The organism is Nocardioides antri, from assembly GCF_008373765.1.
Lineage (GTDB): Bacteria > Actinomycetota > Actinomycetes > Propionibacteriales > Nocardioidaceae > Nocardioides > Nocardioides antri.
Genome location: NZ_VUJW01000003.1, coordinates 1,013,424 through 1,068,718, shown reverse-complemented (window position 1 = coordinate 1,068,718; position 55,295 = coordinate 1,013,424). Strand labels below are relative to the sequence as shown.

At 72.1% G+C, this 55,295-nt stretch carries 56 protein-coding genes (2 of these 56 cut by a window edge); 26 read left to right on the top strand and 30 right to left on the bottom strand.

Annotation, left to right across the window (positions count from 1 at the left end):
• The 3 genes from F0U47_RS11355 to F0U47_RS11345 all read right to left on the bottom strand — a co-directional run.
• Positions 1-69, bottom strand: partial view of a glycoside hydrolase family 25 protein gene (locus F0U47_RS11355; RefSeq protein ID WP_188111283.1) — the start only. Its footprint begins 705 nt before the window's first position; 69 of the gene's 774 nt are visible here — the first part of the coding sequence; its start codon is at positions 67-69; its stop codon lies off the left edge, out of view.
• 44 nt (positions 70-113) lie between these two features.
• Positions 114-1,352: an MFS transporter gene (locus tag F0U47_RS11350; RefSeq protein WP_246159569.1), complete on the bottom strand. Its 1,239-nt coding sequence runs from the start codon at positions 1,350-1,352 to the stop codon at positions 114-116.
• Positions 1,353-1,535: 183 nt separating this feature from the next.
• A complete protein-coding gene (locus F0U47_RS11345; protein WP_246159568.1) occupies positions 1,536-2,210 on the bottom strand; it encodes a TrkA C-terminal domain-containing protein in 675 nt (224 codons plus the stop codon).
• On the opposite strand from F0U47_RS11345, the gene F0U47_RS11340 reads away from it, so the two are divergent.
• The 4 genes from F0U47_RS11340 (at position 2,202) to F0U47_RS11325 (ending at position 4,253) form a co-directional block, all read left to right on the top strand.
• Positions 2,202-2,639, top strand: a complete 438-nt coding sequence (locus tag F0U47_RS11340; protein WP_246159567.1) for a succinylglutamate desuccinylase/aspartoacylase family protein — start codon at positions 2,202-2,204, stop codon at positions 2,637-2,639. The two genes, F0U47_RS11345 and F0U47_RS11340, sit on opposite strands and share 9 nt — an antisense overlap.
• A gap of 70 nt (positions 2,640-2,709) precedes the next feature.
• Positions 2,710-3,000, top strand: coding sequence for a hypothetical protein (locus F0U47_RS11335; RefSeq protein WP_149750476.1), 291 nt, complete (start codon positions 2,710-2,712; stop codon positions 2,998-3,000).
• A gap of 92 nt (positions 3,001-3,092) precedes the next feature.
• The gene (locus F0U47_RS11330) at positions 3,093-3,764 is read left to right on the top strand and encodes a lysoplasmalogenase (RefSeq protein WP_149750475.1); all 672 of its coding nucleotides are present in this window, start codon (positions 3,093-3,095) and stop codon (positions 3,762-3,764) included.
• Between the two features lie 21 nt (positions 3,765-3,785).
• Positions 3,786-4,253 carry a carboxymuconolactone decarboxylase family protein gene (locus F0U47_RS11325; RefSeq protein WP_223162727.1) on the top strand — a complete coding sequence of 156 codons (468 nt, stop codon included), beginning with the start codon at positions 3,786-3,788 and terminating at the stop codon, positions 4,251-4,253.
• Positions 4,254-4,265: 12 nt separating this feature from the next.
• On the opposite strand, the gene F0U47_RS11320 is transcribed toward F0U47_RS11325, so the two are convergent.
• Together F0U47_RS11320 and F0U47_RS11315 are read right to left on the bottom strand one after the other, a co-directional pair.
• Complete coding sequence (locus F0U47_RS11320) at positions 4,266-6,779, bottom strand: glycoside hydrolase family 65 protein (RefSeq protein WP_149750474.1); 2,514 nt, start codon at positions 6,777-6,779, stop codon at positions 4,266-4,268.
• Positions 6,776-7,525 carry an HAD family hydrolase gene (locus F0U47_RS11315; RefSeq protein ID WP_149750605.1) on the bottom strand — a complete coding sequence of 250 codons (750 nt, stop codon included), beginning with the start codon at positions 7,523-7,525 and terminating at the stop codon, positions 6,776-6,778. The genes F0U47_RS11320 and F0U47_RS11315 overlap by 4 nt, the downstream gene beginning before the upstream one ends.
• A gap of 112 nt (positions 7,526-7,637) precedes the next feature.
• Here F0U47_RS11315 and F0U47_RS11310 point away from each other — a divergent pair, with 112 nt between their 5' ends.
• Positions 7,638-8,945, top strand: coding sequence for a cytochrome P450 (locus F0U47_RS11310; protein ID WP_149750473.1), 1,308 nt, complete (start codon positions 7,638-7,640; stop codon positions 8,943-8,945).
• Here F0U47_RS11310 and F0U47_RS11305 read toward each other — a convergent pair whose 3' ends face one another.
• Together F0U47_RS11305 and F0U47_RS11300 are read right to left on the bottom strand one after the other, a co-directional pair.
• Entirely contained in the window at positions 8,946-9,764 is an 819-nt protein-coding gene (locus F0U47_RS11305) for an ABC transporter permease (protein ID WP_149750472.1), read from the bottom strand.
• Positions 9,761-10,762, bottom strand: coding sequence for an ATP-binding cassette domain-containing protein (locus tag F0U47_RS11300; protein WP_149750471.1), 1,002 nt, complete (start codon positions 10,760-10,762; stop codon positions 9,761-9,763). The genes F0U47_RS11305 and F0U47_RS11300 overlap by 4 nt, the downstream gene beginning before the upstream one ends.
• 124 nt (positions 10,763-10,886) lie before the next feature.
• Here F0U47_RS11300 and F0U47_RS11295 point away from each other — a divergent pair, with 124 nt between their 5' ends.
• The 4 genes from F0U47_RS11295 to F0U47_RS11285 all read left to right on the top strand — a co-directional run bounded on the left by F0U47_RS11295 (position 10,887) and on the right by F0U47_RS11285 (position 13,497).
• Positions 10,887-12,134 carry a cytochrome P450 gene (locus tag F0U47_RS11295; RefSeq protein WP_149750470.1) on the top strand — a complete coding sequence of 416 codons (1,248 nt, stop codon included), beginning with the start codon at positions 10,887-10,889 and terminating at the stop codon, positions 12,132-12,134.
• A 132-nt stretch (positions 12,135-12,266) separates the two neighbouring features.
• Complete coding sequence (locus F0U47_RS21150; protein ID WP_188111282.1) at positions 12,267-12,413, top strand: hypothetical protein; 147 nt, start codon at positions 12,267-12,269, stop codon at positions 12,411-12,413.
• A 144-nt stretch (positions 12,414-12,557) separates the two neighbouring features.
• The gene (locus F0U47_RS11290; protein WP_149750469.1) at positions 12,558-13,229 is read left to right on the top strand and encodes a Type 1 glutamine amidotransferase-like domain-containing protein; all 672 of its coding nucleotides are present in this window, start codon (positions 12,558-12,560) and stop codon (positions 13,227-13,229) included.
• 46 nt (positions 13,230-13,275) lie between these two features.
• Positions 13,276-13,497 (top strand): hypothetical protein, encoded by a 222-nt coding sequence (locus F0U47_RS11285; RefSeq protein ID WP_149750468.1) that lies wholly within the window; start codon positions 13,276-13,278, stop codon positions 13,495-13,497.
• Positions 13,498-13,501: 4 nt separating this feature from the next.
• On the opposite strand, the gene F0U47_RS11280 is transcribed toward F0U47_RS11285, so the two are convergent.
• Complete coding sequence (locus F0U47_RS11280; RefSeq protein WP_246159566.1) at positions 13,502-14,293, bottom strand: alpha/beta hydrolase; 792 nt, start codon at positions 14,291-14,293, stop codon at positions 13,502-13,504.
• Between the two features lie 135 nt (positions 14,294-14,428).
• Between F0U47_RS11280 and F0U47_RS11275 the strand changes: the two genes are divergently transcribed.
• Entirely contained in the window at positions 14,429-14,725 is a 297-nt protein-coding gene (locus F0U47_RS11275) for a DUF1905 domain-containing protein (protein ID WP_149750466.1), read from the top strand.
• On the opposite strand, the gene F0U47_RS11270 is transcribed toward F0U47_RS11275, so the two are convergent.
• The 3 genes from F0U47_RS11270 to F0U47_RS11260 are packed head-to-tail and all read right to left on the bottom strand — an operon-like array spanning position 14,697 to position 18,239.
• Positions 14,697-15,983 (bottom strand): MFS transporter, encoded by a 1,287-nt coding sequence (locus F0U47_RS11270; RefSeq protein ID WP_149750465.1) that lies wholly within the window; start codon positions 15,981-15,983, stop codon positions 14,697-14,699. The genes F0U47_RS11275 and F0U47_RS11270 overlap by 29 nt on opposite strands.
• On the bottom strand, positions 15,980-16,636 hold the full coding sequence (locus F0U47_RS11265) for an SDR family NAD(P)-dependent oxidoreductase (protein ID WP_149750464.1): 657 nt from the start codon (positions 16,634-16,636) through the stop codon (positions 15,980-15,982). Before F0U47_RS11265 ends, F0U47_RS11270 begins: the two co-directional genes overlap by 4 nt.
• A 16-nt stretch (positions 16,637-16,652) precedes the next feature.
• A complete protein-coding gene (locus F0U47_RS11260) occupies positions 16,653-18,239 on the bottom strand; it encodes a hypothetical protein (protein ID WP_149750463.1) in 1,587 nt (528 codons plus the stop codon).
• A 137-nt stretch (positions 18,240-18,376) separates the two neighbouring features.
• Between F0U47_RS11260 and F0U47_RS11255 the strand changes: the two genes are divergently transcribed.
• Positions 18,377-18,733, top strand: a complete 357-nt coding sequence (locus F0U47_RS11255) for a YciI family protein (protein WP_149750462.1) — start codon at positions 18,377-18,379, stop codon at positions 18,731-18,733.
• A gap of 10 nt (positions 18,734-18,743) precedes the next feature.
• Positions 18,744-20,000 (top strand): RNA polymerase sigma factor, encoded by a 1,257-nt coding sequence (locus tag F0U47_RS11250; protein WP_149750461.1) that lies wholly within the window; start codon positions 18,744-18,746, stop codon positions 19,998-20,000.
• Positions 20,001-20,006: 6 nt separating this feature from the next.
• Here the strand turns inward: F0U47_RS11250 and F0U47_RS11245 are convergent, their stop codons facing one another.
• The 6 genes from F0U47_RS11245 to F0U47_RS11220 form a co-directional block, all read right to left on the bottom strand.
• The gene (locus F0U47_RS11245; protein WP_149750460.1) at positions 20,007-21,266 is read right to left on the bottom strand and encodes an ATP-binding protein; all 1,260 of its coding nucleotides are present in this window, start codon (positions 21,264-21,266) and stop codon (positions 20,007-20,009) included.
• Positions 21,259-21,981 (bottom strand): response regulator transcription factor, encoded by a 723-nt coding sequence (locus F0U47_RS11240; RefSeq protein WP_246159565.1) that lies wholly within the window; start codon positions 21,979-21,981, stop codon positions 21,259-21,261. Before F0U47_RS11240 ends, F0U47_RS11245 begins: the two co-directional genes overlap by 8 nt.
• A gap of 1 nt (position 21,982) precedes the next feature.
• Complete coding sequence (locus F0U47_RS11235) at positions 21,983-22,378, bottom strand: hypothetical protein (RefSeq protein ID WP_149750458.1); 396 nt, start codon at positions 22,376-22,378, stop codon at positions 21,983-21,985.
• Complete coding sequence (locus F0U47_RS11230) at positions 22,378-24,222, bottom strand: Ig-like domain-containing protein (protein ID WP_149750457.1); 1,845 nt, start codon at positions 24,220-24,222, stop codon at positions 22,378-22,380. Before F0U47_RS11230 ends, F0U47_RS11235 begins: the two co-directional genes overlap by 1 nt.
• Positions 24,223-24,437: 215 nt before the next feature.
• A complete protein-coding gene (locus F0U47_RS11225; RefSeq protein ID WP_223162726.1) occupies positions 24,438-25,016 on the bottom strand; it encodes a signal peptidase I in 579 nt (192 codons plus the stop codon).
• A gap of 63 nt (positions 25,017-25,079) precedes the next feature.
• Positions 25,080-25,610 carry a TasA family protein gene (locus F0U47_RS11220; RefSeq protein WP_149750456.1) on the bottom strand — a complete coding sequence of 177 codons (531 nt, stop codon included), beginning with the start codon at positions 25,608-25,610 and terminating at the stop codon, positions 25,080-25,082.
• A gap of 199 nt (positions 25,611-25,809) precedes the next feature.
• Between F0U47_RS11220 and F0U47_RS11215 the strand changes: the two genes are divergently transcribed.
• The 3 genes from F0U47_RS11215 to F0U47_RS11205 all read left to right on the top strand — a co-directional run bounded on the left by F0U47_RS11215 (position 25,810) and on the right by F0U47_RS11205 (position 30,031).
• Positions 25,810-27,768, top strand: a complete 1,959-nt coding sequence (locus F0U47_RS11215; RefSeq protein WP_149750455.1) for a M3 family metallopeptidase — start codon at positions 25,810-25,812, stop codon at positions 27,766-27,768.
• Between the two features lie 118 nt (positions 27,769-27,886).
• Entirely contained in the window at positions 27,887-28,618 is a 732-nt protein-coding gene (locus F0U47_RS11210; protein WP_223162725.1) for a PadR family transcriptional regulator, read from the top strand.
• Between the two features lie 69 nt (positions 28,619-28,687).
• Positions 28,688-30,031: a hypothetical protein gene (locus tag F0U47_RS11205; RefSeq protein WP_149750454.1), complete on the top strand. Its 1,344-nt coding sequence runs from the start codon at positions 28,688-28,690 to the stop codon at positions 30,029-30,031.
• On the opposite strand, the gene F0U47_RS21605 is transcribed toward F0U47_RS11205, so the two are convergent.
• The 5 genes from F0U47_RS21605 to F0U47_RS11185 all read right to left on the bottom strand — a co-directional run bounded on the left by F0U47_RS21605 (position 30,006) and on the right by F0U47_RS11185 (position 34,230).
• Positions 30,006-31,064 carry a serine/threonine-protein kinase gene (locus F0U47_RS21605; RefSeq protein ID WP_223162724.1) on the bottom strand — a complete coding sequence of 353 codons (1,059 nt, stop codon included), beginning with the start codon at positions 31,062-31,064 and terminating at the stop codon, positions 30,006-30,008. The two genes, F0U47_RS11205 and F0U47_RS21605, sit on opposite strands and share 26 nt — an antisense overlap.
• 19 nt (positions 31,065-31,083) lie before the next feature.
• Positions 31,084-32,010: a GNAT family N-acetyltransferase gene (locus F0U47_RS11195; protein ID WP_246159564.1), complete on the bottom strand. Its 927-nt coding sequence runs from the start codon at positions 32,008-32,010 to the stop codon at positions 31,084-31,086.
• 109 nt (positions 32,011-32,119) lie between these two features.
• Positions 32,120-32,680: a YceI family protein gene (locus tag F0U47_RS11190; RefSeq protein WP_149750453.1), complete on the bottom strand. Its 561-nt coding sequence runs from the start codon at positions 32,678-32,680 to the stop codon at positions 32,120-32,122.
• Between the two features lie 138 nt (positions 32,681-32,818).
• The gene (locus F0U47_RS21145) at positions 32,819-32,959 is read right to left on the bottom strand and encodes a hypothetical protein (protein ID WP_188111281.1); all 141 of its coding nucleotides are present in this window, start codon (positions 32,957-32,959) and stop codon (positions 32,819-32,821) included.
• 146 nt (positions 32,960-33,105) lie between these two features.
• Complete coding sequence (locus F0U47_RS11185; protein WP_149750452.1) at positions 33,106-34,230, bottom strand: glycosyltransferase family 2 protein; 1,125 nt, start codon at positions 34,228-34,230, stop codon at positions 33,106-33,108.
• A 175-nt stretch (positions 34,231-34,405) separates the two neighbouring features.
• Here F0U47_RS11185 and F0U47_RS11180 point away from each other — a divergent pair, with 175 nt between their 5' ends.
• The 3 genes from F0U47_RS11180 (at position 34,406) to F0U47_RS11170 (ending at position 38,273) form a co-directional block, all read left to right on the top strand.
• A complete protein-coding gene (locus F0U47_RS11180) occupies positions 34,406-34,669 on the top strand; it encodes a hypothetical protein (RefSeq protein WP_149750451.1) in 264 nt (87 codons plus the stop codon).
• An 8-nt stretch (positions 34,670-34,677) separates the two neighbouring features.
• Complete coding sequence (glmS, locus tag F0U47_RS11175; protein WP_149750450.1) at positions 34,678-36,507, top strand: glutamine--fructose-6-phosphate transaminase (isomerizing); 1,830 nt, start codon at positions 34,678-34,680, stop codon at positions 36,505-36,507.
• Positions 36,508-36,569: 62 nt separating this feature from the next.
• Positions 36,570-38,273 carry a DEAD/DEAH box helicase gene (locus tag F0U47_RS11170; protein ID WP_149750449.1) on the top strand — a complete coding sequence of 568 codons (1,704 nt, stop codon included), beginning with the start codon at positions 36,570-36,572 and terminating at the stop codon, positions 38,271-38,273.
• A 4-nt stretch (positions 38,274-38,277) separates the two neighbouring features.
• On the opposite strand, the gene F0U47_RS11165 is transcribed toward F0U47_RS11170, so the two are convergent.
• Positions 38,278-38,877, bottom strand: a complete 600-nt coding sequence (locus tag F0U47_RS11165; RefSeq protein WP_149750448.1) for a YczE/YyaS/YitT family protein — start codon at positions 38,875-38,877, stop codon at positions 38,278-38,280.
• A 54-nt stretch (positions 38,878-38,931) separates the two neighbouring features.
• Here F0U47_RS11165 and F0U47_RS21600 point away from each other — a divergent pair, with 54 nt between their 5' ends.
• Positions 38,932-39,579 (top strand): aggregation-promoting factor C-terminal-like domain-containing protein, encoded by a 648-nt coding sequence (locus F0U47_RS21600; protein WP_223162723.1) that lies wholly within the window; start codon positions 38,932-38,934, stop codon positions 39,577-39,579.
• Between the two features lie 10 nt (positions 39,580-39,589).
• Here the strand turns inward: F0U47_RS21600 and F0U47_RS11150 are convergent, their stop codons facing one another.
• Positions 39,590-40,522 (bottom strand): NAD(P)/FAD-dependent oxidoreductase, encoded by a 933-nt coding sequence (locus tag F0U47_RS11150; RefSeq protein WP_149750447.1) that lies wholly within the window; start codon positions 40,520-40,522, stop codon positions 39,590-39,592.
• A 59-nt stretch (positions 40,523-40,581) separates the two neighbouring features.
• Between F0U47_RS11150 and F0U47_RS11145 the strand changes: the two genes are divergently transcribed.
• The 5 genes from F0U47_RS11145 to F0U47_RS11125 all read left to right on the top strand — a co-directional run bounded on the left by F0U47_RS11145 (position 40,582) and on the right by F0U47_RS11125 (position 46,559).
• Positions 40,582-41,058, top strand: a complete 477-nt coding sequence (locus tag F0U47_RS11145) for a helix-turn-helix domain-containing protein (RefSeq protein WP_149750446.1) — start codon at positions 40,582-40,584, stop codon at positions 41,056-41,058.
• A gap of 63 nt (positions 41,059-41,121) precedes the next feature.
• Complete coding sequence (locus F0U47_RS11140; protein ID WP_149750445.1) at positions 41,122-41,961, top strand: SGNH/GDSL hydrolase family protein; 840 nt, start codon at positions 41,122-41,124, stop codon at positions 41,959-41,961.
• Positions 41,962-42,002: 41 nt separating this feature from the next.
• Positions 42,003-43,898, top strand: coding sequence for a penicillin-binding transpeptidase domain-containing protein (locus tag F0U47_RS11135; protein WP_149750444.1), 1,896 nt, complete (start codon positions 42,003-42,005; stop codon positions 43,896-43,898).
• A gap of 208 nt (positions 43,899-44,106) precedes the next feature.
• Positions 44,107-45,561, top strand: a complete 1,455-nt coding sequence (locus F0U47_RS11130) for an NAD-dependent succinate-semialdehyde dehydrogenase (RefSeq protein WP_149750443.1) — start codon at positions 44,107-44,109, stop codon at positions 45,559-45,561.
• 5 nt (positions 45,562-45,566) lie between these two features.
• Positions 45,567-46,559, top strand: a complete 993-nt coding sequence (locus tag F0U47_RS11125; RefSeq protein WP_149750442.1) for a DUF2332 domain-containing protein — start codon at positions 45,567-45,569, stop codon at positions 46,557-46,559.
• Positions 46,560-46,565: 6 nt separating this feature from the next.
• Here F0U47_RS11125 and F0U47_RS22020 read toward each other — a convergent pair whose 3' ends face one another.
• Both F0U47_RS22020 and F0U47_RS11115 read right to left on the bottom strand, forming a co-directional pair.
• Positions 46,566-48,089, bottom strand: a complete 1,524-nt coding sequence (locus tag F0U47_RS22020; RefSeq protein ID WP_149750441.1) for a flotillin family protein — start codon at positions 48,087-48,089, stop codon at positions 46,566-46,568.
• A gap of 23 nt (positions 48,090-48,112) precedes the next feature.
• Positions 48,113-48,631: an NfeD C-terminal domain-containing protein gene (locus F0U47_RS11115; RefSeq protein ID WP_149750440.1), complete on the bottom strand. Its 519-nt coding sequence runs from the start codon at positions 48,629-48,631 to the stop codon at positions 48,113-48,115.
• 151 nt (positions 48,632-48,782) lie between these two features.
• Here F0U47_RS11115 and F0U47_RS11110 point away from each other — a divergent pair, with 151 nt between their 5' ends.
• Positions 48,783-49,826, top strand: coding sequence for a zinc-binding dehydrogenase (locus tag F0U47_RS11110; protein WP_149750439.1), 1,044 nt, complete (start codon positions 48,783-48,785; stop codon positions 49,824-49,826).
• Positions 49,823-51,181 carry an MFS transporter gene (locus F0U47_RS11105; RefSeq protein WP_149750438.1) on the top strand — a complete coding sequence of 453 codons (1,359 nt, stop codon included), beginning with the start codon at positions 49,823-49,825 and terminating at the stop codon, positions 51,179-51,181. The genes F0U47_RS11110 and F0U47_RS11105 overlap by 4 nt, the downstream gene beginning before the upstream one ends.
• A gap of 14 nt (positions 51,182-51,195) precedes the next feature.
• Here the strand turns inward: F0U47_RS11105 and F0U47_RS11100 are convergent, their stop codons facing one another.
• The 4 genes from F0U47_RS11100 to F0U47_RS11085 all read right to left on the bottom strand — a co-directional run.
• A complete protein-coding gene (locus F0U47_RS11100) occupies positions 51,196-52,434 on the bottom strand; it encodes a low temperature requirement protein A (protein WP_223162722.1) in 1,239 nt (412 codons plus the stop codon).
• Between the two features lie 10 nt (positions 52,435-52,444).
• The gene (locus tag F0U47_RS11095; RefSeq protein WP_149750437.1) at positions 52,445-53,032 is read right to left on the bottom strand and encodes a TIGR03086 family metal-binding protein; all 588 of its coding nucleotides are present in this window, start codon (positions 53,030-53,032) and stop codon (positions 52,445-52,447) included.
• A gap of 4 nt (positions 53,033-53,036) precedes the next feature.
• A complete protein-coding gene (locus F0U47_RS11090) occupies positions 53,037-54,047 on the bottom strand; it encodes a sigma-70 family RNA polymerase sigma factor (protein ID WP_223162721.1) in 1,011 nt (336 codons plus the stop codon).
• A 164-nt stretch (positions 54,048-54,211) separates the two neighbouring features.
• On the bottom strand, positions 54,212-55,295 hold the 3' portion of the coding sequence (locus F0U47_RS11085; protein ID WP_149750436.1) for a glycerol-3-phosphate dehydrogenase/oxidase. The gene runs 488 nt beyond the window's last position; 1,084 of the gene's 1,572 nt are visible here — the last part of the coding sequence; its start codon lies beyond the right edge, outside the window; it ends in the stop codon at positions 54,212-54,214.

The window sequence follows — 55,295 nt, the reverse complement described above, 5'->3', positions numbered from 1 at the left end:
GTCGTCCTCGCCGCTGCAGCCGGCCGCCACGAGCAGGGCTGCGGCGAGGAGCGCGAGTCGTCGACGCACGCCGCCAGAGTAGGCCAGGCGGCTTCGCCGACCGCTGAGCCGGATCAGGAGGGCGCGCGCTCCTGGGCGACCGGCACCACTGCGGCCGCGACGAGTCCGAACCCGGCAGCCAGCGCGAAGGCGGCGCCGTACCCCCACTGCGTGATCGCGACGCCGGCGACCGGCGGGACGGCGGCTGCGACGAGGTACTGCGCGGTGTTCTGGATCCCCAGCGCCCGGCCCGACCAGAACGCGCCGGCGCGCTCGGCGACGGCGGCGTAGGCGAGGCCGTTGTCGGCGACGGTGACGGCGGAGGCGACCACGAGGAGGAGTACGGCGAGCGCGACGACCGCCGGACCGGAGCCCGATGCCGCGGCGCCCAGCGCCAGCATGGTGCCGGCCGCCGCCCAGGCGATCCACTGCATCGGCCGGGTCCGGCTGCGGACCAGGTCCGAGAGGTGTCCGGCGCCGATCCTGCCGAGCGCACCGATCAGCTGGGTGCCCGCGATGACGACGCCGGCGAGGCCGGCGGCCCAGCCGAGCTCGTCGACCAGCCAGGTCAGGCCGAAGGTCCACACCACGAACTGCGGGACGACCAGCAGCATCGACGTGCCGTGGATGCGCGCCAGGTAGCGGTCGGCCCGGTAGGGGTTGGCCGCGCCGGCGCGCTCGCTCGCCGGCGGCCGCGGCGGGTCGATCACGATCGCCGCGACCAGTGCCAGGGCGATCGTCGCGGCGACGAGCGGCACCCAGAGAGCGGTCGCGACGTCGTACGCATCGGCGAGGTAGGCCATCGTCAGCGCCCCGAGCCCGACGCCGAGCGGCTGCGCGCACTGGCGGATGCCCATCGCCAGGCCCCGCCGCTCCGGCGGGAACCAGCCGACGACGATCCGCCCGGAGGCCGCATTGGTGGCCGACGAGCAGGCGCCGGCGACGAAGAGCGCGGCGGCGACCTGCCCCGGGCCGTCGACGAGCACCGCGGCCAGGCCGGCGAGCACGACGCCGCTCATCCCGGTCAGCAGCGCGAACCGCTCACCGCGCCGGTCGACCACCAGGCCCCAGGCCACGAGCGTGCACATCAGCCCGGCCATCGGCGCCGCGGCGACCAGGCCGGCCTCGGCGAGCGACATCCCGCCCCGCAGGTGCAGCACGGGGATGAGGAACGCAGGACCGTGCACCATCGTCGCGGACGAGGCCTGCGCCGCCGTGCCCACCACGAGCATGGCCCAGCGCCGTCGCGTCGAGACCGTGGCGGCAGCGGGCGGCGCCGGCGGGGTACCGGCGCCGGTCAGCGGGGTGGGCACCGGCACAGTCAACGCCTGCGCCGCACGCCGCGCCCCCACGATCTCGCAGATGGGCGAGTGAGATCGGTCTCAGCCCGGTGGTTGAGGTGCGACGAGCGCAGCGAGGAGCCTCGAAACCACCCTGACCGCCTTGGTTTCGAGGCTCGGCCGCGGGCGGCCTCGCACCTCAACCAACGGAGGGTCTCAGCTCTCGTGGATGGGCTGCTTGGGCAGCTTCTTGACCCGCGACCGGCGCTTCGGCCGCTCCGGGATCATCGACCGCATCTCCTCGAGCTTGCCCCAGCACAGCAGCCGGTCGCCGTCCTCGAGGACGTGCCGCGGGCGCGGGTTCGGGATCACGTGCACGCCGCGGTGGAGCGTCAGCACGGTGATGTCGCGCTCGTTCAGTCCGGAGTCGCCCAGGGGCTTGCCGACGAGGTCGGCATCGCCGTGCACGACGATCTCGGCGACGCCGTACCCGGTGGAGACGCTGAGCCGCTCGCGCACGTCGATGTGGGGGAACGCCACCTGGTTGTCGATGTAGTCGATGATCGCGCCGGCGACGTCGAGCTTGGTCGCCGTCTCGATGCCCTCGAGGCCGGGGGAGGAGTTGACCTCCATCACCAGCGGGCCGTCCTCGCCCTCGAGCATGTCCACACCGGCGACCTTGAGCCCCATGATCTGGGCGGCGCGTACGGCGACCGCCTCGTACTCCGGCTCGATGTCGACCTTCTCGACGCTCCCGCCGCGGTGCACGTTGGAGCGGAACTCGTCGCCCTTCGCCGTCCGCCGCATCGCGGCCACCACCCGGTCGCCGACCTCGACGACCCGCGCACCCGTGAGCTCGCCCAGGCGTTCGGCGCGCCGGTCATGGTCCATGCCCGCCTCCGCGACGGGTCGCTGCGGCAGGCGGCGGTGGAGGTCGGCGCGAAGGTGCTGCTCTACGAGGCCGGTGAGGCGCTGCGGTTCGACGCCGTGTCGATCGCGACCGGGGTCGCCGGGATCCGCCGGGTGCTGGAGCACCTCGGCATGGTCGACCCACAGCCCACCGGCGGCCCGCTGCCGTCGGCGGTCGAGTCGCGGAGCACGGGCTGGGTGCGCGCCCGGGGCACCGGCATCCTCAACCTCGAGACCGAGCTCGGTGCGTTCGTCGAGGCGGGTCAACGGCTCGGCGGGCTCTCGGACACCTTCGGGCGCCGGGTCCGGCTGGTCCGGGCGGACCGGTCGGGCATCGTCATCGGGCTCACCCGGGCCCCGGTCGTCAACGCCGGCGACGCCCTTGTGCACATCGCCGCCGTCGAGCAGTGACGGCCGCCACAGCGGCGGCACCGAGTGGAGTGGTATTTACTACACCACTGTCAATAAACGAGGGGGAAGCATGGGCCTCAACCCGGTCGGAGAGATCCTGAAGCGCGCCGACAAGACGCTCAGCAGCGCGAACGGCACCCTGGAGACGGTCGGCGGCACCCTGTCGACGGTCGAGGGGACGCTCGGCAGCGTCGACGAGCGGATGACCACCGTCGACGCCACGCTGGCCGAGACCAAGGTGGTCCTCGGTGAGGTCCAGGGCCTCCTCGCCGAGCTCGCCGAGGAGATCGCGCTGGTCAAGCAGCTGCCCGAGCTCAAGGCGATGCTCGAAGAGGTGCACGCCGCCGTCGTGAAGGCCTAGGTGCCGGCGACGTAGCCGGGCGGGAAGTCCACGGCTGAGCCGGGCACGCCGCATGAGTGCCGATACTCAACCCGGACCGGTACCGTCCGACCATGTCCCTCCCGACCCGGCTCAAGACGGCGTACGTCGCCCTGGCGGCTCTCGACACCGCACTGTCGATGTCGACGCGGCCGGCCGCGCACAAGGCGCGGTTCCTGACCAAGCCGTTGCTGATGCCGGTCCTGTCCGCCTCGCTCGCGACCACGCCGGGCTCGTCGTCAGCGCGGCTGCCGGTGCTCGCTGCCCAGGCGGGCGGCTGGGTCGGCGACGTCGCCCTGCTCGGCGAGGAGCGGCGGCCCTTCGTCGTCGGCAGCGCTGCGTTCGGGGTCGGCCACCTCGCCTACCTCGCCGCGTTCGTGCCGCGGCGCCGTCGGGACCCGCGCCTGGTCGACGACCCCCGGACCCGGGCGCTCGGCGCGCTCTGGGCGACGACCTCACCGGTGGTCGCCTGGCGGGCGCGGCACACCGGCGTTGCCCCGGTGGTCGCCGCCTACTCGGCGAGCCTCGTCTCGATGGTGGTCGCGGCGACCCGGATCGACCGGTCCGAGTCGCCGGCCGGCAGGCGGCTGGTCGCCGCCGGTGCCCTCCTCTTCCTCGCGTCGGACACGACGCTCGGCCTGCGCAAGTTCGTCCTCGCCGACCCGGACCCGAGGATCGAGGGCGCGGTGATGGCGTCGTACACCGCGGCGCAGCTGCTCCTCAGCGAGGGCGCCGCCCGGCTCTGACCCCGGGATTAGGCTGCGTCTGTGACCACGAGCGCCGAGCCCGCCGGGCCGTTCTACCTCGACAAGGCCGCGCCGGACGTCTTCAACGCGATGTCCGGCGTCTCGAAGCTGATCGCAGCGTCCGCCGCCGAGGCGGGCATCAGCGAGCAGCTGCTCGAGCTGGTCAACTACCGGGTCTCCCAGATCAACGGCTGCGCCTACTGTCTCGACATCCACCACGCGAAGGCGGTGCGGCTCGGCGAGGATCCGCGCCGGCTCGCCGTGGTCCAGGAGTGGCAGGAGACCGAGATCTTCGACGACGCCGAGAGCGCCGCGCTCGAGCTGGCCGAGTGCATCACGCTGATCCCGGAGCCGGCCGAGCGCGCGGAGGTCGAGGACTGCGCCCGGGCCGTGCTGGGCGACGCCGGCTACGCCGCGGTCGCCTGGGCCGCGATCGCGATGAACGCCTTCAACCGGGTGTCGATCACCAGCCACCACCCGGTGCGCTGAGGCTGCCGCGAACTACTCCCCGCTCGGCACGATCGCGGAGATCACGGTGCCGTCGGCGCGCTGGATGCCGGCGGGGTTCGGCGGCTCGCCGTCCAGCATCGGGCCCTGGTGCTCGAGGGGTACGACGACCGGCGCGCCCTCCTTCACCGTGACTGTCTCGCCCCGGACGTTGAAGCTCAACGGGCACGTGCCCTTCTCGACGGTCAGCTCGAGCTTGTCCGTGCGGACGGTGACCCGGACCCGGGTGCCGTGGAGTGTGATCCGGTAGACCAGCGAGGACCAGGAGGACGGCAGCCGGGGGTCGATCTGCCACTGGCCGTCCTCGTTGTCCGCGCCGTTGTCGCGGAAGCCGCCGAACCCGGAGACCAGCGCGCTCCAGACGCCGCCGGTCGAGGCGACGTGCACGCCGTCGGCGGTGTTGTTGTGGCGGTCGTCGAGGTCGACGAACAGCGCGGCGTGGAAGTAGCGCAGGGCCAGGTCGGCGTAGCCCACCTCGGCGGCGATGATCGACTGGACGACGGCCGAGAGCGTGGAGTCGCCGGTCGTGATCGGGTCGTAATAGTCGAAGTCGGCCCGCTTCTGCTCGGCCGAGAACTCCTGGCCCTGCAGGAACAGCGCCAGCACGACGTCGGCCTGCTTGAGCACCTGGAACCGGTAGATGACCAGCGGGTGGTAGTTCAGGAGCAGCGGCCGCTTCTCGAGCGGTGTGTTCTCAAGGTCCCACATCTCGCGCTCGAGGAAGTGCTCGTCCTGCGGGTGGATCCCGAGGAACTCGTCGTAGGGGATCGACATGCCGTCCGCGCACGAGGCCCACTCGATCGGCTCGTCCGGGTCGAGGCCGGTGCGGCGCACCAGGTCGGCGTAGGCCAGGGGGTCGTCGCGCTGCAGGGCCCAGACCGCGTGCGCGGCCCGGCGCAGGTTGAAGCGCGCGAGCACGTTCGTGTACAGGTTGTCGTTCACGACCGTCGTGTACTCGTCCGGGCCGGTCACGCCGTGGATGTGGAACGTCCGTCGGTTCTCGTCGCGCCAGAACCCCAGGTCGGCCCACAGGCGCGCGGTCTCGACGAAGATGTCGATCGCCTCGCGAGTGAGGAAGTCGTCGTCGCCGGTCGCGCCGACGTACTGGCTCAGCGCGTACGCGATGTCGGCGTCGATGTGGTACTGCGCGGTGCCGGCTGCGTAGTAGGCGGATGCCTCGTTGCCGTTGATGGTGCGCCACGGGAAGAGCGCGCCCCGCTGGGACAGCTCGCGGGCGCGGATGCGCGCGTGCTCGAGCAGCGAGTAGCGGAACCGCAGCGCGTTCCGCGCCGCCCACGGCATCGTGTACGTCAGGAACGGCATCACGTAGATCTCGGTGTCCCAGAAGTAGTGGCCGGCGTAGCCCGAGCCGGTCACCCCCTTCGCCGCGATGCCCTGGCCCTCCGCGCGCGCGGACGCCTGGCAGATCGCGAACAGGTTCCAGCGCACCGCCTGCTGCAGGTCCGGGTGGCCCTCGATCTCGACGTCGCACCGCTCCCAGAAGTCCGCCAGCCAGGCCCGCTGCTCGGCGTACTGGTAGTCGACGCCTTGGTCGTGGGTCCGGTCGAGGGTGCGCTCGCAGCGGTCGATCAGCTCGCGCGGCGGGACCCCCGGAGCGGTGTGGTAGCTGACCAGCTTCGTGAGCCGGATCGGGACTCCGGGCTCGGCCGCGACCCGGTAGATCGCCTTGGCGATGTCGTCCTCGGAGTGCACCTGCATGGAGTACGGCGACGCGGTGTGCAGCTCGTGGTCGGCGACGACGCCGATCGTCATGCCGCTCTCGGCGGCGCGGTAGCCCAGCGCGATCCGGCCGGACTGCGCGTCCGCCGAGTTGAGCACCGGCTCCAGCACCCGCCGGTTGAAGCGGTCCGCCTTGCGCGGGTCGGCGGCGGCGGGCTCGCCCTGGATCAGCTCGACCGCGGCGTCCTGGCGGTTGAGGAGCTGGGAGGAGATCGCGACCGACGCCTTCTGGTCGAGCAGCGTGACCTCGAACGAGAACACGGCGAGGTGGCGCTGGGAGAGCGGGATCATCCTGGTGCTGCGGAGCCGGACCTCCTTGCCGCCGGGCGTCCGCCACACGAGCTCGCGGGTCAGCATCCCCTCGCGGAAGTCGAGCGCGCGCTCGTACTCCAGCAGGTCCGCGACCGACATCTGCAGCGGCTCGTCGTCGACGTAGAGGCGGATCACCTTCGCGTCCGGGGCGTTGATGATCGTCTGCCCGACCCGGGCGAAGCCGTAGGCCTCCTCCGCGTGGAGGATCGGCCAGGTCTCGTGGAAGCCGTTGATGTAGGTGCCGTCGACGTGGGCGTCGCGGCTCTCGGAGTAGTTGCCGCGCATCCCGAGGTAGCCGTTGCCGACAGCGAAGAGCGACTCGGTGGTGCCGAGGTCGTCGTCCTCGAACCGGGTCTCCACCAGCCGCCACTCGTCGAGCGGGAACCGGCTCCGGTCGAGCGGGTCCGCAACCGGCGGGGCGACGTGGGACGGGCCGTCCGGTGGTGGCGCGTTCATGCCTCGCTCATCTCTGGGTTCATCTCTGGGTCCTCGGGGAGCAGCTCGGCGAGGTCGGTGACGACGACGTGGGCCCCGGCCTCGGTCAGTGCGGTCGCGCCGGCACCGCGGTCGACGCCGACCACCAGCCCGAACCCGCCGGCGGCGCCGGCCTGCACGCCGCTGATCGCGTCCTCGAGCACGACCGAGCGCTCGGCGGTCGCACCGAGGTCGGCCGCGGCGGCCAGGAACGTGTCGGGCGCGGGCTTGCCGGCCAGGTGTCGCTCGGCGGCGACGCCGCCGTGCATGACGGTCTGGAAGTAGTCGGTGACGCCGGCCGCGGCGAGCACCGCAGGTGCGTTGCGGGACGACGACACGATCGCCATCGGGATCCCGCGGTCGCGCAGCGCGTCGAGCAGCCGGACGGACCCGGCGTAGGCCTCGACCCCTTCCTCGGTGAGCACCTTGGCGAAGTAGTCGTTCTTGCGGTTGCCCAGCCCGATCACCGTCTCGGCGTCCGGGCCGTCGGCCGGGTCGCCCTCGGGGAGCGGGATCCCGCGCGCCAGCAGGAGGGTGCGGACGCCGTCGTACCGCGGCTTGCCGTCGACGTAGTCGAAGTAGTCCTGGTCGGTGTACGGCGCCTGCCCGGGGATGCCGGACAGGTAGTCGTTGAACATCGCCGCCCAGGCGCGCATGTGCACCTCCGCGGTCGGAGTCACCACGCCGTCCAGATCGAACAGCGCAGCGTCGTACTGATCCCAGGCCATCACCACGCCCAACAGCGTAACGAGAGTCAGGGTCGCGTCAGGGTGTTCCCGGGGGACGGTTAGGTAAGAATACTCAGGCGGGGCCACACTCCCGGATGGTGGAATACGCCCCATGGTTCTCCCTCTGGGGCTGCTCGGCCCGGTCAAGCGCCGTGTCGGCAAGTTCCTGCTCGAGCGGACGATGCGCGACGGCATCGACCTCCGGAAGCTCCGGTTCCTTCCCGACTCGTTCACGCTCCCGCTCAAGCGCGACGGCCTCGACCCGCTGCCGGCGCTGATGCAGACCCAGGCCGAGGAGCCGGTCAAGAAGCTCGCCACCATGTTCGGCCGCGGGGTCTGGCTGGTCAGCGGGTACGACGAGGCGCAGGCCGTCCTGGCGGGCGACCCCGCGGTGTGGTCGAACGACCTCGGCCAGTTCGTGTCCCAGGAGGGACGGGCCGCCGAGGAGCAGATCGGCGGGCTCGGCATGACCGACCCGCCGCTGCACACCCAGCTGCGGCGGTACCTCACCCCGGAGTTCACGATGCGCCGCCTAGCGCGGCTGCAGCCGGGCATCGAGTCGATCGTGCAGCAGCGGCTGGACGCGATGGAGGCCGCCGGACCCGACGTCGACCTGGTCGAGCACTTCGCGTTCGCGGTGCCGTTCGACGTGATCTGCGACCTGCTGGGGCTGCCGGTCGAGGACCGGCTGCGGTTCTTCGAGCTCGGCGTCGCGCGGTTCGACCTCAGCGAGGGCGGTGCCGGTGCCCTGGGCGCCCAGGTCCACACCCGGGAGTTCCTCATCAACGCCGTGCGGGAGCAGCGTGCCAACCCCGGTGACGGCCTGATCGGCGCCCTGATCCGGGAGCACGGCGACGACCTCGACGACATCACCCTCGGCGGCATCGCCGACGGCGTCTTCCTCGGCGGCTACGAGACCAGCGCGAGCATGCTCGCGCTCGGCACCTACCTGATCGCCACCACGCCCGAGGCCGGCCGGATGCTCCGCTCCGACCCGGAGTCGGTCGACAAGGTCGTCGAGGAGCTCCTCCGCCACCTGTGCGTCGTCCAGCTCGCGTTCCTCCGGTTCGCCAAGCAGGACGTCGAGGTCGGCGGCGTGACGATCCAGGAGGGCGACGCGGTCGGCGTCTCGCTGCTCGCCGCCAACCGCGACCCGCGCCTCGGCCCCGACCTCGACGTCTTCGACCCGACCCGGGAGCCGGTGCGGCACCTGTCCTTCGGCTGGGGCATGCACCGCTGCGTCGGCGCCGAGCTCGCCCGGATGGAGCTCCGCACGGCCCTCCGGATGCTGGCCGAGCGCTTCCCTGATCTCCAGATGGCCGCCGACATCGGCGACCTCGACTTCCGCAAGCTCTCCGCCGTCTACGGCGTCGAGGCCCTCCCGGTCACGTTGTACGAGGAGCTCGAGGAGATCGCGTAGCTACTTGCTCGTCGAGAGGCGGTACTGCCGGACCGAGAGCGGGGCGAAGACCGCGACGATCGCCGCTGCCCAGAGCAGGGAGTAGACGACCGGGTTCTGCATCGCCCAGGAGTCGGGCACCGGCACGTTCGGCGCGGTGTTGCCGAAGAGCTCGCGGCACGCCTGGGTGACCGTCGAGACCGGGTTCCACTCGACGAACGTCTGGAGCGGGCCGGAGAACGACTCCTGTGGGACGAACGCGTTGGACACGAACGTCAGCGGCATGATCACGATGAACGACGCGTTGTTGACGACCTCGACGCTCGGCACGAGCAGCCCGACGTAGGCCATGATCCAGCTGATCGCGTAGGCGAAGACGAGCAGCAGGACGAACCCGAGCAGGGCGTCGACGACTCCCTCGCGGATCCGCCAGCCGACCAGGAGACCGGTCAGCGCCATGATCACGAGCGAGATGACGTTGTAGACGACGTCGGACGTCGTGCGGCCGACCAGCACGGCCGACCGCGACATCGGGAGCGACCGGAACCGGTCGATGATGCCCTTCTGCATGTCGTCGGCCAGGCCGTAGCCGGTGAACGTCGCGCCGAACACGACCGTCTGCGCGAAGATCCCGGGGACCAGGAACTCCTTGTAGTCGATGTCGCCCGGGACGTCGATCGCACCGCCGAAGACGTAGGCGAAGAGCAGCACGAACATGATCGGGCTGATCAGGACGAACACGAGGATGTCCGGCACGCGCTTGATCTTGATGACGTTGCGCTGGGCGACGACCCAGCCGTCGGAGATCGTGTGGGCGAGGGGCTGCTTCGTCGCGGTCATCGGATGAGCTCCTTCTGGGTCTCGTCGGTGTCGGAGTCGCCTCCGGAGCTCTCGGACTCCTCGGCCACGTGGCCGGTCAGGGCCAGGAAGACGTCGTCGAGCGTGGGCCGGCGCAGACCGACGTCGACGACGGTGACGGTCTCGCGCTCGAAGCCCTGGAGCACGCGCAGCAGGTCGGCAGCCCCGCCGCTGACCGCCGCGGTCAGCTCACGCCCGTTGTCGCTGGTGCGCACGCCGTCGACCGTCACCTCGGCCAGCACCCTGGTCGCGGCGTCGCGGTCCTCGGCGTCGGCGAGCACGACCTCGATCCGCTCGCCGCCGGTGCGTGCCTTGAGCTCGTCGGCGGTGCCCTCGGCGATCCCGCGCCCGTGGTCGATCACCAGGATGTTGTCGGCGAGCCGGTCGGCCTCCTCGAGGTACTGCGTCGTCAGCAGCAGGGTCGCCCCGCCGGCGACCAGCTCGCGGATGACGTCCCACATCTGCTGGCGGCTGCGCACGTCGAGGCCGGTGGTCGGCTCGTCGAGCACGAGGACGGGCGGCTCGGCGACGAGCGCTCCCGCCAGGTCGAGCCGGCGCCGCTGCCCGCCGGAGTAGGTCTTGGACGGCCGGTGGGCGAACTCGGTCAGGTCGAACCGTTCCAGCAGGGCGTGCGCCCGTTCCTGCGCCTTCCCCTTCCCGAGGTGGTAGAGCCGGCCGATCATCACGAGGTTCTCGTAGGCCGTGAGGTGCTCGTCGACCGCGGCGTACTGCCCCGAGAGGCCGATCCGCGCGCGCACGCCGACCGGGTCGGCCAGCACGTCGACACCGGCGACCTGGGCGGTCCCGGCGTCGGGCTTGATCAGCGTCGTCAGGACCCGCACCGCGGTGGTCTTGCCGGCCCCGTTGGGCCCCAGCAGCGCGAGCACCTTGCCCTCCGGCACCGTGATGTCGAGACCGGCGAGAGCCTCGACCTCCTTGTAGCGTTTCACCAGTCCGGTTGCCCGGATCATCTCCGTCATCTGTGCTCCCTCGCTCTCTTCCCCCACCGTCGTCCTCACGTTAGTGACGGCCACCGACAGCCGGATTCATCGGTGATCGGCCGAATCACTGGTGCAGAACGAGAACCTGTTCCATCCTGTCTCGATGGGGATCGAGTCGACGGCCGCCCACTACCTGCCGGGCGGCGGCACCGCGTGGCGCAACCCGTGGCCGGCGTACGCAGCGCTCCGGGAGCACGACCCGGTCCACCGCGTCGTCCCCGAGAGCCGGCCCGAGGACGACTTCTTCGTGCTCTCGCGGCACGCGGACGTGCTGGCGGCGGCCGTCGACACCGAGACGTTCAGCAGTGCCCGCGGCCTCACCGTCGGGTACGACGACCTCGAGCGGATCGGCCTGGCCGATGACCCGCCGTTCGTGATGACCGACCCGCCCGTGCACACCGCGTTCCGGCGGCTGGTCGCCCGCGGGTTCACCCCGCGCCAGGTCGCGGAGCTCGAGCCGGCGGTGCGCGCGTTCGTCGTCGAGCGGCTGGAGCGGCTCCGCGCGGCCGGCGGCGGCGACATCGTCGCCGAGCTGTTCAAGCCGATGCCGAGCATGGTCGTCGCCCACTACCTGGGGGTGCCGGACCAGGACCGCCCGCGCTTCGACGAGTGGACCAACGCGATCGTGGCCGCCAACGCCGCGGAGGGCACCGGCGGCGCCGTCGGTGGTGCTGCCGGAGCGACGGTCGAGCTGATGGCGTACTTCTCCGCCCTGATGGAGCAGCGCCGGGCCGAGCAGGCGGCGGGGCTGATGGGGGAGGACACCGTCTCCCACCTCGTCGCGGCCGCGACCGACCCCGGCGAGGGTGACCCCCGCACCGACGCGATGGCGATCCTCGGCTTCGTCTTCACGATGGTGACCGGCGGCAACGACACGACGACCGGCCTGCTCGGCGGCGCGATGGAGCTGCTGGCGTCGTACCCCGAGCAGCACGAGGAGCTCGCCGAGATGCCCGGGCTGGTCCCGGACGCGGTCGAGGAGCTGCTCCGGCTGACCTCGCCGGTCCAGGGCCTCGCCCGCACCACCACCCGCGACGTCGAGCTGCACGGCACGGTGATCCCGGCGGGCCGGCGGGTGCTGCTGCTCTACGCCGCGGCCAACCGCGACTGGCGCAAGTACGGCGCCGACGCCGAGCAGCTCGACATCCGGCGCCGGCCGACCCAGATCCTCACGTTCAGCCAGGGCCACCACCACTGCCTGGGCGCTGCTGCCGCCCGGCTGCAGGCCCGGGTCGCGCTCGAGGAGCTGGTACGCCGGATCCCGCGGTTCACGGTCGACCCGGACCAGATCGTCTGGGCGCCGGGCGCCTACGTGCGGCGGCCGGTCGCAGTGCCGATCACGATCACCTGACCGCGCCGCCCGCGCAAGCGCGGGCACCAGCGCGCTCGGTGGTTGAGGTGCGAGGCGCGTCAGCGCCGAGCCTCGAAGCCACCCCCGGATGCCCTGTGGATGCGCTTGTCCGGCTCGATCAGATGTTCTATTATGAACTCAACGTCGATCGTTGTCTCGGGAGGTGCCGTGGTCGCGCAGCTGATGCCCCGGCCGCATCCGATCACGGCCTGCGCCGACCGGGTCTCCGCCGTCCTTGCGCGCGCGGAGGAGCAGCTGGTCGCCCCTACGCGCACCTGAGCCGCCGCGGTCCGCGCTGCCGATGAGTTTCGCCGTGGCGCCGAGTCTGGCTTCCCATGCACCCGACCTCGCGACCCTGCGACCCTTGCGACCCTTGCGACCCTTGCGACGCAGCCTCATGACCGGCGCGCAAAGGAGACAGGCGTGAAGCTCCTCCTCACGTCCGCGGGCATCACCAACCCGAGCGTCCACGAGGCTCTCGTCGATCTCCTGAGCAAGCCGATCGCCGAGTCCGACGCCCTCTGCATCCCGACCGCCACCTATGGCCATCCCATGGCCGGCCCCGGGGAGGCATGGCGCTTCATCAGCGGACAAGAGCCCAGGACGCCCATGTGCGAGCTCGGGTGGAAGTCCCTGGGAGTGCTCGAGCTCACCGCGCTGCCGAGCATCGACCACGACCGCTGGGTCTCGTGGGTCCGGGAGGCAGACGTGCTGCTGGTGAACGGCGGCGACGCCCTCTACCTGGGCCACTGGATGCGGGAGTCGGGCCTGGCAGATCTCCTGCCGTCGCTGCGCGAGACGGTCTGGGTGGGGCTGAGCGGCGGGAGCATGGTGATGACTCCCCGGATCGGGGACTACTTCGTCGAGTGGAAGCCGCCCGCCGGGGGCGACAGCGCGCTCGGAGTGGTCGACTTCTCGATCTTCCCCCACGTGGACCACGAGATGATGCCGGACAACACCATGGCCGACGCGGAGCGGTGGGCGGCCGACCTCTCAGCCCCGGCCTACGCAATCGACGACCAGACCGCGATCACGGTGGCCGACGGCACCGTCGAGGTGGTCTCCGAGGGGCACTGGAGGCAGTTCCCCTCCTAGGTCCGTACCGTGGCGCCGGCGGCGGCGGTGCCCTAACCTCCGAGCCATGGACATCCTCATCCAGACCGTTTGGATGGCCGTGCTCCTCGCGGCCTCGCCGGTCGGAGCCTGGTACACCCACCGCCACCCCGCCGTTCGCAACGACGCCTGGGGCGGTGCGCTGGGCTTCTTCCTGAGCTGGCTGGGGTTCCTGATCGCCGTGGTGTTCTGCGCCTGGCGCGCGCGCCGGCTGCGTGACCGGGGGTCGGGCCTGGCGCCTACCGCATGAGCGGTTAGTCGCCGGTCGATGCAGCAAGACGTACGACGGCCTCCGCGACCTCGGGGCCGAACATCACCGGGTCGTTGTGGTCGGCGCCCTCGAGGACCACTTCCTCGACCAGCGACGGGGCACCGTCGGCGACCCGGGCGCTGAGCGACGAGGGCACGACGGTGTCCTGGTCGCCGTACACGACGGTCACGGGGACCTCGCTGTCCTCCAGGTGGTCGAGGACCGGGAACCGGTCGCGCAGGAGCGCTCGCACCGGCAGCCACGGGTAGTGGTGGGACCCGACGTCGGACAGCTCGGTGAACGGCGACCGCAGCACCAGGCCGGCCGGCGGGCGCTCGGCCTGGAGGGCAGCGACCACGCCGGTGCCGAGCGACTCGCCGAAGTACAGCGTGCGCTCCGGCGGGAACCCGAGCTCCTCGAGCGCCTCGGCGCCGGCCCGGGCGTCGGCGAGGAGCCCGTCCTCGCTCGGCGAGCCGGGATTGCCGCCGTACCCCCGATAGTCGAGGAGCAGCACGGCGAGCCCGCGGTCGCTCAGCAGCTGGGCGAGGTCCGCGCGCCCGAGCCGGTTGCCGCCGTTGCCCGGCGCGAGCAGCACTGCCATGCCTCGGTCACGTCCCTCCCGGGCCGGCACGAACCAGGCGTCGAGCGTGAGGCCGTCATCGGTCTGCAGCGTGACGTCGCGGGCACCGGCCAGCACCTCGTCGGCCGGCGGGACCGGAGAGGGGTCGGGGAAGTAGATGAGCTGACGCTGCAGTGCCCACATCGCTCCCACCACCGTCCCCAGGACCAGACCCACGACCAACGCTGCCCCCAACCATCGTCGAGTCCGCTGCCGTGCCATCCCTCATGCTGTGCCGTGCCCGGCGGGTCCGCAATCCGCCCGGCCGGGGGGCGGCGATGAAACTCGCCCGGGCCGCCGGTCAGCACCGACATGAGCAATGAGACCCACGGCGTCGGCCCGCTCGACGTCACGTTCACGGAGACACTGCGACAGAGTCCGGCCAAGGGCGGCTGGACCTACATCGTCTGGCCCGAGTCGGCCGCGTACTTCGGCACCCGGGGACGGGTGAAGGTGCGGGGGACGATCGACGGCGAGCCGTTCGAGACCTCGTTCATGGCGCTCGGCGACGGCAACCACAAGCTCCCTGTTGCCAATGCGCTGCGCGTCGAGAGCGGCAAGCAGGAGGGCGACCAGGTCGTCATTCACCTGACCGAGCGGGTTGCGTGAGCCGGTAGCGCCAGAACACCGGGATCGCGACCGTCGCGGCGGCGGTGAGCACGACGACCAGGATGCCGCCGCCGGCGGCGGCGACCGCCGTACCGACCATCGCAGCGGTGGCGCCGTGCGCGACGTCGGCGATCCGGGGCCCACCGGCGACGACGACGATGAAGATCCCCTGGAGCCGGCCGCGGACCTCGTCGGCCGCCGAGGACTGCAGGATGCTCTGCCGGAACGCGGCCGACGCCATGTCCGCCGCGCCGCCGACGATGAGCATCACCACCGCCGCGCCCAGCATCCACGGCACCGCGCCGGGCACCTCGTCGGCGATGAACACCGCGACGCCGAAGCCCGCCATCGCCAGGCCCCAGACGACGATGCACCACACGACGGCCTGGCCCTGGGCGGTGATCCGGGAGACCCAGCCCGAGAAGACGCCGCCGATGACGGCGCCTGCTGGGATGCCGGCGAAGAGCACGGCGAACGCCAGGCCACCCTCCTCGGGGCCTGCGAAGCTCTCGTGCGCGATCTCCGGGAAGAGGGCTCGCGGCATTCCGAAGACCATCGCGATGATGTCGACGAGGAAGGACATCATCAGGACCGGGTGGCCGCGCAGGTAGCCGATGCCCTCGACCACCGACCGCAGCCCGGGCGGCCGGCCGCCGGCACCCTCGACCGGGAGGGCGGGGAGCCGCACCACCGCCCAGAGCGTCGCGAACAGGCAGACGGTGTCGATCAGGTAGAGCCAGGAGAACCCAAGGACCGGGATCAGTGCGCCGGCGACCAGCGGGCCGGCGATCGCCCCGGCCTGGAAGACGGTCATGGAGAGGGAGTTGGCGGCCGGCAGCAGCTCGATGGGCAGCAGCTTCGGCAGGATCGCGCTCCGCGTGGGCTGGTTGATCGCGAAGAACGCCTGCTGCACCGAGAAGAGGCCGAGCAGGAGCCACACGTTTCCGCCACCGAGGGCGGCCTGCGCCCAGAACAGCGCACTCGTGCCGATCAGGCCCGCGGTCGTGACGAGCAGCAGCGTGCGCCGGTCGAAGTGGTCGGCGAGCGCGCCGCCCCACAGGCCGAACACCACCAGCGGCACCAGCCCGAAGACCCCCGTCAGGCCGACGTACGCCGACGAGCCGGTCTCGGCGTAGATCTGGGCCGGCACTGCGACCACGGTCAGCTGCGCGCCGACCACGGTGACGATGTTCGCCGTCCAGAGCCGGCGGAAGTGCGGGTCGGACAGCGGTCGCGTGTCGGCGAGGAGGCCCCTCATCCGTCGTACGCGACGTGCGGCGACCAGCCGTCGTCGGGCCGGGAGACCGCCTGCCACATCGCGTCGGCGATGGGCGGTGGGGAGAACGGGCCTTCCTTGGCGAGCACCCCGTTGATCTGTACGGCGACGGCCCGGATCCCGTCGGGAGCGAGGGTCGCGTCCAGGCTCGTCACCAGGTTGCGGACCGCCGCCTTCTGCACGCCGAGCGACGCAGCCGCGGCGGACGGCTCGTCGGCGGCAGCGCTGCCGGTCACCAGCACCCGGGCACCGGAGCCGAGGAACGGGCGGGCCGCCTGGACGGCGGGCAGCAGGGCGCCGGCGCCGAGGGCGACGTCCTCGAGCAGCTCGGGGACCGTGAGGTGCAGCGGGTCCTTCTCGCGCCACGCGCTCGGGTTGAAGTGAAGCGCGTCGATCCGCCCGTACCTGGTGCCGATGCCGGTCACGACACCGGTGATCTCGGCCGGGTCGGTGAGGTCGACCCCCACGCCCAGCGCCTCGTGCCCGTCGTCACGGAGCGTCTGCGCCAGCGGTTCGGCATCCGCCTCCGTGCGCGTGGCCAGCACGGCGGCGTACCCCTCCTGCGCGAAGCGGCGGGCGACCGCGAGGCCGAGGCCCGGACCGGCGCCGAGGACGACGAGGACAGGCTGGCTCATGCGCTCAGCCTAGAAGTCACTGGATGGGCGGCCAGCAGTACCGGTAGCGGGGGACATCGCCGAACGGGTCGGTGTAGTCCTCGCCGTCGACGAACGTCCCGACCACCTCGGCGGTGCGGACCAGCTTGCCGAGGACACCGCGGTCGAGCGCGCTCTGCTTGTCGACCGGCTCCCGCACCGCCACCCGGTGCGCGAGCGAGGCCTGCAGGACGTCGCGCTCGTACGCCGCCCAGCGCTCGCGGCCGGCGGCGTAGTCCGGTGCGTCGCGGTAGACGACGACCACCCGTGACCCGCCCCGGAACCGCTTGCGCGACTGGCCGTCCGCCGCCACCTCCGCCTCGGCGCCGGTGGTCACGACGTGGCCGCCGCCGCCGATGATGTTGCTGGGCTGGTCGAGCGTCACCTGGGCGCTGTAGCAGTCCCGCGGCCGCACGCCGACGACGCCGAGGTAGGACTCGAGCAGCTCGGCGCCGGTGCTCGGCAGGTAGGGGAAGGGCGACGGCACCAGGAACCGCCGGTCAGGGTGCGGCGCGACGACCCGGCGGACGTCGCCCCAGTTGAGGACGGCGATGTGGACGCCCGGCGCCGGCAGCACCTGGAGCGGCCGCTGCTGCTGCAGGCGCTGGCCGACGCCCTCGGCCAGCCCCGGGGGATGGAGGACGACCAGCCCGGTCACCCCGATGACGACGTACGGCGACCCGCCACCGCTCTCGCCGCTCCCGCCCGACCCGGCGTCGACGTCGACCAGCCGGGCGATGCCGAGCGACTGCTCGGGCCCGAGGTCGGCCGCGCGGAGGTACTCCAGCCCGAGGTCCTCGTCGAGGATCGACGGCTCGCCGGGACGGCGGGCGGCCCAGCGGTCGCGGGCCGAGAACCCCGCCACGGCGGCGGGCGCTGCCGCCGGCAGACCGGGAGCCGCCGCGTGCACGACCTCCCACTCGACGACCGACGCCTTTGCGAAGCGCAGCCCGCCCGGGATGTGGTCGGGCACCCGGTAGACGCCGTACACGAGGTCCGGCCGGGCCGAGAGGCCAGCGGATCCGAGCCACGCACACAGGTCCTTGACGCCGTTCCTCGGGTCGACCGCGACCCGGGTGAGCACGCCCGGCGACCGGTCCGGGGCGAGGTACGGCGTTCGCGCCTCGTCCCGCTGGGCGCGCTCGTGCGCGTACTGCGCCTCTCGGTCGCCGGTCACCGGCGCCGTCGGGGGCGGCGGGGGTGGCGGGGGTGGAGCCGTGCGGCCGAGCGGGTTGCGCAGCGTGGCCGCGAGCTCCGCCTTCGACGCCTCCCACTGGCTCCGGAGGTTGACGTCGGTCATCCGCTCCCGGTCGGGCATCGGGCCGTAGAGGTAGTCGCCGGCCGGTCCCCCCAGGACCCGCCGGGCACGCTCTGCCTCGATGACCTGGTCGGCATTGGCCGCCATGGTCTCGCGGGCCTGCTGCATCGCGGCCTCGTACTGCGCGCGCTGCTCGGGCGTCCAGCCCGCCATCTGCTCCTCGGTGAGCTGGCCGCCGTTGGCCAGCGACAGCTTGCTGTGCTCGATGCCCCGCTTGATGTTGGCAGGGCTCATCGCCTGGGCGACCTGCTTGAGCCTGCCGAACACCCCTCGAGTCTCGACCTGTCGTCGGTTGCGCACCCTGGTTTCGAAAAATGTCGTGGCAGGCTGTCGTATCGCGGGGGACCCGTTCGTAGCGAGGGTGAGAGGCGGTCATCGGGGCCGGCCGACATGAGGAGATCGACATGACGCAGTACCTGCTTTCCGTGCACGGCAGCGAGGACGACTACGCGGAGATCACGCCCGAGACCATGCAGGAGATGTTCGCCGCGGTCGACGCGTTCAACGACAAGGTCCGCGAGGCCGGGATCTGGGTGTTCGCCGGTGGCCTCGAGCCTGCCGAGACCGCGACGGTCGTGGACGGACAGGGCGAGACCCCCGTCATGACCGACGGCCCCTACCTCGAGACCAAAGAGCACCTCGGCGGTTTCTGGATCATCGACGTCCGCGACCTCGACGAGGCGCTCAGGTGGGCGGCCGAGGGCTCCAAGGCCTGCCAGGGCAAGGTCGAGGTCCGGCCGTTCCAGGCCGAGCCCGCCTGAGCTCCGACCGGTGTCCGGTGCGACCGCGGAGATCGAGCGGGTCTTCCGCGAGGAGTATGGCCGGCTGATCGCCTCGCTGGTCCGCCGCTTCGGCGACATCGACATCGCCGAGGAGGCGGCCGGCGAGGCGCTCGTCGCCGCGTTGGAGAAGTGGCCCCGGCAATTTCCGGGGTCCGGCGTACCTCCCAACCCCGGCGCGTGGTTGACGACCACCGCCGGCAACCGCGCGATCGACCGGCTCCGCCGCGAGAAGCAGCGGGACACCAAGCACCGTCAGGCGGCTGCCATGTACGACGACACACCCCATGAGTCGCTCGGGATGTTCGAGGAGCACGAGGACGACCGGCTGCGGCTCATGTTCACCTGCTGCCACCCGGCGCTCGCCCCCGAGGCGCGGATCGCGCTGACGCTGCGGCTGCTGGGCGGGCTGACGGTCGAGGAGATCGCGCAGGCGTTCCTCGTCCCCGAGACGACGATGGGCCAGCGCATCACCCGGGCGAAGAAGAAGATCGCGGCCGCGAGGATCCCCTACCGGGTGCCCGAGGCCGAGGACCTGCCGGCGCGGGTCGCGACCGTTCTCGCGGTGCTGTTCCTGGTCTTCAACGAGGGCTACCTCTCCAGCGGCGACGGCTCACCGATCCGCGGTGAGCTCACGGCCGAGGCCATCCGGCTGGCCCGGATCCTGCACGGGCTCATGCCCGACGAGCCGGAGGTCACCGGCCTGCTCGCGCTGCTGCTGCTCACCGAGGCGCGGCGCGACGCGCGGGTGCGCGGTGGCGAGCTGGTGCGGCTCGACGACCAGGACCGCGGCGGGTGGGACCGGTCGCTCATCGCCGAGGGGCACGCGCTGGTGCGCGAGTGCCTCACCCTCAACCGTCCCGGCCGCTACCAGATCCTGGCGGCCATCAATGCCGTCCACACCGACGCGCCGACGGCGGCGGACACCGACTGGTCGCAGGTCGTCGCGCTCTACGACCAGCTCGCCCGGATCGACCCCTCGCCGATCGTCGCCCTCAACCGGGCGGTCGCGATCGCCGAGCTCGACGGCCCCGAGGTGGCACTCGCCCAGGTCGACAGGCTGGCGGCCGCGGCACCGGTCCTGGCTGTGTTGTCCGGGTACCACGCCTTCCACGCGACCCGCGCCGACCTGCTCCGCCGGCTCGGTCGCAGCGCCGACGCCCGCGAGGCGTACGACGCCGCGCTCGCCGTCTGCGACAACACCGCCGAGCGCGCCTACCTGAGCCGGCGGCGCGGCGAGCTGGTCTGAGGCAGGTCAGTCGCCGGTGCCCCGCTTCGGCCGGGGCAGCCACAGCACGAACGTGGTCGTCGGCGCGGTGTGGTCGAGGGAGAGGTGGCCGCCGGCGAGCTCGGCCAGCTCGGACGCCACCGCGAGGCCGACGCCGTGACCGTCGTGCTGGTCGCGGGACGTCACGCCTCGTCGGAAGACGTCGTTGCCGAGGTCGGCGACACCGTCGTCCGACACCGTCACCGCGAGGTGGGAGCCGGCGTCGTAGGCGCCCACGGTGATCCGCCCGGTCCCGTGGACGCGGGCGTTGTCGATGAGCACGTCGAGCACCTGGGTCACCGGTCCGGGGATCAGCCGGGCGGGCACGACGCCGTCGCCGTCGACGACCAGCTCGCGGCCGGCGGCGGCGAGCCGCGCCCGCCAGCGGCCGGCCGTGTCGGCCACCAGCGCGGCGAGGTCGACGTCGAGCTGCTCCCCGGTCCGCTGGCCCCGCGCGAGCCCCAGCAGCTCGTCGATGGAGGTCGTGAGCCGGTCGAGCTCGCCGAGCCCGCGGTCGAGCTCCTCGCGCAGCGCGGGCGTCGTCTCGGGCCACAGCGAGAGGTCCTCGAGCTGCAGCCGGAGCGCGGTGATCGGCGTCCGCAGCTGGTGGGAGGCGTTCGCCGCGAACTCCCGTTCGCGGCGCACCAGCTGGTCGAGCTGGCGGGCGGTCCGGCGGAGCGACGTCGCGATCGCGTCGGCCTCGGGGACGGCGTACGACGGGATGTCGATGTCGAACCGGCCGTGACCGAGCACGTCGGCGGTGTCCGCGAGCTCGCGGAACGGCAGGGACAAGCGGCGGGCCAGCACGAACCCGAGCACGGCCGCGAGCGCCGCCAGCGCGAGCCCGAGCGTCACCAGTGGCCGGACGGCCTCCCAGACGTCCTCCTGCACGGTGGAGGCGGACGTCGTCAGGGTGAGCTCCCCGTCCCTGAGGTCGCGGGTGACGGTGACCGCCTCGCTGTCTCCCGGGTCGACGGTCTGCCCGACGGTGACCGGGGCTCCGTCGGTGGGGTCGTAGCTGATGCCGTCGGCTGCGGACAGGCCGGGCCGCAGCAGCGCGGGGTCGACGGTGTCGCCGGCGGCGCGGCGCTCGCCGACCAGCGCCGCCAGGATCGTCGCGGAGTCGTTGAGCTGGTCCCGCTCGGTGTCCCGAACCAGGTTGGCGAGGAAGTAGGCGCGCGGGATGCCGTAGAGGCAGATCACCGCGATCGTCAGGCCAACCACGGTCGCGACGAGACGCTCACGCATGACCGGTGGAGTCCTCCAGCCGGAAGCCCACGCCGCGCACCGTGGTGAGGGCGACCGGGGCGCGTTGGTCCTGGAGCTTCTGCCGGAGCCGGCCGATGGTCGCGTCCAACGTCTTGGTCGAGCCGAACCAGTTCTCGTCCCAGACCTCGGCCATCAGCGTCTCCCGGCTGACCACGGCGCCGCGGCGCTCGTCCATCAGCTGGAGCACGTCGAACTCCTTGGCGGTGAGGACGAGCTCCTCGTCGTCGACGAAGGCGCGTCGTGCCGCGGCATCGACGCGCAGGCCGGCGGTCCGTGCGGGAGCGGTGTCGTGGGCGGGTTGCGTGGCCACCGCGGCGGGCTCGGCCGACGCGCTCCGCCGCAGCAGGGCGCGGACCCGCGCGAGCAGCTCGGACAGGCTGAACGGCTTGGCGAGGTAGTCGTCGGCGCCCATGTCGAGGCCGACGACGCGGTCGAGCTCGCCCGAGCGGGCGGTGAGGATCAGGATGCCGCCGTCGTACCCGTCCGCGCGGAGCCGGCGGCACACCTCCAGCCCGTCGATGTCGGGGAGGCCGAGGTCGAGGAGGACCAGCGTGATGCCGCCGAGCCTCGCCCGGTCGAGGGCCTCGCTGCCGGTGGCGACCCGGCTGACGTCGTACCCCTCGCGCTCGACGGCCCGCACCAGTGGTGCCGCGATGGCGTCGTCGTCCTCGACGATCAGCAGGGAGGCGGGCACCTCACAGAGCATAGGGCGGTGTGTCGTCGATGTGACGCCGGTCGCGCCTGGTGCGTGCGTCGAGCGCGACCAGTGCCAGGACCGCAGCGGCGAGGACGCCGATCGCCGCGTGCTCGAGGCCGAACGGCTCGCGCGCCTCTCCCGGCGGCCCGACGCTCACCACGAGAGCGAGAGCAACGAGGTCGAGCGTGCAGAGGAGGACGGCCGTCAACCGCGCTCCGAACAAGTTGCCGCGCGCCATGCCGACCGCTGCGGCGAGGATCACGCTGCACCAGAACAGACCGCCCACGCGATCTCCGGTGTCCCCGGCCGCCTGGACGGCGCCGAGCAGGTGCACCCCTGCGAGTGCCGCGGCGCAGGCCACGGCGGCGCGCGAGGCGAGGGTGGTGGACGCCATCAGAACTCCCGGTCCGCAGCGCCGGCCTCGGTGACCGGTGCCGTCGAGCAGGGGAGGCCGTCGGTGGTGCGGACCGCCGAGGTGGGGGTCCAGACCATCGCGGCTGGCAGGCTCACCGTCCGGAGGCTGCTGTTGGTGCCCGACGCCATGACCCCGATGCTGAGCGTGATCACGGTGCGGTCGATCCCGTTCACCGTGACGGTGGCCGCGGTGAGGGTGGCGTTGAAGGTGACAGTCTTGCCCGACTTCAGGTAGTCCTCCTTGAGGTTCACCGAGCCGAGGTTGATCGTCGTGGTCCCGATCCGGACATCGAGGGTGTCCCCCTTGATGCCGGTCCCGACACCGGTGACGGTGCCGTCGCGGAACCGGGCGGTGACGGCGAGTGACCCGCCTGTCCACCCGGTCGCGACCGTGCCGGGCGCCACCGTCCGGCTGTAGGTGAACGTCATCGAGTCCCCGCTGGTGACCCTCCCGGCGGTGCCGCCGCCGTTGGCGGACTGCACGTCGACACCGCGCAGCGGGGCGTTGTCGACCTGGCGGCCGGTCACCGGGGTCGAGGTCGTCTGCCTGCCGGACCCGTCGGTCAGGACGGCCCGGAGGTCGTAGAGGCCGTCGGCCGCGGTGGTGGTGTCCCAGGCGCAGGAGTACGGCGCGACCGTGTCGGTGCAGAGGTCGGCCCAGGTCGCGGTGCCGGTGGGCGCCCGCTGGATCCGGACCGACGTGATGCCGGCGGTCGAGCTGGCGGTGGCCTGCACCGCGACCGTGCCGGTCAGGAACGCGCCGGGGTCCTCCACCGAGACCGACGAGACGGTGTTGTCGACGACCCGGCCGGTGACGGCGGCGGTGGTCGTCACGTTGCCAGCGTTGTCGGTGGCCACCGCCCGGAAGCTGTAGCTGCCGTCGGCGACCGTGGTGGTGTCGAAGCGGCAGGAGTACGGCGCAGCGGCGATGACGCACGCGTTGCGGTAGGTGCCGGTGGTGGCCGGCGCGTACTGGAGCACGACCTGGGCGATGCCGGAGTCGTTCTGGCCGACGGTCGCCGTGGCCGCGAGGGTGACCGTTCCGCGCAGCGGGGTGCCGGGGTCGGTCATCGTCACGACGGGTGCGCTGTTGTCAACGACCACGTCGTCGACGACGGCGGAGGTGTAGGAGCCGCCGACGGTGGGGCGGGCGACGGCGCGCAGGTCGTAGGAGGCGTCCGCCACCAGGCCGCTGGTGGCCCACGTGCAGCCGACCTGGCCGTTGACGACCGAGGAGCTCGAGCAGGCGGTCCGCCACTGGGTGGTGCCGGCGGCGGCGTACTCCATCGTGACGGTCCAGGAGAGCGTCGACCCGCCGTGGATCGTGGCGCTCAGCGGGACGTTGCCGCGGACGAAGTCGCCGGGGGAGGCCAGCACGACCACGACGTTGTTGGCGACGACCGTGCGGACCTGCTCGGAGATGGCGGTGAGGCCGCTGTTGTCGACGGCGACCGCCCGCAGGTCGTACTGCCCGTCGGCGACGGAGCCGGTGGCCCAGGCGCAGGAGTACGGCGCGACGGTGTCGGTGCAGATGGCGGTCCAGCCGTCGGCGTTGACGGCCTGCCGCTGGATCTGGACCGACGCGACGCCGGACTCCGGGTCGGACGCGGTGGCGCTCACCGTGGTCGTGCCGGTCACCGTCCCGCTGGGGGCGACCATGGCGACGGTCGGCGGCGTCCAGTCCGACGACGCTCGCACCGTCGCGGAGTTCGCGCTCGTCGCGACGTAGGTGGCGGAGGAGAACGAGGTCGTGCCGATCGCCGTGCTCACGGCGACGGCAGCCAGGAGGACCAGGGCTGAGGCGGCCAGGATGCTGCGGCTCATCGTCCCTCCTCCAGTTGTCGTCGCGGGGTTGTCACGTGGTCGTCAAGTTGTCGTCGCGGGGGTGTCCGCGCGTCGTTTCGACGCTAGTGAGTGAGGCTCCACGGGAGATCGACGCGACCTCCACGGGACCTCCACAGTTCGGAACCGGGAGCTGTCACCGGCCGAAAAACCCACGCACGCTCCGCCCGGCTGAGCCCGGCGGAGCGTGCGTCCCCCTAGATGGATCCCGCAGCGACGACCGCTGTCCCCTGTCGCGGTCGAAGGCGGGACCGGAGTGCGCCGACCAGCTGGCCGATACTGACCAGCCCCACAAGGCCGGCGGGCACTCCGATGACGAGCATCCGGGTCTCCCGGTCGGCCAGCGCGATGAGCGCGTAGCCGACGTACGGGACCGTGACCGCCACCGCGGCCTGCTCGTCGTGGGCCAGGGTGAACCGCCACGGATCGGGATCCGGGTTGGCGTCACCCTGGGTGCGGAGGACCTGTCGTCCGACGCCATCCCGGCCGATCCGCACGATGCGGTGGGTGACCAACGTGGTCACCCCGCTCGACGCCGGCGGCTGGTAGGTGATGACGTCCCCCACGCGGAGGTCCTTCGCAGGCACGGTTTCGGAGTAGACCACCGAGCCGCGCTCGATCGAGCCCGACATCGAGCCGCCGGTGATGACGTAGCGCTCGTAGCCGAGGAGCGACGGCACGAGGTACGCCGCCGCCGTGAGCGTGATCGCCACCAGCGTCAGGTTGACGGCCAGTGCCGTCAGCCGCTGCCGCACGGGGCGTCGGTCGGTGCTCACGTCGGTGTCTCCTCGGTCGGTGGTCGGCCCGTAGGTCGGGTCAGGGGGTGGGACGGGACGGCGTCACTGGTTGACGGTCTCGCCGTCGAGCTGGATCGCGTCCCACTTGTAGGCGGCCGTGGCGGTCTTGCCCTGGTCGGCGTTGCCGGCGGTCGGGGCGAGCTGCACGGAGAAGCGGTACGTCGCCGCCGCGCCGGGCTGCATCGTGCCGAGAGCGGTCTTGGTGCCGTCCACGAGGCCGCCGAAGGTGCCGGTGTACACGTTGGCGCCGCTGGTCGTGTTCGTGATCGTCAGCGAGAGGTTGTCGCCGGAGAACGCGTTGCTCGAGCTGGTCTCGGTGAGGCTGAACGCGGCCGGGAGGCTGCCGGTGTTGGTGAGCGTGAGCGTCCCGTTGACGGTGTCGCCCGGCTTCATCGTCGGCAGGTTGAAGACGGCCTGGTCGGCCTTGGAGTTGGTGTGGGTCAGCGAGCCCGAGGTCACCGAGCTGATCGTGTTGTTCGACTCGGAGGTGAAGGTCGCGCCGGACCCGATCGCGACGGCGCCGGCGGCGGCCAGCGTGGCGAGGGGGACGAGGATCTTGGTGGTGTTCTTCATGCTGCGTGGTGCTCCTTGGGTCTGGTTCCCGGTGTGGGGATGACGACAACGCTAGGGAGGCGCGCACCACACGGTTTCGACACGAGATCCACGCGCAGGCAACAGTTCGGCACGCCCGGTCGTCGGGACCACACGTCGTCCACAACCGGACACGGCGCCCCGTTGGAAGGGCGCTCACCGGCGACCTAGGCTGCATCGGGTGACGCTCTCGCCGCTGCAGCTTCCCTCGACCGCCGACGCCGCCACCTGGGGGGAGTGGGTGAGATCCCGCTCGACGGAGGAGCTCGACCGCGCGCGTGAGCTGGTCGGCACGATCCGCACCCTTCCGCCCAACGAGCCGATGGCGGCGCTGCGTGCCTGGGACCGGGCGACGGGTCACCTCGGCAACGCCGCTGCGCTCGGCTCGCTGATCGGCAACGTGCATCCCGACGAGGCCGTGCGCGACCTCGCCGACACCGCCGAGCAGGAGGCCCAGCGGCTGGCGACCGAGTGGAGCCTCGACCGTGAGCTGTACGACGCGTTCGCCGCCCTCGACGGCACCCGGATCGAGGAGGACCCGCTGGCGACCCGGCTGCTGGAGAAGGTCCGCAAGGACTTCCGGCGCTCGGGCGTGGACCGCGACGAGAAGACCCGCGACCGGATCTCGGCGATCCGCGACCGGCTGACCGAGCTCGACCAGGAGTTCAGCAAGATCGCCCGCGACGACGTCCGCAGCATCCGGGTCGAGCCGGACCGGCTCGCCGGCCTGCCCCAGGACTGGCTGGACGCGCACCCCGCCGGTGACGACGGGCTGGTCACCGTCACGACCGACTACCCGGACGCCATCCCGGTGCGGATGTTCGCCCACGACCAGGGCGTGCGGCGCGACATCCAGACCGCGTTCCTCCAGCGCGGCTGGCCCGAGGCCGAGCCCCTGCTCCAGGAGATGTTCGCGCTGCGGCAGGAGCTCGCGGCGCTGGTCGGCTACTACGACTGGCCGTCCTACGACGCCGACGTGAAGATGATCGGCCAGGGCCACGCCATCCCCGAGTTCATCGAGAAGATCGTGGCGGCCGCCGACGGGCCGATGCGCGCCGACCTCGAGGTCCTCCTCGAGCGCTACCGTCGCGACTACCCCGAGGCCAACGAGATCCCGCTCTACGACTCGTTCTACTACCAGGAGCAGGTCCGCCAGGAGCAGTACGACGTCGACGGCCAGCGGGTCCGCACGTACTTCGAGTTCCCCAAGGTCCGCCAGGGGCTGCTCGACGTGACCGGGCGGCTGTTCGGGCTGCGCTACGAGCCCGTCGACGTGCCGGTCTGGCACGAGGACGTGACGTCGTACGACGTGTTCCGGGTCGACGGTGACGCGTTGATCGGCCGCATCCACCTCGACCTCCACCCGCGGGAGGGCAAGTACAAGCACGCAGCGCAGTTCACGCTCACCGACGGCGTCGCCGGCGAGCAGCTGCCGGAGGGCGTGCTGGTCTGCAACTTCTCCCGCGGGCTGATGGAGCACGACCACGTGGTGACGCTCTTCCACGAGTTCGGGCACCTGCTCCACCACGTCCTCGCCGGCCACGGCGAGTGGTTCCGGTTCGCCGGTGTCGCCACCGAGTGGGACTTCGTCGAGGCGCCGAGCCAGATGCTCGAGGAGTGGGCGTGGGACCCGGCGGTGCTGCGCGGCTTCGCGACGGACGCGAACGGCGAGCCGATCCCGACCGAGCTGGTGGAGGCGATGCGCCGCTCCGACGACTACGGCAAGGGGATCTACGCGCGGACCCAGATGTTCTACGCCGCGATGTCCTACTGGTTCCACGCCGACGAGGCCAAGCGCGCCGCCGGCGAGGAGGTCGCGTCGCTGACCGACCGGATGATCGAGTTCCAGCAGCGGTACGCCGCCCTGCCCTACCTCGAGGGCACCCACATGTTCGCGTCGTTCGGCCACCTCGGCGGCTACAGCTCGGCCTACTACACCTACATGTGGTCGCTGGTGATCGCGAAGGACATGTTCAGCGCGTTCGACCCCGAGGACCTCTTCGACCCGGAGGTCGCCGGCCGCTACCGCGACAGCGTGCTGGTCCCGGGCGGCAGCAAGGACGCGGCCGACCTGGTCGCCGACTTCCTCGGGCGGCCGTACTCGTTCGACTCGTACGCCGCCTGGCTGGCCCGGCAGTGATGTAACTACGTGTTATGGCCACTACCAGGGTGGTCGACCACCGAGGTAGGTGCCATAACACGTAGTTACTTGTGCGCCGCCCGCCCGTGTGCCTACAGTAACGATATATCGCGACATGATGAAGAAAGATCGCGACGAGGGAGGAACCATGCACGGCTTCAACAAGCGCTTCGGCCCGTTCTGGATGGCGGGCATCACGGACTGCGGTCCGCAGAACCAGCACCGGCCCGGCCCCTGGGGCAACCCCTGGGAGCACCGCGGGTCGCACCACCGCGGGGGTGGGCCGGGCGGACCGCCGCCGTGGCTCGCCGGCCTGCTCGGGATGGGCCGGCCCGAGGGGTCGCGCGGCGCCCGCGTCCGCCGCGGTGACGTCCGCTCCGCGATCCTCGACGTGCTTCGCGTGGCGCAGGAGCGGGACGAGCCGATCAACGGCTACCAGGTGATCCAGCAGATCACCGACCGCAGCAGCGGCGCCTGGCGGCCGAGCCCGGGCTCGGTCTACCCGACGATCCAGCAGCTCGAGGACGAGGGCCTCGTCGAGACCGACGACGACCGCGGCCGGCGGTCGCTCCGCCTCACCCAGGCGGGCTCGACGTACTGCGCGGAGAACGCCGCCGAGCTCGCCGCCGTCTGGGCGCCGTTCGAGCGCGCCGAGGCCGAGTGGCCGGGCGAGCACGCCGACATCAAGGCCGAGATCCCGCAGGTGATGAGCGCCGTCTGGCAGATCGTCGTCTCCGGCGATGACGCCCAGCGCCGCGCCGCGGTCGAGGTCCTCGTCGACGCGCGGCGGCGGCTCTACGGCATCCTCGCCGACGGTCCCGCCGCCGACGAGGCGACCGACGGCGAGTGACCGACGAATGACCTGCGACTGACCGGCGACTGATCCCCGCCCGCGACGGCCCCCACTAGGCTGCCGCGGGTGAGGATCGTCGTCCGGCTCGCGGCCGCTGCAGCCGCCATCGCGCTCGGCGTCGGCGCGTGGACGCCGTACGACGCTGCCGCTGCCGAGCCCGTCGACCTCGGCGGCCAGCCGGTCGACGGCAGCACGAACCCGGCCTCTCCGACCGTGGTCGAGGCCGGTCTGTGGACCTCGTCGCTGGGCCCGCAGTCACAGCCGCAGCACTTCACCTACGACCGGCAGATCAAGGACAGCACCGTCCACGTCGGCGTCATCGGCACGCCGGTGACCGGGGGTAGCGACGGGATCCAGATCGACGCGCAGGTGCCGACGCCGGACGACACCGCACCCACCGAGTGCGACAGCGACTACTTCACGACCGACTCGACCGTCCCCCAGGCGCTGGTCGGAGCCGAGGTGATCGTCGGCGGGGAGGACCCCACCGACCCGTGCCGCGGCGCAGGCACCGTCACGATCAGGGTGACCCGCTACGACAGCTCGAGCACGGGCGAGCTCCCCTACGCCCTGAAGATCGTGGAGGAGGCTCCCGTCACCGAGCCGGGCGAGCCGCTGCCGGAGGACGTCGAGCTGACGTACGACGCCCCCGCACCGACGGACGCGGCCTCGACGCCGGAGGGCGCGGTGTCCTTCGACGACGCGCCGGTCGTCGCCCCGCACGACGGGCCGGTCACGATCGCCACCGAGATCACCGAGGGCACCGAGCTGCTCTGGAAGGTGCCGCTCACCTGGGGCGAGCAGCTGGTCGTTCGCGGCGACCTCGCCGGCGGCGTGACCTACGAGGAAGACCCCGAGCTCGCGGACGTCGCCGTCTACCTCCGGATCGTCCAGCCGACGCGTGACGTCTCCGCACTCACGGAGTCGGACCACTACTCCTACAACGTCTTCGGCGAGAAGACCGCCCGGTTCTTCGCGGCGACGTACCCGCTCCGCTACACCAACCGGTACGGCGACCTCCTGCCCGCGCTCCCCGGCGACCACTGGGTCGCGGTCTCGGTCGAGCCGCCTGCCGAGCGGGCGCCGATGGCCGTCTCGGTGGAGCTGACGTTCGCGCTGGAGGAGGTCGACGTCGCGCCGCCGACCTACCAGGACGCGGTCCTCGCCCAGGGCGGCGGCGACGGCCCCGACGGCTACAGCGCAGACACGCCTTACCTCGTCGGCGACGGCGAGTTCGCCGCGGTGGCGTCGGGCAACCCCTTCACGCCCGAGACCGAGGACGACTCGTGGTGGGGGCCACGGCGGTACGCCGGGCTCGGGCTCGGGGTGGTCAGCCTCGCGAGCTGCGCAGCCGGTGCGGTCTGGCTCGCCCGGACCCGACGGGTCAGCCGGTCAGCAGCCAACCGCTGACGAGCAGACCGAGGATCCCGAGGACCAGCAGCAGCACCGGCGCGAGCACGCCGGTGCTCGTCCTCGCCGGCACCGGCTGGTACGCCGTCTCCGCCTGGGTCCGGGCCGGCGGCGGGGGAGGCGGCGGCGGTACGACGACGGCGGTCGGCGGGGAGTGCGGCGCCGTCGTGCGGTCGGGGTCCTCGCCGGTGCGGGCCGGCAGCGGCGGGAACACGTCGGTGATCGCGATCGGGTCGGCGGGGTCCGGCGGCAGCCCGAGGAGGAACCGCAGCGCCGGGTGGGTGCGGAGCTCGGCGGCGGTGGGCCGCGCGGCCGGGTCGTGGGGCGTCGCCGCGACGATCAGGTCCAGGACGGCGTCCCGCCCGCGGTCGCCGGTGCGCAGTGGGGCCGGCTCGAAGGGGACAGGCTCGCGCGGCGGCTTCGTGCCGGTCAGCATCTCGAGCATGACCATGCCGAGCGCGTAGATGTCGGCGCTCGGGTCGGGGTCGGCGCCGAGCTGCTGCTCGGGCGGCATGTAGCCGGGGGTGCCGATCACCATCGCCACGTGGGTCAGTCGCGCCTCGTCGGTCGGCACCGCGATCCCGAAGTCGCCGAGCCGCAGGTGCGGCACGCCGCGCCCGGTCGGCTCGAGCAGCAGGTTGCCCGGCTTGATGTCGCGGTGGACGATGCCGGCCGCGTGCACGGCCTCGAGCGCCTGGAGGGTCTGGTCGACGAGCCGGCCGATCCAGCGCGGCGGGAGGGCGCCGTACTTCCTCATCAGGTTGGTCACCGAGCCCCCCGCGACCAGCGGCATCGTGAACAGCACGCGGTCGTCGACGCCGGCCCACGACTGGGGCGTGACGATGTGGGTGTGGTCGATCCGCAGCGACTGCTCGCGCACGAACCGCAGCAGCATCGCCGCGTCGCTCTGGTGCAGCATCTTCGCGGCCTTGACCTGACCGTCCATCTTGTCGTGGACGCGCCACACCGTGCCCATGCCGCCGGAGGCGATCGGGTCGATCAGCTCGTAGCGACCCGCGAACACCTCACCCATGCGGCGAGGGTAGCCCTGATCAGCCCAGCTTGATGGCCCGGTGCAGCCACACGGAGCTCGGCTCCATGCCGACCTTCTCGTAGAGCGACAGGGCTCCGGTGCGGCTGTCGGTCGACAGCGAGCCGGTCCGGGCCCCGCGCTCGCGACCGGCGGCGAACGCCGCAGCGAGAAGGGCCTGCGCCAGGCCGAGGTTGCGGTGCTCGCGGTTGACGGCGACCCGGGACACGAAGGTCTCCAGTCCCTGGCCGGGGTCGGAGTTCACGGCGAACACGGCCCCGACGACGGCGCCGTCCGGGCCGGCGACGACCTGGACGTTCCACTGCTCGAACCCGGGCCGGCCCCACACCTCGGCGAGAAAGTCCTCGAAGGGCTGCTTCTCGCGCTTCGACCACTCGAGGAACGCGTCCTCGATCGTGTGCCAGACCTGCTCCTGGTCGGCCTCGGTCGCGACCCGGAGCGCGTAGCCGGCCGGCAGCGGCCGCTCCTCGATCGTCCGGCCGGGAGGAAGGCGGAGCACCCAGCTGGTCCAGCGGACGTGGTAGCCGAGCGCCTCCAGGAGCTTGTCACCCGCCGACCCCTCCGGGACCGGCATGCCGATGATGCGCTCGCCGGCGCGGGCCGCGGTGGCGCGCACCCACGCCGCGAGCCAGGTGCCGATGCCACGGCCGCGGAAGTCGGGATGGACGGCGGCGTCGTACCTCTCGTGGCGCAGGTACTCCGCGTCGCCGACGATCCGCCCGTCCGCGTCGAAGACGCCCACGGTGCAGGCCGGGACGTCGTACGACGGCCGCTGCCACTCCGCGACGATGTCCTCCTCGTCGATCTCCACCTGTCCCAGGTCGTGCTGCTGCTGGGCGGCGTAGAGCTCGTACACCGCGTGGGCGTCGGCCATGGTGAGCGGACGGGTGGTGAAGCCGTCGGGTGCCGGGTCGGGGGTGGTGGTCACGATGGTCGAGTGTGACCCTCCACCCGGCGGATGTCCCGTGAATTACGAGGACGGAATTGCGATGGCCCCGGNNCCCTGGGGGGAGCCGGGGCCGTTCGCGCGGGAGCGATCAGCTGTTGCGGATCGCGGAGACGTCGAACTCGAGCTTGATCTTCTCGGAGACGAGGATGCCGCCGGTCTCGAGCGCGGCGTTCCAGGTCAGGCCCCAGTCCTTGCGGTTGACGGTGGTCTCGCCCTCGAAGCCGACCCGCAGGTTGCCGAAGGGGTCCTTGGCCGAGCCGCCCTCCTCGAACTCGATGGTCACGGGGTGCGTGACGTCCTTGATGGTGAGGTCGCCGGCCACGGTCCACTCCTCGCCGTCGCGGCTGACCGCGGTCGAGACGAAGGTCCACGCCGGGTGGTTCTCGACGTCGAAGAAGTCGCCGGACTTCAGGTGGCCGTCGCGGTCGGCGTTGCCGGTGTCGACGCTGGCGGGGTCGATCGTGAGCCGGACCCAGGAGTCCGCCGGGTTCGCGGTGTCGATGTGCGCGGTGCCCTGCCACTCGCCGAACGAGCCGCGGACCTTGGTGACCATCGCGTGGCGGGCGACGAAGCCGAGCCGGCTGTGGGCCGTGTCGATGGTGTAGTCGCCGCTGATGTCCGTCAGTGCGGGGGTGAAGGTCTCGGTCATGGTGTCCTCCTGGGGTGCCGGGCGATCGCCGCCCGATTGGTTGAAGTCTCAACCACCCTCAGCAAAGCGGACTACGGTCCTATTCCATTGACCCCAGTGTGACCTGGATCACATCCGCCCGAACAGCGATCCCCCGGGTCAGGCGGCGTCGGGCGTGCGCACCGAGCCGACCCGGGCCTCGATCCACACCGCCTGGACATGGGTGCGCCCCTCCTCGTCGGCCACCGGGACCCACCGCATCTCTAGTGCGGGTCGAACGGACCCCTGTGCGTCGTTCATGGGACACCTCCTGTTCACCTTGTGTTCACCAAGATAACAGTCCCCCACCTGAGGGGGCCAAGAGGCGCAGATTCGCGCCCGTCGCCCCACCCGGCGGCGAACAGCACTCCAGGAGCAGGTCGGCTGCTCCCTACGCAAGCCGACGGCTACTCCGTCGTCGTCACCGTCGCCGGTGGGCGTGCCAGCGAGGCGGCCAACCGGGCATCCAGCTCGGCGTCGAGGGAGCTGCGGCGCAGCTGCTCGAACAGGTCGCGAGGGTGTGCATTCGTCCTCGGGGACAGGAAGTAGCCCCGGTCGGCCGAGACGAGCCGGTCGAGCAGCCGGTGCACGGCATCCCGATCAGAACCGAGCCCTCGGGGCTGGTAGGCGTGGAACTCGGCCCGGGGTGTGACCAGGAGCCCGATCTCCTCGAGTGCGGCGACGTCGTCGGCGACGTGGGTCTCGTAGAGCTCCATCAACCGCCGGTCGCGTTCCTCGTCGTCGATCGACGGCGTCTCCAGGACGCCGTTCACGGCATCCTGCAGCTGTTGTCGCTTGCCGGCGAGCTTCGCCCGGCGATTGGCCATCGGTGAGGCCCACTTCCGCAGGAACTCCTCACTCGACCAGCAGTCGTAGTGGAGGACGTTCCAGTCCGGGGACCGCTCTGCCTCGACCCGCTCGCCGGCGCGGGTCCAGGCGTCGTGGATGCCCACCCGGAGGTCCAGGGTGGGCCGCACCCCCACCTTGCCCCGGAGGTGGCCGTGGAAGTACTCGCGGAGGTGGGGACTCGCGATCGCGCCGCGACGAGTCAGCCGGGCCAGCTCGTCCGGCGTCGCCGTGCGCTTGAACCTGTCGACCGGTCCGTCCCAGTGGGCCCGGCTGACGGACTCCAGTACCGACAGCCGGGCCGCCGGTGCGTCGCTGGACAGGAGCCCGTCACGGTCGATGTCGAGCGACTCGTCCCCGTCGATGTGGAAGAGCCACCGCACACTGTCGAACGGGCTCAGCAGGTAGCTCACCGCGTTGGCATTGGCCATCTGGCGGGTGTTCAGGTTCTCCGGCCGGCGGCCGTGCCAGTAGTTCTTGCCGGTGCGGACGACCGTCACTTCCTCGAGACCCTCGAGGTAGTCCCGAACCTCCGGGGCGGGCGCGTCCAGGAAGATGAACATGTGGTCCGCCCCGGCTGCGAGGTTGCGGGCCACGAACTGCCGGACGTTGGCGAGGGAGTCCCACAGGGTCGTCACCGTGCAGATCCGCCGGTCGTCCGGCTCCCGAGAACTTCCCTCGGTCATGACTCGTCCGGAGTGCCTGGAGCGAGGATCCGGATCATGCGGTCACCCTACGTGGGTGGTTTCGCCGAGCCGGAAAGCGACGCCGCCGGGGCATCGACCGCGGTGTTGAGACACCTTTGTGCCCGATTTCGGGCAGGAAGTTGGCAAACGCGCCGGATGCGCGGATCATCGAGCTGTGCCTGCTGATCCCCGACTCGTCCGTCACGTCGTCGCGAGCACCGGTCTCCCGGTCGGCGACGCGGAGCGGGTCGTGGAGGACGTGCTGGCGTTCCACCACGAGCCGGTCGAGGCGTTCGTACGACGCCGGCACGGGGAGCTCAAGCTCCGCGGCGCCAAGAACGCCGACATCTTCACCACCCTGCGCGACGAGCTGGCCGATCGCCTGGTCGCCGCGCCCGACCTCTCCGAGCGCCAGCTGCGCCGGATGATCTACGGATAGGACACGCCATGTGCGGCATCGTCGGATACCTCGGCACCCACCAGGCAGCGCCGCTGCTGCTGGAGGGACTCGGCCGGCTCGAGCACCGCGGCTACGACTCGGCGGGCGTCGCCGTGCTGGGCCCGTCCGGGATCAAGGTCGCGAAGCGCGCCGGACGGGTGCGGGACCTGAGCGAGGGCCTGCCGAAGCGGTTCGCCGGCAAGGCCGGTATCGGTCACACCCGCTGGGCGACGCACGGCCCGGCGAACGACGTGAACGCGCATCCCCACACCGACGGCAAGGACCGGGTCGCGGTCGTGCACAACGGGATCATCGACAACGCCGCGGCGCTCCGGGAGGAGCTGCACGAGGCGGGCATCAGCCTGGTCTCCGACACCGACACCGAGGTCCTCGCGCACCTGGTCGCCGGCTCCGACGCCGACACCCTCGAGCGCAAGGTCGCCGAGGCGCTCGGCCGCATCGAGGGGACGTACGGCATCGCCGTCATGCACGTGGACTTCCCCGACCGGATCGTCGTCGCCCGCAACGGCAGCCCGCTCATCATCGGCGTCGGCGACAAGGAGATGCACGTCGCGTCCGACCTGGCCGCGCTGGTGCGCTACACGACGACGGTCGCCCACCTCGACGACGGCGAGATGGCCACGATCACGGCGAGCGGCTTCACGACGTACCGCCTCGAGGCCACCGGCCTGGCCGCGACGAACCGGCGCGCCAAGACGCTCGACGTCGACCCCGACGCCTACGACGCCGGCGAGCACGAGTCGTTCATGCACAAGGAGATCCTCGAGCAGCCGGCCGCGGCCGAGCGGGTGATGCGCGGTCGCCTCAACGACCGGTTCGCGACCGGCCACCTCGGCGGTCTCAACCTCGACGCCCGGGAGCTGCGGGCGATCCGCCGGGTCAAGGTCCTCGGCTGCGGCTCCGCCTACTACGTCGGCGAGATGGGCGCGACGCTGATCGAGGAGCTGGCCCGGATCCCCGCCTCCGCGGAGGCGGCGTCGGAGTTCCGGTACCGCAACCCGATCATCGAGCCGGACACGCTCTACGTCGCGGTCAGCCAGTCCGGCGAGACCATCGACACCCTGCTCGCCGTCCAGGAGATCCGACGCAAGGGCGGCCGGGTGATCGGCCTGGTCAACGTGGTCGGCTCCGCGATCGCTCGCGAGGTCGACGGCGGCATCTACCTGCACGCCGGGCCGGAGGTAGCGGTCGCGTCGACGAAGGCGCTGACCAACATGTTCCTCGGCTTCGCGATGCTCGCCCTCCAGCTCGGCCGCGTCCGCGACCTGTCGATCGCCGACGGCCGGCGGCTGATCGCCGGGCTCAACGCGCTCCCCGGCAAGATCGAGCAGGTCCTCGCGACCGAGGAGCGGCTCGAGGCGATCGCCGAGCGGCTCGCCGCGGCCGAGAGCCTGTTCTTCGTCGGCCGGGTCCGCGGCTTCCCCGTCGCACGCGAGGGCGCTCAGAAGTTCAAGGAGATCAGCTACCGCCACGCGGAGGCCTACCAGACCTCCGAGCTCAAGCACGGGCCGCTCGCCCTGATCAGCCCGGCGGTTCCGACCGTCGCGATCGTCCCCGACGACGAGCTGGTCGAGCGCAACGTCGCGGCCCTGCACGAGATCGCGGCCCGGGGCGGCCCGCTCGTCGTCGTCACCCACGACGACGTCGAGCTGCAGGGCCTGGACGCCGAGCGCGTCGTCGTACCCCGGACCGAGCGCGAGCTCGACCCGATCCTGCTGACCATCCCGCTCCAGCTGCTGGCGTACCACGCGGCCAAGCACCTCGGTCACGACATCGACAAGCCACGCAACCTCGCCAAGTCGGTGACCGTCGAGTAGGTGACCCACCCCACCGCGACGAGGAATGCGACGGATGTCGCCGAGGCCACTACCGTTGTCGGGTGAGTGATGTAGCACAAGACGGTTCCCTCGCAGACGAGGCCCCCGGTTTCGGCGACCTCGGCCTCGGCCCGAAGGTGCTGAAGGCGCTGTCCGACGTCGGCTACGAGTCGCCGTCGGCGATCCAGGCGCAGACCATCCCGCACCTGCTCGAGGGCCGCGACGTCATGGGTCTGGCCCAGACCGGCACCGGCAAGACGGCGGCGTTCGCCCTGCCGATCCTCGACCGGCTCGACCTCTCCCAGAAGTCGCCGCAGGCGCTGGTGCTGGCCCCGACCCGCGAGCTCGCGCTCCAGGTGTGCGAGGCGTTCGAGAAGTACGCCTCCACCACCAAGGGCGTCCACGTGCTGCCCGTCTACGGCGGCCAGGGGTACGGCGTCCAGCTGTCCGCGCTCCGCCGCGGCGTGCACATCGTCGTCGGCACCCCGGGCCGGATCATGGACCACCTCGACAAGGGCACGCTCGACCTCAGCCAGCTGCGGTTCCTCGTGCTCGACGAGGCCGACGAGATGCTCAACATGGGCTTCGCCGAGGACGTCGAGACGATCCTCGCCGACACCCCCGACACCAAGCAGGTCGCGCTGTTCTCGGCCACGATGCCCAAGCAGATCCGCTCGCTGTCGCAGAAGTACCTCAAGGACCCGGTCTCGATCTCGATCGAGCGGAAGACGCGCACCGCGGAGAACATCGCGCAGCGCTACCTGATCTGCAGCTACCCCCAGAAGGTCGACGCCCTCACGCGCATCCTCGAGGTCGAGAACTTCGAGGGGATGATCGTCTTCGTCCGCACGAAGAACGAGACCGAGACCCTCGCCGAGAAGCTGCGCGCCCGCGGCTTCGGCGCAGCCGCCATCAACGGTGACGTCGCGCAGGCGGTCCGCGAGCGGACCGTCAACCAGCTCAAGGACGGCAAGCTCGACATCCTCGTCGCGACCGACGTCGCCGCCCGCGGCCTCGACGTCGAGCGGATCACCCATGTCGTCAACTACGACATCCCGACCGACACCGAGTCCTACGTCCACCGGATCGGCCGCACCGGCCGCGCCGGTCGCAGCGGCGACGCGATCTCGTTCGTCACCCCGCGCGAGCGCTACCTGCTCAAGCACATCGAGAAGGCGACCCGGCAGCCGCTCACCCAGATGCAGCTCCCGAGCGTCGAGGACGTCAACGCCACCCGGCTGGCGCGCTTCGACGACCGGATCACCGCCGCGCTCGAGTCGCCGCAGATCGGGTTCTTCCGCGAGGTCGTCGGTCACTACGTCAAGAACAACGACGTCCCCGAAGCCGACGTCGCCGCCGCGCTCGCCATCGTGCTTCACGGCGACAGTCCCCTCGTGCTGGAGGAGGCGCCGCAGCGCCCGAAGCGGGAGTACGACGACCGTCGTGACCGCGACTCCGGCCGACCGGAGCGTGGCCCGCGCCAGCGCAGCGACAAGCCGATGGCGTCGTACAAGATCGCGGTCGGCAAGCGGCATCGCGTCGAGCCGCGCCAGATCGTCGGCGCGCTGGCCAACGAGGGCGGCCTCGGCCGCAACGACTTCGGCCGCATCACGATCCGTCCGGACCACTCCATCGTCGAGCTGCCGGCGAAGCTGCCCGGCCCGGTGTGGGAGAAGCTCAAGGAGACCCGGATCAGCGGCAAGCTGATCGAGCTCCAGCGCGACTACGGCCCGCCGAACAAGGGCTCCCGCAGGCCGCGCGACTGAACCCTCAGCCCTCGGTCGGCCGTCCTTGGTGGACGTCCACCTGCAGCAGGCGGGCAGCGAGGTCGACCAGCGGGCCGAGCAGGACGATGACCGCGATGGTGCCGGCGCCGATCGTCGCGCCGAGCAGCCAGCCGACCAGTGCGCCGCCGCCCTGGACCGCGCTGTAGCTCCACCGGAACGGCACCGGCGGGTCCCAGGCGAGGCCGGCGCCCTCGGCCGGGCCGGCGCCGGTCTGGCTGCCGAGGTACGTCGCGATCCCGATCGCGAGCACCGGGAACGCCAGCACCAGCAGGCCGATCCGGCCGGCCCAGCCGTCCGGGGTGCTCAACAGCGCGAGCCCCAGGGACACCGTGCCGCCGACGAGCGCGACCTGCACGACGGTGCCGACGCCCGGATAGACCTTGCGCGCCGCCGCGAGCGCGACGAACGCCACGCCCACGGCGAGGTTGGCGAGCCAGAACGGCAGGTCGAGCGCGACCGAGATCCCGTAGACGAGCGTGGAGTAGCCGTCGGACCCGAGGTCGGCGGTGAGCAGGAGCGCGACGCCGATGCCGAGGACCACGCAGCCCCCGAGCAGGAGGGCGAACCGACCGAGCGAGGGCACCGGTTCACCCTAAGGGAGGAGGTGGAGCGGACATTTGTGGGTCACAATGCTCCGATGGGGGGATCGAGGTTCGTCGTGGCTGCCGCGTTTTTCGCGGTCGCCCTGGCCGGGTGCGCGGCGCCGGAGCCGGCTCCGGCGGAGTCGGACGCAGCGGCGACGACAGGGCCGACCGGGCCGACCGGGCCGACAGGGCCGACAGGGCCTACAGGGGCGTCGCCGACAGGTCCCACGACCGGCGCGGAGGAACCTCCGGGCCGCAAGCAGCGCACCTCCCGCGGTGACGGGGGCGCCCGCTTCGACGTACCGGACGCGGTGATCCTCCAGCAGCTCCGACTCGCGGCCGAGCGGATCGCGCAGAACTACACCGCGCCTCCCACCCAGGTCCCTGCGGACGTCGACCCCGGCACCAACCGCGCGCTCGGCTACCGGCTGATGCTCGACTTCGGCTTCGCCGAGGACCAGTGGCGGTTCCTGGACGCGCTGTGGCACCGCGAGTCGGGCTGGAACCACCTGGCGGAGAACCCCAGCTCGGGCGCCTACGGCATTCCGCAGTCGCTGCCCGCCCACAAGATGGCGGTCGTCGGGCCGGACTGGCGCAGCAACCCCGAGACGCAGATCCGGTGGGGCCTCGCCTACATCTCCGCCCGTTACGGCACTCCGGAGCGAGCCTGGCAGCACAGCGAACGGGTCGGCTGGTACTGAGGCGCCGGGGTCAGGCCGGCAGCGCCAGCCCGTTGTCGGCCGCCGCGAGCTCGCGGTCGCAGGCCGCAGCGGCCACCAGTCCGCCGGCTGCTGCGGTGAGGACCGACGCCATCGGCATGGGCATCCCCGGGAGCTGCGCGATGTCGCCCGCCGCGAAGATGCCGGGCCGGCTGGTGCGTCCGAAGGCGTCGACGAGGATCGCGCCCATCGGCGACCGGTCGAGGTCCAGCCGCTCCACGAACGCGGCCGCCTGGTGCCAGGCCGGCCCGACAAAGAGGCCGCCGAGGTCGACCGCAGGGCCTGCGGCGAGCTCGACGGTGACGCCGAGCGGACCCCGGCGGACCTCCGTGACCTGCTCGGTGCGGACCTCGACCCCCATCCGCTTCAGGGCGTCGGCGGTCGCGTCGTCGAGCTCCGCGCCGTCGGTGAGGGCGACGGTGGAGCTGGCGATCCGCTCCAGCATGGCCGCACGGAGGGGCACGCTGGCGTCCGCGCCGAGGATGCCGACGGGGGCGCCGGCGAACTCGTGCCCGTGGCAGTACGGGCAGTGCGCCACCACGTCGCCCCAGAGGGCGCCGAGCCCTGGAGTGGCGGGCAGGGTGTCGGCCACCCCGGTCGCGAGCAGCACCCGCCGCGCCGCCACGGTGCCGCCGTCCGCGGTGTGCACGGTGAAGGCACCGGTCTCGCCCGTGATCGCCACGACCTCCAGGTCGCGCAGCTCGACGGTCGGGTACCGCTCGAGGTCGGCCCGTGCCGCTGCCCGCAGCGCCGCCGGCGGCGTGCCGTCGTGGCCGAGGAAGTTGTGCATCTCCGTGGCCGGGTCGTTGCGGTAGCGGTCGGTGCCGAGCACCACCACCGGCCGCCGCATCCGGCCCAGGGTGAGCGCCGCCTGCAGCCCGGCCGAGCCGGCGCCGACCACGGCGACGTCGTATGAGGTCGTCATCTCATTCTCCTTCTGTCGAAGTACTTGTGCTGGTCAGCAGCCTGTGACTTCATGTCGACATGAAGTCAAGTCGTACAGATGTCCGGTGGTCGGTAGGTGAGCTGGCGGAGCGGTTCGACCTGCCGCCCCACGTGCTGCGGCACTGGGAGTCGATGGGTCTGCTGGCGCCCGAGCGGGACTCGGGCGGCCGGCGCCGCTACCGCGAGGACGACGCCTACCGGGTGGCGGCCATCGTCTCCAGCAAGGCGGCCGGGATGAGCCTGGAGCAGATCCGCTCCCTGCTCGACGCGGGCGCGGAAGGCCGGCACAAGATCCTGACCGACCACCTCGCCGACCTGCAGGCGCGGATGGCCGAGATGGAGCGGTCGCGGCGCCTCACCGAGCACGCGCTCGGCTGCCGCGCGCACGACATCGCGGCCTGCCCGAACTTCCGCTCGCACGTCGCCGACCTGGTCGCGGGCACGCGACGGGGGTTCCTGCCGGGGCGGCACCGTGAGCACCACGCCCCTGGCCATGGAGGGCATCCGTCTGCTTGAGTGACCTGCGTCACATTGGTACGGCCCGTACCCGGGCCGCCTTTTTCATGGGGAAGGTCATCCATGCCTGCACTCGCTCGCTCCCGGTTCGCGCGGCACCCCTTCCGGTTGCTCCTCGCCTCCGTCCTCCCGGTCCTCGCCGCCCTCGTCCCGCTCGGCGTTCAGGCGCCGGCGCAGGCGGCAGGACCGTCGTACGTCGCCCTCGGCGACTCCTACGCCTCCGGGGTCGGCACCCGCAGCTACATCAGCGACGGCACCAGCTGCCAGCGGTCGACGTACGCCTATCCCTACCTGGTGGCCCAGCAGAAGGGGTACACGCTCAACTTCAAGGCATGCTCGGGCGCGACCACGTCGACGGTCACCAACAGCCAGCTGAGCGCGGTCGTGTCGACCACGAAGTACGTCACGCTCTCGGTCGGCGGCAACGACGCCGGCTTCTCCAGCGTGATCACCGAGTGCGCCCAGCCCGGCTGGATGTCGAACTGCGACGGGGCCATCAACAACGCCCAGTCCTTCATCAACAACACGCTGCCGGGCCGGCTCTCGACGCTGTACGCATCGATCGACTCGCGGGCGCCGAGCGCGGTCGTGGTCGTCACCGGCTACCCGCGGCTCTTCATGGGCGAGGACTGCAACGCCGGCACCTGGTTCTCCCCCTCGGAGCAGACCCGGCTCAACCAGACGGCCGACCTGCTGAACCAGAAGCTGTCCGCCGCGGCCGCGGCGCGAGGCTTCAAGTTCGCCAACCCGACCAGCCGGTTCATCGGCCACGCGGTGTGCGACGACGTCGAGTGGGTCAACGGCCTGTCGAACCCGACCAGCGAGAGCTACCACCCCAACCGGCTCGGCCAGTCCTCCGGCTACACGCCGATGGTCGCTCCGCTGCTGGTCGGCGCGGCCTGACCCTGAGCGGACGCGTCGGCAGCGGCTGGTAGAACCGTCGCATGCGACGGATCTCGGTGGCGCTGCTGTCCTGCGTGTTGGTGCTCGGTGCGTGCACCGGCGACTCCGACGGGGCGGACGACGCGGGTGCCTCGCAGGCGCTGACCCGGCTCGCGGACGGGCTGGTCGACCCGACCGGCAAGGGCCTGGCCGGCGTGTCGTTCGGCGGGGACGCCAAGGCTGCTGCCGAGAGGTACGCCGAGATCGTCGCCGGCATGGACGGCATCGAGCCGACCGTCGAGGCGGGCGAGGTCGAGGCGGACGGGGACCGCGCCACCGGGACGCTCGCGTGGTCGTGGCCGGTGGTGGAGTCGGACGAGCCGTGGGCCTACGAGACGACGGTCGACCTCGAGCGCGCCGGCGACGACTGGCAGGTGGTGTGGGCGCCGACCGTCGTGGAGCCGAGCCTCGCGAAGGACGAGGTCCTCGACGCGACCACCCTGCCCGCGACCCGCGGCGACATCCGCGGGGCCGAGGGTCAGGTGCTGGTGACGGAGCGGCCGGTGGTCCGGATCGGCATCGACCGGGTCCGCGTCGACGGCGCGGAAGCGGCCGCGGCGGCGCGCGAGCTCGCGGGACTGCTCGGGATCGACGTGGCGCCGTACGTCCGCGCCGTCCGTGAGGCCGGGGACCGTGCCTTCGTCGAGGCGATCGTCTATCGCAAGGGCGAGGTGCCCCCCGAGATCGAGGCCGGACTCGACCCGATCGCGGGCTCCCTGGCGCTGGCCGACGAGATCGCACTGGCGCCGACGAAGGAGTTCGCCGCTCCGATCCTCGGCCGGGTCGGGCCCGTCACCGCCGAGATGATCGAGGAGGACCCGGACCGCTACCGGGTCGGCGACATCGCCGGCATCAGCGGTCTGCAGGCGAGGTACGACGAGCAGCTCGGCGGCACTCCCGGACGGCGGGTCGAGGCCGTGTCGGAGACCGACGCCGGGCCGGCGCGCGACCTCTACACCAGCTACGACGTGGACGGCGAGGCGCTCGAGCTCACCCTCGACCGGGCATTGCAGAGCACTGCCGAGTCGCTGCTGGCGGACGTCGGCCCGGCCAGCGCAATCGTGGCGCTCCGGCCGAGCGACGGCGCGATCCTCGCGGCCGCCAACGGGCCCGGCAACGGCGGGCAGAACTTCGCGACCTACGGCCAGTTCCCGCCGGGCTCGACGTTCAAGATCATCAGCAGCCTCGCGCTGCTGCGCGCCGGCCTCACCCCCGACAGCACGGTCAGCTGCCCGCCCACGCTCACCGTGGACGGCAAGGAGTTCGGCAACTACAGCGACTACCCGAGCTCGGCGACCGGCGAGATCCCGCTGCGTACGGCGGTCGCCCAGTCCTGCAACACCGCCTTCATCGGCGCGCGCGACGAGCTCGGCGAGGACGACCTCGCCGCGGCGGCCGCGAGCCTCGGCCTCGGTGTCGACCACGACCTCGGGTTCCCGGCCTACTTCGGCAGCGTCGAGCCGCCCGCCAGCGAGACCGAGGCAGCGGCGAACCTGATCGGCCAGGGGACCGTGCTCGCCTCGCCGATGACGATGGCCGCGGTCATCGCCTCGGTGCAGCAGGGGGAGCTCGTCGTACCCCGCCTGGTGGAGCAGGTCGAGGTCTCCGACCACGACCACACGCCGCTGACCGGGAAGGAGGCCGCGCAGCTCCGGGAGATGCTGCGGGGCGTGGTCACCGGCGGCAGCGGCAGCCAGCTGGCGGACGTCCCGGGCGAGCCCGTGCTCGCCAAGACCGGCACCGCGGAGTTCGTCGGCGCCGGGGGTGGTCTGGAGACCCACGCCTGGATGGTCGCCGCGCAGGGGGACCTCGCCGTCGCGGTGTTCGTCGAGGTGGGGGAGTCCGGCTCGCGCACCGCCGGGCCGGTCCTGGAGGCGTTCCTCCGCGCCGCCGGCTGAGCCGCCCGAGCAACTGTCGGGGGAATTGGTCGAGCCCCTGGTTGCATGGGGTCAACGCAGGGGCTCGGTCGCTCTTCGGTGCTCCCTCCGAAACGACGCGTTCACGATAACGCGCGGACGGCCGGCTGGGGCAAGGAATCGCAGAAGATTTTGATCGAGCAGCGGCCACCGGGAGACGAAGTTTCGGCTCCGGTGCCACAGTGGCCTCATGAGCCACGATCCGCTGCACATCGACCGTCGTCAGCTGTTCATCGGTGGCGCGTGGCGCCCCGCGTCCGGCGACGGTCGCTTCGACGTCATCGATCCCGCCGACGGGTCGGTGCTGACCGACGTCGCGGACGCCACCGTCGACGACGCACGCGCGGCGCTCGACGCCGCGGTGGAGGCCCAGCCGGACTGGGCCGCGACCGCACCGCGGGAGCGGGCCGAGATCCTGCGCCGGGCGTTCGACCTGGTCACCGCCCGGGCCGACGACCTCGCCGAGCTGATGAGCCTGGAGATGGGCAAGACGGTCGCCGAGGCCCGGGGCGAGGTGACGTACGGCGGCGAGTTCCTGCGCTGGTTCTCGGAGGAGGCCGTGCGGATCCACGGCCGGTGGATGCAGGCACCTGCCGGTGGGTCGCGGCTGCTGACCCTGAAGAAGCCGGTCGGCCCCTGCTTCTTCGTGACGCCGTGGAACTTCCCGCTGGCCATGGGGACCCGCAAGATCGGGCCGGCCGTCGCGGCCGGCTGCACGATGGTCGTCAAGCCGGCCGGCCAGACGCCGCTGACCATGCTGCTGCTCGCCGACCTGATGACCGAGGCAGGCCTGCCGCCGGGAGTCCTCAACGTCGTGACGACCCGCCGCTCCGGCGAGGTCAGCGAGGCGCTGATGGCCGACCCGCGGCTGCGGAAGGTGAGCTTCACCGGCTCGACCGGCGTCGGCAAGGTGCTCGTGAAGCAGTCGGCCGACCAGCTCCAACGGGTGAGCATGGAGCTCGGCGGCAACGCGCCGTTCCTCGTCTTCGCCGACGCCGACGTCGACGCGGCCGTCGACGGCGCGATGATCGCGAAGATGCGCAACATGGGCGAGGCGTGCACGGCGGCCAACCGCTTCCTCGTGGAGGAGCCGGTCGCCGACGAATTCGCGAAGAAGCTGGCCGAGCGAATGGGCGCGCTGAAGCTCGGCCGCGGCCAGGACGACGGCGTCGACGTCGGCCCGCTCATCGACGAGAAGGCCGTCGAGAGCGTCACCGCGCTGGTCGACCAGGCCGTCTCGGCGGGCGCCCGGGTCGTCACCGGCGGCAGCGCGCCGGACGGGCCGGGGTTCTTCTACCCGCCGACCGTGCTGGCCGACGTGCCGCCGGACGCCGACGTCAACCGGGAGGAGATCTTCGGCCCGGTCGCACCGATCACGACGTTCACGTCCGAGGAGGAGGCGGTCGAGCGGGCGAACGAGACGGAGTACGGCCTGACGGCGTACGTCTTCACCCGCGACCTGGGGCGCACCATCCGGCTGGCCGAGTCCCTGCAGTTCGGCATGGTCGGCGTCAACAGCGGCCTGGTCTCCAACCCCGCCGCGCCGTTCGGCGGCGTCAAGGCCAGCGGGTTCGGGCGCGAGGGCGGGTTCGAGGGCATCGAGGAGTACCTCGACACGACCTACGTCGCGCTCCCGGCGGGCTGACGCCGGTGCGGGTCCACGGGCCGGTCAAGGACAAGTACCGGGACTTCGCGAGCTACGCCGCGGAGGACTCCCCGTGCTTCGAGGAGTGGGCGAACGGTGTCGCCGAGGACCCGGCGGTCCACCGCTGGCTGGCCACGCTTCCCGACGCGAAGCAGCAGCCCAACCTGGTGTTCGCGGCTGCCCGGTGGCACGGAGTGACCGCGCCCGCGCCGTACGCCGCCCTCCGGAACGCGCTCCTCGCCGACGACGGCTCGATCCGCGCGACGATCCTGGCCCGTGCCACACAGACCAACGAAGCCGGCCGGATGGCGACCCTCGCGCCCGCGCTCACCCTCGCAGCGGAGGGCAGACCGGTGGCCCTGCTCGAGGCGGGCGCCAGTGCGGGGCTGTGCCTCTACCCGGACCGCTGGGGCTACCGCTGGCTGACCGCCGACGGCGAGCGGAGGACCGGGCCGGCCGAGCCGGTGCTGACGTGCGCGGTGAGCGGGCCGGTGCCGCTACCGGATGCCCCGCCGACGGTCCGCTGGCGCGGAGGGATCGACCTCAACCCGCTCGACGTCACCTCCGACGACGACGTGGCGTGGCTGCTCACGCTGGTCTGGCCGGAGCACGACGACCGCCGCGCCCAGCTCGCCACCGCCATCGAGGTCGCGCGCGCCGACCCGCCGGACCTGCGCCGCGGCGACCTGCTGGCGGCCCTGCCCGACCTGGTCGACGAGGCGGGGGCCGCGGTCGGTCCGGACGGCGTGGTCGTGGTCTTCCACTCCGCCGTGATCGCCTACCTCGAGGACCCCGACCGGCGCCGGTTCACCGCGATGATGAGCGACCTGGTCGCGGCCGGCCGGTGCCGGTGGGTCAGCAACGAGGGACGGCACGTCCTCCCCGAGGTGAGCGGGACCGGCCCGGAGCCGCCGTTCGGCCAGTTCGTGCTCGGCCTGGACGGTCGCTCGGTCGGGCACACGCACGGCCACGGCCGCACGCTGCACTGGTGGGACTGAGAGCCCTCAGCTCTCCGCGGGCTCGTCGGTCGCACCCACGACGACCGGCTGCGACTCCACCGCGTTGTCGACCGACTTGTGGATCAGCGACTGGAGGTCGATCCCGGTCGCGGTCTTCAGCATCTGCAGAGTCTGGGTGACGTTGTCGACCACCTGCTTCGGCATCGCCCCGGCGCCGTCGGTCGAGAGCACGGTGAGGTTGTCGATCGCGCTGATCGGCGCGGCCACCTCCCGGGCGATGTTCGGCAGCACCTCGATCAGCATCTGGAGCACGGCGGCGTCGTTGTAGTGCGCGAACGCCTCGGCGCGCTTGTCCATCGCCTCGGCCTCGGCGTGGCCGACCGCGAGGGTCGCCGACGCCTGGGCGTCACCCTCGGCCTTGGTCGCCTCGGCCTCCGCGACGCGGCGGGCCTTCTCGGCCTCACCGCGCTTGGCGCCCTCGATCGCCTCGGCCTCCGCGAGCGCGGCGCGCCTGGCCTTCTCGGCCTCACCGGAGAGCCGGGTCTCCTCGGCGTGCGCCTCGGCGGCGGCAATGGTGGCGGCCTTGCGCGCCTCGGCCGCCGCGATCTCGGCGGACCGGCGGGCCTCCGCCTCCTGCTCGACGCGGTAGCGCTCCGCGTCCGCAGGCTTGCGGACCTGGGTCTCCAGCTGGCGCTCGGTCAGCGCCGCCTGGCGTACGGCGACCTTCTCCTGCTCGGCGAAGATCGCCTGGTCGCGCTCGGCCTGCGCCAGCGGGCCGGCCGCCGCTGCCTGGGCGGACGCGGCGTCGGTCTCGGCCTTGATCTCGGCCTGCTTCAGCGCGAGCTGCCGCTGGGCGATGGCGATCTCCTGCTCGGCCGCGATCCGGGCCTGCTCGGCGGCCTGGCGGGCGTTGGCCTCGGCGATCGAGGCGGCCTGCTGGATCCGCGCCGCCTCGGGCCGGCCGAGGTCGGCGAGGTAGGTGCCGTCGTCGGTGACGTCCTGGATCTGGAACGCGTCGAGGATCAGGCCCTGACCGGTCAGCGAGCTCTCGGACTCGTCGGCCACCCGCTGCGCGAACGCCGCGCGGTCGCGGATGATCTGCTCGACGGTCAGGCCGCCGACGATCGAGCGCAGCGCGCCCGCCAGCACCTCCTGGGTGAAGGTCTCGATGTCGGCCTGCTGGCTGAGGAACCGCTGTGCGCCGAGCCGGATCTGGTCGGCGTTGCCGCCGACCTTGACGATCGCGACGCCGTCGAGGTTGAGCTTGATGCCCTGGCCGGACACGGCGCCGCGGATCTGCACCGAGATCCGGCGGCTCGACAGGTCCATCGTGGCGAGCTTCTGGATGAACGGGATCACGAAGACGCCGCCGCCGAGCACGACCTTCTGGCCCGACAGGTCCGTCGTCAGCTGCCCGGTCTCGGGGTTGATCACCGCCTTGCCCTTGCGGCCGGTGACGATGAACGCCTGGTTGGGACCCGCGACCTTGTAGCGGCTGGTGACGAGCAGCACCAGCAGCACGAGGAGTACGACGACGCCGATGATCGGCCCGAGGACGGAGAGGGACATCGATGGGTTCCTTCGTTCGGTTTCTAGGACTCGGGCTTCCAGACCGGGGCCACGGTGACCGCGGTGGGGGACAGGACGCCGGTGATGCTGACCTCGGCGCCCGCCTCGATCGCGAGCAGGGCGCTCGCGTTGCACTGCATGACGTGGCCGCCGACGCTGACGCGCACGACGCCGTAGCTGTCGCCGCCGGGGATCGGGGTGAGCACCCGCCCGACCTGGCCGACGGCGTCGCCGATCGACACCGTGCCGTCGCTGGGGCCGTCCTTGACCAGCTTGGTGAGCCACCAGGCGAACCAGCCCACCACCACGCCGCTCCCCGCCCCGATCGCGAGCGTGGGCAGCACCGGGAGACCGGCCCCCTCGGCTGCGGCAGCACCGAAGCCGAACGCGGAGACGAAGCCGCCGATGACCGCGGTGGAGAACACGTCGCCCTCGAGTGCGTTGAACGCGCCCCCGAACGCGGCTTCGAGGTGGTCGCCGACGAGCAGCGTCAGCAGGACGAGTGCCAGGCCGACGAAGCCGAGCACGAGGAAGAGGGTCACAGGCTCTCCGGGAAGCGGGGTGGGAGAACGGATCGTATCCGGCCCGGCCCCCGCCCAACGGTCGTTTGCTCCAGCCGGCTCCCCGGCCGTGGTCAGGGAGCTGCTCGGAGGACTTGACCTCAAGTTAACTTGAGCTCGTTGACTTGGGGCCATGAGAGCCATTCGACTTCATGAGTTCGGCCCCGCCGAGAACCTGGTCCTGGAGGAGCTCCCGGACCTCGAGCCCGGCCCCGGCCAGGTCCGGATCGCGGTCGCCGCGGCCGGAGTCCACCTGCTCGACACCACCCTGCGGCGCGGCGAGCCGGGACCGATGCCGGCGCCGGCGCTCCCGACCGTCCCCGGTCGCGAGGTGGCCGGTGTCGTCGACCGGGTCGGTCCCGGGGTGCCCGACGGCTGGCTCGGGGCGCGGGTGGTGGCGCACCTGGGGCCGGTGCCCGGTGGGTACGCCGAGCAGGCGGTCTGCGACGTCGAGCTGGTCTACGAGGTGGGCGACGGGATCGCCCTTCCCGACGCGATCGCCGCGGTCGGCACCGGCCGCACCGCGCTGGGCGTGCTCGAGCTGGAGCCGCCGACCGCGGACGACGTCGTCCTCATCCCGTCGGCAGCGGGTGGCCTCGGCTGGCTGCTGGCGCAGGCCGCCCTGGAGGTGGGCGCGACCGTGGTGGTCGCGGCCCGTGGGGAGGAGCGCACCTCCCGGCTCGCCGGTCTCGGCGCACACCTGGTCGTCGACTACGGGCGGGAGGGCTGGGGGCAGCAGGTCCGGGCGGCGTACGACGGCGTGACCCTGGTCTACGACGGCGTCGGCGGCGCCGTGGGACGCACGTCGCTGGAGCTGCTCCGCCCGGGCGGCCGGCTGGTGATGTTCGGGTACTCCTCGGGCACCCCGACCCAGCTCACGACCGCTGACCTCGTCGAGCGCGGGATCACCGCGGGCTGGTCGCTGGGCCCGCGGATGATGGCTCTGCCCGGTGGGATCCCGGGCCTCGCCTTCCGCGCGCTCGAGCGGGTGGCGGCCGGACGGTGGCGGCCGCTGGTGTCGACGTACCCGCTCGAGGAGGCGGCGCGTGCGCACGCGGACCTCGAGGGCAGGGTGGCGCTGGGCAAGGTGGTGCTGGAACCGGCGATGGAACCGGCGATGAATCCGGTGGCCGCTGTCGGTCCCCACCTGCAGACTCTCCCCCAGGAGACCCCATGACCGACCAGCTGACGACCCCCACGCCGGCGCCCGAGAGCCCGCAGCCCCCTGCGGTCCGTAAGCTGCCGCGCGCGCTCACGCCGTTCCGGCACGCGGCCTACCGCCGGCTCGGCGCGGCCCTGGTGCTGAGCACGTTCGCCGGCGGGGTGTGGGTGGTGGCGCTGGTCTGGGAGGTCATCCGGATCGGCGGCGGGGCGAGTCAGCTGTCCGTGGTGTCGACGGCGGGTGCCGTCGGCGTGCTGCTCCCGGCTCTGCTCGGCGGCGTCGTTGCCGACCGGGTCCCGCAGAAGCTGATCCTGCTCGCCGTCGCCGCGCTCGAGCTCACCGGGATGGCGGTCGTCGCCTTGCTGTCGTGGACCGACCAGACCGAGGTCTGGCACCTCGCGGTGGTCTCGTTCGCGACCGGCATGGGGCTGGCCTTCTACTACCCGGCCTACTCCGCCTGGCTGCCCGCGCTCGTGCCCGAAGAGGACCTGATGGCGGTCAACGGGTTCGAGGGCATGGTGCGGCCGACGGTCGGGCAGGCGTTGGGGCCCGGCCTCGCCGGCGTGGTGGTCGGTGGCGTGTCGACCTCGGCCGCGCTCGGACTGGCCGCCGGGTTCCACCTGGTCGGCCTGCTCGTGCTGGCGACTGTGCCGCTGACCGCCGTACGTCGCAAGGAGCCCGACGACGAAGCGGCCGACAGCCCGGCAGTGGCCACGGTGCTCTCCGACATGCGTGAGGGCTTCGTCTACATGGTCCGCACGCCCTGGCTGCTCGCCACGCTGCTGTTCGCCTCGATCATGATCCTGGCGATGATGGGTCCGTTCGAGGTGCTCATCCCGTTCCTGATCAAGGACACGCTCGGCGGTGGCCCGGGCGACCACGCGGTGGTGATGGCGGCGTTCGGCATCGGCGGCGCTGTCGGCTCGATGGTGATGGCGTCGATTCGGATGCCCCGGCGCTACCTGACCTGGATGAACCTCATGTGGGGCTTCGGGGCCCTGCCGTTCCTGGTGATGGGATTCGCCGGCGAGGTGTGGGTGGTCGCCGTCGCGGCCTTCGTGCTGGGTGCGTTCTTCTCGGCGCCGATGGTGATCTGGGGGACGCTGCTGCAGCGCCGGGTGCCTCCCCACCTGCTCGGCCGGGTGGCGTCGCTCGACTTCTTCGTCTCGGTCAGCCTGATGCCGATCTCGATGGCGCTGGCCGGGCCGGTGTCGGAGTGGATCGGCCTGCAGACGACGTTCGCGATCGCCGCGATCGTCCCCGGCATCGCCGCGGCGCTCGCGATCTGGCTGGCGAAGCTGCCGGCCGACGAGCTGGCCCACCCGCTGCGGGACGAGCCCGAGCCGGTGGAGCCCGCGCTCGCGGACTAGCCTCGCGAACTGGCTCAGTCCTGGAGCGCCGCCAGCACCTCGGCGTTGTGGCGGTAGCCGTGCAGCTCGTAGCCGAGCACGGTGACCCACGGCGCGAAGGAGAGGACCAGCAGGCTCCAGGTCACGTCGACCCCGTTGGCGGCCATCACGACCGGCACCGCCAGCGCGACGACCGTGCCGCCGATCAACAGCAGGTGGAACGGGTCGAGCGACCGGCTGACGACGGCGTAGAAGACGTAGAGCGCCAACAGGTAGAGACCGAGCGGTACGGCGACGGTGAGCACCGTCTGCACGAGGCTCAGGTGGGAGTGGTCTTCGAGGTAGTACGCCGCGGCGTGCAGGCCGGCGCCCACCGCGACGATCGCGCCGAGCAGCGGCATGTGCCCGTAGCCCCAGCCGAAGGAGCGGTCGCGCCGCGCGTGCAGGATCTCGCCGTGGGGGATCGAGAAGTAGGTCCACCACATCCCGAAGGTCACCGCCGTGCCGGCCGCGGCGAGCAGTGCCACGTCGAGCGTCAGCCCGTCCTCGGACAGCGCGGTCAGGCTCGCCATCGTGCCGATCAACCCCTCGCCGAGGGCGATGATGACCATCAGGCCGTAGCGCTCGGCGATGTGGTGGGCGTGCCACGGCGTGCCGCCGTGTCGGCGCTCGGCGACGACCGGCCCGCTGACCTCGATCAGCAGCGGGATCAGCAGGAGGACGAACGTCGTCCTCACCGGGAGGTCGGCGACCGCCAGCGCGCACCACAGCACCTGGGAGAGGACGATGCTGAGTGCGTAGGTGCCGTGCGCGGTGCGGCGGCCGGTGTCCTGGCGGGTGGCGCGCCACCACTGGAAGAGCATCGCGACCCGCATGACGACGTAGCCCCAGACCATCACGTCGTTGTCGAGGGTGTCGCCGTCGTGGATCGACTTGAACATCGCCGGGAGGCCGAGGGCGAGGACGAGCACGCCGACCATCTGCAGCATCGTGGTGAGCCGGTAGAGCCAGTCGTCGGTGTCGTAGGCCGACGCGAACCAGGTGAAGTTGATCCATGCCCAGGAGATGCCGAACGTCGCGAACGCGAAGCCGATGATCCCGTCCACGACGTGGTCCTCGACGAGCGCGTGGGAGAGCTCGTAGGCCGCGGTCCCGAACGCGACGACGAAGGTCAGGTCGAAGAGCAGCTCGAGCGTGGTCGCGGCCCGGTGCTCCTCGTGGGGATCACGCCCCAGCATCGGCCGGGTCCGGTGGCGGAGGGTGGTGTCGGGCATGGCCCGCAGTCTAGGGACGGTACGACGTGCGCCTGCCGAGCAGCGCGAGCAGCCGTCGCGCCGGGCCGGCGCCGGCGGGCACCGGGACCGGCGGACCGAACTCCCCCTGGTGCTCGAGCGCCAGCGCGAGGGCGGTCGGCAGGAGGGCTTCGGCGAGCTCCTCGGGGATGGCGAGGCCAGCGCCCGTCGTACGGCTCACGTCCCAGCCGTGCACGGCGATCTCGACCGCGGCCAGCCGCGAGATCGTGCCGACCGGCATCGGCCGCCCGCCGACCTCGACCACTGGCGTGGTCGCCGCCGACCAGGCGCCCAGCAGACCGCACGCCTTCGCGCGGAGCGCGGCGAGGCGCTCGTCGAGCGGGGACGGGGCGGCGCTGTGGAGGTCGATGGTGCCGGCGGCTCCCTCGGCGAAGGCGTCGAGCGAGTCCTCCATGTGGGCGAGCAGGTCGCCGAGGCGCCACCGGTCGCACGGCGTGGGGAGGCAGAGGTGGCCGGGTGAGACCGTGGCCAGCGTGCTCCGGGTGTAGCCGAGCGCACGCTCCAGCAGCTCGACCCCCGGGTCCGGCGCGGTGTTCGGGGGACCGGGGAGGGCGGTCATCGGTTCAGCCCGTGGAGGCGGGCCGGTAGTCGGCCGGGAGCCGGTCGGGCAGGCCGAACCGCGCGAAGTGCTCCGCGCCGAAGAACGCCGTGACGTGCCGGACCTTCGTGCCGTCCAGGTCGAGGACCTGCATGTGGAACGGCTCGAAGTGGCCGTCGGGCTGGCGCATGTAGAGGCCGAACGCCGGCTGCCCGTTGGCGACCGTGCGCAGCATCGGCATGTCGTGGACGCCGCCGGGGCACTTCGTGCTGATGAGCTCGCCGATGTTCTCCGCACCGCGGTAGTGGTTGAGGAACGGCGGCATGTCCCAGGTCGCGTCGTACTGCAGCAGCTGGACGATCCGGTCGACGTCCTTCGCCCAGAACGCCTCGAGGTAGGCGTCGAGCATGCGCTGCTGCCCCTCGTCGAGCTCCTGCTCCACCGTGTCGGGAGTCAGGCCGCGCTCGGCCATCTGGGCGTGCGCGCGCTGGAGCGCGGAGTTGACCGCGGCGGTCGTGGTGTCGAGCGCGGTCGCGGTCTCGGCAGCCGACCAGCGCAGCACGTCGCGGAGGATGAGGACGGCGCGCTGCCGGGCGGGGAGGTGCTGCAGCGCCGCGACGAACGCCAGCCGGATGGTGTCGCGCTCGGCCACCTCGACCGCGGTGTCGGGGATCGGCTCGAGCCATGGGATCTCGGCGTCCTGCTCCAGCGCGTCGCCGGCGAGGGAGTCGGCGGTGCCGAGGCCGGTAGGGAGCGGTCGGCGCGGGCGCCCCTCGAGGTTGGTGAGGCAGACGTTGGTCGCGATCTTGTAGAGCCAGGTGCGGACGGAGCTGCGGCCCTGGAAGCTCGCGGACGCCTTCCACGCGCGCAGGAACGTCTCCTGGACGAGATCCTCCGCCTCGTGGACGGACCCGCTCATCCGGTAGCAGTGCGCCATCAGCTCGCGCTGGTAGCGGCCCGTCAACGCGTCGAAGTCCGCGAGCTCGTCGTTGCCCGCTGTCAGGTCGGTCAGCTGCCCGGTCACCATCGTTCCCATCGCCCTACCCCCGGATGTTGTGAGTCTGCCTGATGGGTGGACCCGGGCCAACCGGAAAACTCATCGGTGGTGGGGGGAGGATTCCCGGCCGGCCGCAGCTGTAACTACGTGTTATGGCTACTACCCGGGTGGTCGACCACCGTGGTAGTGGCCATAACACGTAGTTACAGGAGCGCTGCGCGCGCGAGCTCGAGCGCCCGTTCGGCGGCCGGTACGGCGCGAGCCCGGTCGGCCGGGACCAGCCCGACCCGCGTCCGGCGGTCGAGGAGGTCGGCGACGTCGGCGGCGCCCTCGTGGGTGACGCCGAAGACGAGCTCGGCGAGCGTGACCGGGATCGACGTGTCGATCGGTGCGAGCAGCTCGTCGTCGGCGAGGCCGGTGACCGCGCGGACGGAGTCGAGGACGAGCCCGGCGTCGGCGCCGAAGCGGCGTACCAACCGGGCGTGTCCGGGTGTCTCGGCGCGCTCGACCAGCTCGGCCAGCTCGGGGCGCGGCGCGGCGCCGGCGAGCGGCAGGGTCGCGGTGACGCACCGTCCGGCGCTCAGTCCGGCGTGCGCGACCGCGGCGTCGACGGCGTCCTCGGCCATCCGGCGGTACGTCGTCAGCTTCCCGCCCACGATCGTGACCACCCCGGCGGGGCTGGTGAGGACGGCGTGCTTGCGGGAGAGGTCCGCTGTCTCCGCGCTGTCGGGGCCGCCGGGGCCGCCGGTGTCGAGCAGGGGTCGGAGGCCGGCGTACGCCCCGACCACGTCGCTGCGTCGCAGCGGCCGGGAGAAGGACGCCGACACCACGTCGAGCAGGAAGCCGATCTCGACCTCGGTCGGCTCGGCGACGTCGGGCACCGGGCCGTCGGTCGGCTCGTCGGTGAGGCCGACGTAGATCTGGCCGTCCGGCTGCGGCAGCACGAGGACGTAGCGGTTGCGCTCGCCCGGGATCGGCGCGAAGACCGCGACGTTGAGCCCGGGCAGGGTCTCGCCGCGCAGGACCAGGTGGGTGCCGCGCGAGGGCCGGAGCCGGATGTCGTCGACCACGTCACCGGCCCAGACGCCGGCCGCGTTGATGACGGTGCGGGTGCGGACGGTCGCGGTCGCCCCGGTGAGCTCGTCGCGCAGCGTCACCTCGGTGCCGGTGGCAGCGACCACCCGGGCGTGGGTGTGCACGGCGGCACCGCGGTCGGCGGCGGTGCGGGCGATGGTGGTGACCAGGCGGGCGTCGTCCTCGAGCTGGCCGTCCCAGCCGAGCACGGCG

Coding starts and splice junctions, on each gene's coding strand:
- F0U47_RS11340 (WP_246159567.1), top strand. CDS start 2,202: ATGGTCCATGCCCGCCTCCGCGACGGGTCGCTGCGGCAGGCGGCGGTG.
- F0U47_RS11345 (WP_246159568.1), bottom strand. CDS start 2,210: ATGGACCATGACCGGCGCGCCGAACGCCTGGGCGAGCTCACGGGTGCG.
- F0U47_RS11335 (WP_149750476.1), top strand. CDS start 2,710: ATGGGCCTCAACCCGGTCGGAGAGATCCTGAAGCGCGCCGACAAGACG.
- F0U47_RS11330 (WP_149750475.1), top strand. CDS start 3,093: ATGTCCCTCCCGACCCGGCTCAAGACGGCGTACGTCGCCCTGGCGGCT.
- F0U47_RS11320 (WP_149750474.1), bottom strand. CDS start 6,779: ATGAACGCGCCACCACCGGACGGCCCGTCCCACGTCGCCCCGCCGGTT.
- F0U47_RS11315 (WP_149750605.1), bottom strand. CDS start 7,525: ATGGCCTGGGATCAGTACGACGCTGCGCTGTTCGATCTGGACGGCGTG.
- F0U47_RS11310 (WP_149750473.1), top strand. CDS start 7,638: ATGGTTCTCCCTCTGGGGCTGCTCGGCCCGGTCAAGCGCCGTGTCGGC.
- F0U47_RS11305 (WP_149750472.1), bottom strand. CDS start 9,764: ATGACCGCGACGAAGCAGCCCCTCGCCCACACGATCTCCGACGGCTGG.
- F0U47_RS11300 (WP_149750471.1), bottom strand. CDS start 10,762: ATGACGGAGATGATCCGGGCAACCGGACTGGTGAAACGCTACAAGGAG.
- F0U47_RS11295 (WP_149750470.1), top strand. CDS start 10,887: ATGGGGATCGAGTCGACGGCCGCCCACTACCTGCCGGGCGGCGGCACC.
- F0U47_RS21150 (WP_188111282.1), top strand. CDS start 12,267: ATGAACTCAACGTCGATCGTTGTCTCGGGAGGTGCCGTGGTCGCGCAG.
- F0U47_RS11285 (WP_149750468.1), top strand. CDS start 13,276: ATGGACATCCTCATCCAGACCGTTTGGATGGCCGTGCTCCTCGCGGCC.
- F0U47_RS11275 (WP_149750466.1), top strand. CDS start 14,429: ATGAGCAATGAGACCCACGGCGTCGGCCCGCTCGACGTCACGTTCACG.
- F0U47_RS11270 (WP_149750465.1), bottom strand. CDS start 15,983: ATGAGGGGCCTCCTCGCCGACACGCGACCGCTGTCCGACCCGCACTTC.
- F0U47_RS11265 (WP_149750464.1), bottom strand. CDS start 16,636: ATGAGCCAGCCTGTCCTCGTCGTCCTCGGCGCCGGTCCGGGCCTCGGC.
- F0U47_RS11255 (WP_149750462.1), top strand. CDS start 18,377: ATGACGCAGTACCTGCTTTCCGTGCACGGCAGCGAGGACGACTACGCG.
- F0U47_RS11245 (WP_149750460.1), bottom strand. CDS start 21,266: ATGCGTGAGCGTCTCGTCGCGACCGTGGTTGGCCTGACGATCGCGGTG.
- F0U47_RS11235 (WP_149750458.1), bottom strand. CDS start 22,378: ATGGCGTCCACCACCCTCGCCTCGCGCGCCGCCGTGGCCTGCGCCGCG.
- F0U47_RS11230 (WP_149750457.1), bottom strand. CDS start 24,222: ATGAGCCGCAGCATCCTGGCCGCCTCAGCCCTGGTCCTCCTGGCTGCC.
- F0U47_RS11220 (WP_149750456.1), bottom strand. CDS start 25,610: ATGAAGAACACCACCAAGATCCTCGTCCCCCTCGCCACGCTGGCCGCC.
- F0U47_RS11210 (WP_223162725.1), top strand. CDS start 27,887: ATGAAGAAAGATCGCGACGAGGGAGGAACCATGCACGGCTTCAACAAG.
- F0U47_RS21605 (WP_223162724.1), bottom strand. CDS start 31,064: ATGGGTGAGGTGTTCGCGGGTCGCTACGAGCTGATCGACCCGATCGCC.
- F0U47_RS11190 (WP_149750453.1), bottom strand. CDS start 32,680: ATGACCGAGACCTTCACCCCCGCACTGACGGACATCAGCGGCGACTAC.
- F0U47_RS21145 (WP_188111281.1), bottom strand. CDS start 32,959: ATGAACGACGCACAGGGGTCCGTTCGACCCGCACTAGAGATGCGGTGG.
- F0U47_RS11185 (WP_149750452.1), bottom strand. CDS start 34,230: ATGACCGAGGGAAGTTCTCGGGAGCCGGACGACCGGCGGATCTGCACG.
- glmS (WP_149750450.1), top strand. CDS start 34,678: ATGTGCGGCATCGTCGGATACCTCGGCACCCACCAGGCAGCGCCGCTG.
- F0U47_RS21600 (WP_223162723.1), top strand. CDS start 38,932: ATGGGGGGATCGAGGTTCGTCGTGGCTGCCGCGTTTTTCGCGGTCGCC.
- F0U47_RS11150 (WP_149750447.1), bottom strand. CDS start 40,522: ATGACGACCTCATACGACGTCGCCGTGGTCGGCGCCGGCTCGGCCGGG.
- F0U47_RS11145 (WP_149750446.1), top strand. CDS start 40,582: ATGAAGTCAAGTCGTACAGATGTCCGGTGGTCGGTAGGTGAGCTGGCG.
- F0U47_RS11140 (WP_149750445.1), top strand. CDS start 41,122: ATGCCTGCACTCGCTCGCTCCCGGTTCGCGCGGCACCCCTTCCGGTTG.
- F0U47_RS11135 (WP_149750444.1), top strand. CDS start 42,003: ATGCGACGGATCTCGGTGGCGCTGCTGTCCTGCGTGTTGGTGCTCGGT.
- F0U47_RS11130 (WP_149750443.1), top strand. CDS start 44,107: ATGAGCCACGATCCGCTGCACATCGACCGTCGTCAGCTGTTCATCGGT.
- F0U47_RS22020 (WP_149750441.1), bottom strand. CDS start 48,089: ATGTCCCTCTCCGTCCTCGGGCCGATCATCGGCGTCGTCGTACTCCTC.
- F0U47_RS11110 (WP_149750439.1), top strand. CDS start 48,783: ATGAGAGCCATTCGACTTCATGAGTTCGGCCCCGCCGAGAACCTGGTC.
- F0U47_RS11105 (WP_149750438.1), top strand. CDS start 49,823: ATGACCGACCAGCTGACGACCCCCACGCCGGCGCCCGAGAGCCCGCAG.
- F0U47_RS11100 (WP_223162722.1), bottom strand. CDS start 52,434: ATGCCCGACACCACCCTCCGCCACCGGACCCGGCCGATGCTGGGGCGT.
- F0U47_RS11095 (WP_149750437.1), bottom strand. CDS start 53,032: ATGACCGCCCTCCCCGGTCCCCCGAACACCGCGCCGGACCCGGGGGTC.
- F0U47_RS11090 (WP_223162721.1), bottom strand. CDS start 54,047: ATGGGAACGATGGTGACCGGGCAGCTGACCGACCTGACAGCGGGCAAC.